Below are 57,018 nucleotides of genomic sequence, written 5' to 3'. Positions count from 1 at the left end.
ATCGCGGCGTCGAAGTCCACGACTCCGTCGGCGAGTTGCTGCGACCGGATCCAGGCATTGACCTGTTCGCGATAGGTCTCGCTCTGCGGAGCCAGCAGGGTTCCGTCGAACAGGGCGTTGGAGGCGGGCATGATCGTGCCGAGCCAGATCTTCACGCCTGCGGCGTGGGCCTCGGCGATGAGCTGCTGGTAGCCCGCGATCAGCTGGTCGGCGGTGGTGGTCGCCGGGGGTATGCCGAGGTCGTTGATACCTTCAAGCACCAGGACGCCGGTGACGCCCGGCTGTCCGAGGGCGTCGGTCTGGAACCGGCTGAGCCCGCTGGGGCCGGGGAACTGACCCGCGCCGTCGGTGAGCAAGCGGTTCGAGCTGATCCCGGCGTCGACCACCGACAGCGGAATCCCGGCGGCGTCGATCCGGCGCTGCAGGTCGTCGGGATAGCGGGCGTTCTTGTCCGCGGCGGAAAGGCTGACCGGAAGGCTGGCCGCGGTCGAGGCGACGAAACCGTCGGTGATCGAGTCTCCGAACGCCACGACGACGCCCGTCGGCTGCGGCGCCTCGACATCGATCCCGTCGGCGAACATCCACGCCTCCGTCACGAACGGAAAGCCGAGGTCGCTGCCCGCCGACGCCAGGTCGCCGCTGAGCGGTACCGAGTAGTACGAGGTGGCGTTGGCGTTCCAGTGCTTGGTCGGGGCGCCTTGCAGGCCGGGTGTGAAGATGCTGACCGCCAGCGGCTCGAAGGCCTGGAAGGTCAGATCCACCGGATCCGACACGACATCCCGGCCGGCCGGGGCGGTGACGCCGCTCTGACCGCCGAAGGTGACGTTCACCGGCTTCTGCACAGAGCCGCTGCCCGCTATCCCCACGGTCACGTGGCCGAAGGTCATCGGTGCGGAACCGAACCGGTTCGACAGGTGGATCCGCAGAACGCCGCCACCGAGATGCGGGGTGACGATCATGCGGAAGGTCTGGTCCGTGACCGCGGCCGGCACCGCGAGTCCGGCCGCGTCCAGGGGCGTCGCCGCATCGGTGGGGCTCGCCGTCCAGCTCGCGGCCCACTGCTCGCCCATCGTGGCGCCCGCCGCCTGTGCACGAGGCGGATCGGCGGCCACCATGAGGCCGCCCACCAGCCCGAGCAGGCCGAGCAACGCCGCGCTGCGTTGTCGTCTGTTCAACTTCCCTCCAGGGTTCGAGCCCGCCCGCGCGTCGGGATCACGGCGCGCGGGACGGCATTCGCCTATCGAAACTGTGTATAACATATACAATGTACGAAAGGAAGGCGTCGCTGAGGACGTGTCAGCCGGTCCGCCGAAAGGATGCGGGCAGATCCGTCGAGACCCGGTCGGAGAAGCTGGGCGGCCGCTTCTCCAGGAACGCGGTGACGCCCTCTCGCGCGTCGGGCGAGGCTCCGCGCTCGGCCAGGGTGCGCGAGTCGAGCAGGTGCGCCTCCCTCGGGTGGCCCGCCCCGAGCATCCGCCACAGCATCTGCCGGTTCAGCGCCACCGAGACCGGCGCGGTTGCGGCCGCGATCTCCTCGGCTAGCGCGAGGGCGGCGGGCAGCAGCGCGTCCGGTTCGTGAACTGAGCGCACCAGCCCGGCGGCGCAGGCCTCGTCGGCATCGAAGATCCGGCCCGTGCTCACCCATTCCATGGCCCGGCTGATCCCCACGACCCGCGGCAGGAACCAGCTCGAGGCCGCCTCGAGCACGATTCCGCGGCGGGCGAAGACGAACCCGAACTTGGCTTCGTTGGACGCCAATCGGATGTCGGCGGCCAGCATCATCGTGATGCCGGCCCCGACGGCAGGGCCGTTGAACGCGACGATCACTGGTTTGAGCGCCTCGAACAGCCGCAGCGAGACCAGGCCGCCGAGGTCGCGGTGGGTGTCCGGGTCCGGGTAGGCGAACCGGGTGCCGCCGAATCCGAGATCCGCCGGGGACCCGAGGTCGGCGCCGGCGCAGAAGCCACGGCCGCTGCCCGTGATGATCACGGCGCGAACCTCGTCGTCCGCGTCCGCGGCGTCGAGGACCGACAGCAGCTCGTCGCCCATCCTCGGGGTGAAGGCGTTGAGCCGTTCCGGGCGGTGCAGGGACACGACGAGTGCGGCGCCGCGGCGTTCGACCCGGAGCTGCTCGAATTCGGTGGCATCCCAGGCGATGGACGGCACGTCAGGTCTTGGGGCCACCGGCGGCATAGATCACCTGCCCGGAGACGAATCCGGCGCCCTCGCTGACCAGGAACGAGGCCAGGTGCGCGATATCCGCGGGCTGCCCCACCCGGCCGACCGGGATCTCCGCGGCCCGGTCGAGCTTGTACTGCTCGAAGGAGAGCCCGAGCCGTTGCGCGGTGGCGCGGGTCATCTCCGTCTCGATGAAGCCCGGTGCGATCGCGTTCGCGGTGATCCCGAACTTGCCCAGTTCGAGGGCCACGGTCTTGGTGAATCCCTGGATGCCGGCTTTCGCGGCCGCGTAGTTGGCCTGTCCGCGGTTGCCCAGTGCGGACGTCGAGGAGAGCGACACGATCCGCCCGAACCCCGCTTCCACCATGTACTTCTGCGCCGCCCGCGACATCAGGAACGCGCCGCGCAGGTGCACGGACATGACCGTGTCCCAGTCGTCCTCGGTCAGCCGGAACAGCAGGTTGTCCCGCGTCACGCCGGCGTTGTTGACGAGCACGGTCGGCGGCCCGAGCTCGGCGGCCACCCGTTCGACAGCGGTCCGCACGGATTCCGCGTCGGCCACGTTCACCGGTACCGGCAGGGCCCGGCCGCCCGCGGCCCCGATCGCGTCCGTTGTCGCCTTCGCCGCGGCATCGTCGAGGTCGAGCACGGCGACGGCGAGGCCGTCTTCGGCCAGCCGCGCGGCGATCGCCGCGCCGATGCCGCGGGCGCCGCCCGTCACGATGGCCGTTCTGTGCGCGTCGGTGGTCATGTCGATTCGCCTTCCGTCTCAATCGCGGGGTCTACGTAGAGGTCGAGCGTCGGGTGCTCCCCGCCGCCGTATCGGCTCAGGTCCGTCACGCCGGCGTCGGCGAGCACTTCGACGTCCAGCAGCGCGCGGCCGGAGCAGGACGCCGCGCCGGAGAGGATCCGCACCGCCGCGTCCGCCATGATCTCGGGGTCGCGCGCGCCCGCGAGGGCCTGGTCACCCCCCATCAGGTTCTTGATGACGGCCGTGGCGATCCTCGTCTGCGGCCACAGGCAGTTCGCCGCGATCCCGTCGGCCGCGAGTTCCTCGGCCCAGCCCAGGGTCAGCAGCGTCAGCGCGTACTTGGACTGGGTGTAGGCCGGAAAGCGGCCGAGCCAGTGCGGCGAAAGGTTCAGCGGAGGCGACAGGGAGAGGATGTGCGCGTGATCGGATCGCCGCAGGTACGGCAGGCACGCGCGGGCGAGCAGGAAGGCGCCTCGGACGTTGATCTGCTGCATCAGATCGAAGCGCTTGACCGACAGGTCCGCGGTCCCCGACTTGTCGATTGCGCCGGCGTTGTTGACGCAGATGTCGACTCCGCCGAAGCGATCGGCCGCGATGGCGACCGCCCGTTGCACGTCCTCGTCCCTGCGTACATCGCCGACCACGGCCACCGCCTCGCCGCCGGCGGCCCTGATCTCGGCCACCGCGGTGTGGACCGTGCCGGGCAGCCGGGGATCGGGCTCGCCGGTCTTCGCCAGCAGCACCGCGTTGGCGCCCTGGCGCGCGGCGGCCAGCAGAATGGCGAGCCCGATCCCGCGGCTGCCGCCGGACATCACGATCGTGCGCCCGCGCAGAGCCGAGGTCATCGCACCTCCCAGGTGTGGGCCGATCGGTTGTGGATAATATACATTATACACTTGTAAGATGTCACGAAGCGGTCGGACGCCCGGCGGGCGGTGCTTCCCGCAGTCGGCCGCTGAGAGATAATGACTTATACAATGTTCGATGTGACACGGCCGAGACAGGGCCGGGTCGCCTGGTCACGAGGAGGCCGTCATCGCCAGCCGCGGTTCAACCCTGCCCACGACCTTCGAGGACGACGGGCTGTCGTCCGGCGGGCTCTCGCGTCCCACGAGCGCCCAGCAGGTCGCCGACTACATCCGCCGCATGATCTTCGCCAACCGGCTGCGGGCCGGGGAGCGCGTTCCCCAGGATGAGATCGCCGCGGAACTGCGGGTCAGCCGCGTCCCGGTGCGCGAGGCCGTCATCGCGCTGGACCGCGAGGGCTGGGTCATGATCGAGCCGCATCGCGGAGCGTTCGTGGTCGGGCTCGACGAGCAGTCCACCCGCGACCACTACGAGCTGCTGGGGCGCATCTACGGCCTCGCCGCCCAGCGGGCCGCGCAACGCGGCTCGGACGAGGGGATCGCCGCCCTGGTCACCTTCAGCAAGCTGCTGTTGGACGCCACGGATCCGCACGAATTCTCCAAGCTCAACCTCGAGTTCCTGCGCCGGATGGTGGCGCTCGGCGGGTCGCGCCGGATGAGCACCGCGATGCGGCAGCTGGCGCACAGCATCGTGCCCGGCGACTTCTTCGCGGAGGTGCCGGGCGCGATGGCCGTGCACAAGCGCGGTATGCGGGCCGTGGTCAAGGCGCTCAAGGCACGGGACGGCGAGCAGGCCGACGTGGAGCTGTCCGCCCTGCTGCGCCGCGAGGCCGACAAGGTCGTGGTGATGTTGGAGGCCACGGGCGCGTTCGGCGAGCGCGAGGCCGACTGACCCGCGCATCACGGCACCCTCCAGGCTTCGAGGACGGTCTCGGTGCCGGTCGGCGTGGCGACCAGTCTGAGGCAGTGCTCGAGCACCTGGGTGCCGTACTCGAGCGGGGTTCCGGCCACCGCGTCGGTTGCCAGCACCACCCGGTACGAGCGGTTCACCGCGTCGAACACCAGGCAAGGGATCGCAATGTTCAGCGATACCCCGGCGACCAGGATCGACGTGATGCCCGCGTTGCGCAGCAGTGCGTCGAGCCGGCCGTCCGCCATCGGCGAAAGGCCGTGGTGCCTGGGCAGGACGAGATCGCTCTCGGCGTAGACCTCGGACACGGGTCGGACCGAGGAGGTGCCGGGCGCGTTGACGGCGCCTGCCTTCAGCGCTCCCGCGAACAGCCGGGCGTTGCGGTTCGCGCCGAAGCCGTTCGGCAGGTTCTCCGCGGTGGCGTGGACGACCGGCACACCGACCGCCCGCGCGGCCGCGGCGAGCCGGGCGGCGTTGCCGACGACGCCGATCCGCGCCGCCGCTTCGGCCAGTGCCGGGAACGCGCTCTCGGCACCGACGATGCCGTTCTGCAGTTCCTGCAGCACCACTGCCGTCCGGCCTACCGGCAGCAGTTCGCGCACTGTGGGCTCACTCACCTCGCACGCACCACTTCGACGCCGAAGCGCTCGGCGTTCTCCAGATAGCCCATACGGCTCGGCGCCGGCAGCCGAACCGAGAGCCAGGTCACTCCCAGCTCGGCCAGCTGCAGCGCCTCCTCGACGAGCCGCCGGGGATCGAACACCGAGCGGTGGTGCGGGTGGGAGAACGGTATGCAGCAGATGTCGATCGGATCCGTGCGACCGGCCCGTTCCGCGGCGTGACGCAGTTCGCCGATCGCTCGTTTGAGGTCGTCGAGATCTTCCATCGGGGCGGTGCGGGTCGCCTTGGCGAAGCCCTGCGACGCCGGGAAGGGCAGCCATCCCCGGCCGGATTCGACCACCCTTCGGATCGCGGAGGCCGAGTTCCCGCCGAACCACAGCGGAGGATGCGGCCGTGACACCGGCGCCGGACGCAGTAGGTTCCCCTGGGGTCCCGGCGAGCCTGCCCATGCCGCCGTCATCGTGGCGACGGCTTCGTCGAGCAGCGCGCCTCGGCGGTGGTAGTCCACTCCCAGTGCGGCGAATTCCGGCTCCAGGTACCCCACGGCCAGGCCGGCGATCACCCGGCCACCGGACAGCGCGTCCAGGGTCGCGATGCCGTGCGCGGCGAGTACCGGTCGGCGGTACCCGGCGATGTAGACGTTGGTGTGCAGCTTCAGCCGCCGTGTGGCCGCGGCGGCGAAGGACAGCGCGATCAACGGGTCGAGCGCATGGTGGCCGCCCGCGGCGACCCAGGACGCCGGGGGGTAGGGATGGTCGGTGACGTGGCAGGCGTCGACACCCGCGGCCTCCAGCGCAGCGGCCATCTCGCCCACCGCCTCGGCGCTGATCAGCTCCGCGCCGCGCTCGACCTGCTCGGTGGGCAGCGCCACGGACCAGCGCACGGGTCCTGCTGTCGCCGTTGACATAGCAACTACTATGACAGGGCCGAGGCGGAAATTCCAGATCCACGGTCCGGATCCACAGCCGAAATCCCGAGACGGGCAGGGTGGGCAATGACGCACACCGCAGTGCTGGCAGAGCTGTTCGAGGCGGTCCTGGCCGAGGAGCCGGACCTGCCCGCGCTGGTCCAGGACGGTCGCACCTTGAGCTTCGGCGACTGGTGGGCGCAATCCGCCGCCGCCTGCTCCGCGCTGGCCGAACTCGGCGTCGGCCGCGGCGACATCGTGCTGCTCCTGCTGCCCTCAGGCCGGGACTTCGCGGTCTGCTATCTCGCCGCGATCCGGCTCGGCGCGGTGGTCTCCGCCGCCAATCCGCGCCTGGGCCCGACGGAGATCGGGCACATCATCGCTCGTTCGGCACCGAGTGCGATCATCACGGATACCCCAGCCCGCATTCCGACAGGGGTCCGATGCCGCGTCCGGACGCCGGACGAGTTGCGTATGCAAGGCGCAACGGCGGCTTCCGCGCCGCGTTGGACCGCCGTGCCCGAGGACGATCCCGCCGTCATCGTGTGGACGAGCGGCTCGACCGGCCTGCCCAAGGGCGCCTGGTTCGACCACCGGACGCTGGCGTTCATCGCCGCCGAGGTCGGCCCGCTCAGTGCGTGGCACGACCGGAAGCTGATGCCGATCCCCTTCGCGCACACCGCCTACATGACCAGGGTTCACGACCAGCTCAGGCACCGCGTCGCACTGGTGCTCACCTCGCCGGTATGGACCGCGGACAGCATGCTCGACATGCTGACCCAGCAGCGCGTGACGGTCGGTCAGGGCGTGCCGACCCAGTGGGAGAAGCTCATCGCGCTCGACCGACTCGCAGAGGCCGATCTCTCCTGCCTGCGGCTGGTGTCCACCGGGGCCAGCCGGGTGCCGGCCGCCCTCGTGCCCGCGCTGCGCGAGCGACTGGGCTGCGCCGTGGTCGTGCGCTATGCGAGCACCGAGGTGCCGCTCGCGTTCGGCACCCGCATCGGCGATCCACCCGCGACGGTGGCGCACACGGTCGGACGGCCACTGGGCGGTGCCGAAGTCGAGATCCGCACCGTGGCAGGCGAGCCCGCCGCGACCGGCCGGACCGGACGGATCCACCTACGCTCCCGAGCCGCCATGCGCGGCTACTGGCAGGACCCTGAGCAGACCGCCCGGACCATCGCCACGGACGGCTGGCTCACGACCGGCGACCTGGGCCGCCTCGACGCGGAAGGCAACCTGACCATCGTCGGGCGAGCGGACGACATGTATATCAGAGGCGGCTACAACGTCCATCCAGCAGAGGTGGAAGCGGCCCTGTCAGCGCATCCCCGCGTCACCAGAGTGGCCGTCGTGGGCGCGCCGGCGCCGGTGATCGGCGAGATCGGGGTGGCGTTCGTAGTGGCGGAACACGACGGAGCGCAGGGCCGTCTCGGCGCGGCGGAACTCCAGGATTGGTGCCGCGAGCGGATCGCGGATTACAAGACACCGGACGCCGTGGTGTTCGTGGAGGACCTCCCCGTCAACGCGACCTACAAGATCGACACGGCCCGCCTCCGGGAGATGGCCGTCGCCGCGACCGCCCGCTCCTCAATGCGCCGGCCAACCCACCGCGTCGAAGACGGCGACCGGATCGAGGTAGTCCCGCCAGTGCACGACCTCCCGATCGCGGAGTGTGAGCACTGAGATGTACCGGTTGGCATAGCGGCCCCCGGCGCCGACGACGCGACCCTCGGAACCGTATTCGAGCACTACGACGCCCTTCGTTACATCGTGGTAGACGGCCAGGTCGAAGCAACGGTCAAGGACGAGCATGCTGCCGTAGGGGCGGTAGAGCTCGGCGACCGCCGTGCGGCCTTCGACACGCGCCGGATAGCCGGGGACCGTCACCACGTACTCGACGGTGACGTCCTCAGCGAGGAGGTCGAAGAAATGGCCGGGCTCGACCAGCCCGTCGAGGCCCTGCTCGATGATCCGGAAGAACGGGTCGAGCGCGGCGAAGTCGGCCGGGTCGGCGATGGGGGTCTTCACGGTGCCTCATCTACTTCCACGCCGGAGCGGTCTCGGCGGCGAACTCGGCGAAGCCGATCGGCTCCTTGCCGGTCACGGCGAGGACGTCGCCGTTGGGACGGGAGCCGTGCCCGTTCGCGATCGTCTCGGTGAGCATGCGCAGGACCTCGCCGTACTCGGCGGGCACGCCTGATCTGACCATCGCGCTGACCCATTCGTCGCGATCCGTGTCCCGATACGCGATGGTCCGGCCGACGGCGGTCGAGATGATCAGGGCGGCCTCGTCGAGCGTCAGCGACTCAGGACCCGTCGGGGCGTAGGCGCGGCCGGCGTGCAGCTCGGGCTCGGTGAGAGTCGCGGCGGCGACGGAGGCGATGTCCGCGGCGTTGACGAAGGCCTCGGCGCCGGTGCCGTTGGGCACGACGATCTCGTCGTCGATCGGCTTGAGGAACGTCTCGCTGAAGTTCTGCATGAACCACGCCGGGCGGATGATCGAGTGGCTGAGCGAGGGGCGCGAGATGAGATCCAGCTCCACGGCGCGCAGCGCCACCTCGGCCGGGGCGTACTCCATGCCGTAGGCGCTGAGGTAGGTGACATTCCGGACGCCGGCCCGCTCTGCCTGGTCCAGGAATCGAGATACCACGTCGGCGAAGTCGACGCGCAGCACGGGCGACACGAGGTAAACCCCTGTCACACCGTGCAGGGCTGACTCGAAAGTCGCAGGGTCGTCCCAGTCGAAGTGGACCTCGGCGCGCGTCCGAGCCGCGGTGCGCACGCCGTATCCGCGCTCGGACAACCGAGCGGCGACCCGCGAGCCGGTCTTGCCGGTGGCGCCGAGGACGAGGACACGATGGTTGGCCATATTGCTCATGAGTTCATGATCGAGGGAAGTACATGAGCGGCTCAATGGCGTTGACGCTCAATTTTTTGTGCGGAACACTCATGGGGTGGATGTCCTACAAGAGCATCTGATCCGCGCCCGGGCAGCGGGAGGACTGTTCGCCCGGTCCATCGCGATCGCCCCGTGGGGCTTACGGCTGCCCGGAACGATCCAGCTCGCCGTGCACGCGGTGGTTCAGGGCCATGCCTGGCTGTGGACGGAGGGGAGCGACGACGCGCTCGAGTTGACGGCCGGTGACCTGGCGATCGTCCGCGGAGGACCGGATCACTTCATCGCCCACGAGCCGGGCGCGCGCTGCGCCTCGCCGGAGGAGTTCCGTTTCTCGGTCAACGGCGACGACCGGGGAAGGCCGGACGCCCGGAGCACGGTGTTCCTCTGCGGGGCCTACCGATTCGCCGGCGATATCGGTGCCGGACTCGTTCAGGCGCTTCCGCCGGTGCTCTCGCTTCCCGCGAGCATCGACGATCCGATCCACAGCGTGGTCACGCTCCTGTCGAGGGAGATGTCGCACGCCGAACCCGGCCAGCAGACAGTGCTCGACCGGCTGCTGGACGTCCTGGTGGTCCTGGGCCTCCGCACCGGCCTCGCGCGCAGCCCGGACGCCCCGGCCTGGTTCCGCGCGGCCTCGGATCCCCGCCTCTCACCGGCGCTGCAGGCGATGCACGCGAGAGCCGACGAACCGTGGAGCGTCGACGATCTCGCGAGGCTCAGCAACATGTCCCGGGCCACGTTCGCGCGCGTCTTCCAGCAGGCGCTCGGGCAGACGCCCATGAAATACCTCTCGGACTGGCGGATGACGCTCGCCCGCGATCTCCTGCTGGCCCAGGACGCAACGCTGAACGAGGTCGCCGCGCGCGTGGGGTACTCATCCTTATACGCATTCGCGACAGCCTTCCGCCGACACCACGGAGAGCCTCCACGGCGTTGGCGGCAGCGAGAGGCGCTGCGGACACCTGACAGCATCCCAGGGCACTGACCGGCTACGACGTCGATTCCGAGGCGCGACCCAGCATCGCGCCCAGCCGTGCCGCGTGTTCGTCGGCGTCCCCGAAGCAGGTGGCGAGCAGCCACGCTCGTTTCAGATAGAGGTGAGCCGGCACCTCCCAGGTGAAACCCATTCCGCCGTGCACCTGGACGCAGGTGCGGCCGCCCTCCGTGGCCGCCTTGTCGGCCAGCACTTTGGCGGCGGAGGCTGCCTCGTCGGCGTCCTCGGCATCCGGATCGTCCGCGGCGAGCGCCGCCACCAGCGTGGCCGCCCGCGCCAGGTCGAGTTTGACCAAGGATTCCGCCAACAGGTGCTTGACTGCTTGGAAGGACCCGATGACGCGACCGAACTGGCTGCGCTCGCCGGCGTAGCGGACGGCGAGGTCGAGCGCCCCTTGGGCCACTCCCACCTGCAAGGCGGCGGTCAGCACGGTGCCCTCGGCGCGCCAGCGCGCCGCGTCGGCGGCCGAGCCGATCCGCTCGCCGAGGCCGTGCGGCAGGGTGACCAGGGACAGCGGGGTGAGCGGGTCGAGCGGCCGAGCCACCGGCCGGTGGGTGTACTCCCCCGCGAGCGAGCGGAACAGGCCGTCGTCGTTCACTGCGACGAGATGGGTCGCCGATCCCACATGCTCCGCGACAGGGATCCGGTCGCGGACGTCCAGCATCGCCACGACCGCCTTGCCGGTGACCGCTTCCGGCACGACGGAGGCCGCGAGCGCGGTCGGCACCAGCGGACCGGGAACCAGGCCGCGGCCGAGTTCCTCGAACAGGACGGCCGCGTCGGCGAAGCCGAGTCCCATTCCGCCGTCGCCCTCCGGCACGGTCAGACCGAAGAGGCCGAGCCGCGCCAATGCGGCCCAGCTCCCGTCGTCGAGAGCCGGGGCGTCCGCAGCGGCCAGCAGCCGGTCGTGCGGCCAGAGGTCGCGCACGAGCTCGCGCAGGGTGGAGCGCATGGCGCGCTGCTCGGCGGTGAGGGTGAGGTCCATCCGCAAATCCCTTACTGTGATCAGCGACCGCGGAAGACCGGATCGCGCCGCTCCAGGAAGGCGCGTACGCCCTCCTGACCGTCGACGCCCGTCATGTTGATCTCCGCGGCCATCGCCTCCTCGGCGAGCGCGGTCGCCCGGTCGACGTCCAGGGCCCGGTTGATCAACCTCTTTCCGAGACTGAGCGCAATCGTAGGGCCGGCGGCCAGCCGCGCCGCCAGCGCCGCCGCCTCGGCGGCCAGCTTCTCCGCGGGCACGACGGCGTTGACCAGGCCGAGGCGCTGCGCCTCGGCGGCGGGCAGGTCGTCGCCGAGGAAGATCAGCTCCTTGGCACGCTGCGGACCGACCAGGCGGGTCAGCAGGTAGGCGCCGGCGCCGTCGACCACCAGACCCCGCCGCGCGAAGATCTCCACGAACTTGGCCGATTCCGCGGCGAGTACGAGGTCGCACGCGTAGGCGAGGTGGCAGCCGATGCCGGCGGCCGTTCCGTTGACCGCGGCGATCACCGGCTTCTCGCAGTCGAGCACCGCCGAGATGAGCCGCTGCGCACCGCTCGCGATCGCCCGGGCGACCGACCCGGGCACCTTCTCCGGCCGGCCGCCTCCGGTGCCCGCCCCGAGGTCGGCGCCGGTGCAGAAGTGCCGCTGCCCGGCGCCGGTCAGCACGACCGCGCGGACGTCCGGATCCGCGCCCGCCTCGCCGAGGCGGGCGATCAGTTCCTCGCGCTGGTCGGCCGTGATGGAGTTGCCCGCGCGCGGCCGGTTCAGGGTGAGCCAGGCGACGCCGTCGCGGCCGCGTTCCCAGCACAGCTCGGTCGGTTCTGAGCCTTCGGGCGACAACGGTTCCGCCTCTCCCTCGCGTCTGAAAAATATAGTATAAAGTATGCGCCATGCGGTGGCTACGGAAAGGGGAGCCGGCTTTGAACGACAAGGTCTACATCCACGAATTCATCTCCATCACGAAGCAGAACCGGGCACGGTACATGCAGCACATCGCGGCCAACTGGAGTCCGATCGGCCAGGACCTGCGCCACCAGCTCTGCTACGGCGTCTGGGGCGTGGTCGGCTCCACCGGACACTGGCCCCAGGTGGTCAACATCTGGGAGGAGGACGGGTTCGCGGGGCTGGCCGCGTCGTTCCGGACCGAGTTCGGCAACCCCACCCTGCAGGATCCTTCGCTGGCGAAATGGTGGGCGGCTGCGGCCGACCTGCGCTCGGGCGGCCTCGACCGCTTGCTGGTGCCGCATCCGGACACGCTCGGCATCGAGGCGCTGTGCGCGGGCGGAACCGTCGGCGAGGTGTATGCGCACGAGATGATCACCGTCCTGCCCGGTGCCGCGCGGCAGTTCTTGGACTCGGCGGTCGTCGAGGCCGAGGCGGTGCACAAACGGTACGGCTGGCAGTTGGTCGGCGCGTGGTGGACCGCGATGCGCAACAACGACGAGTGCGTGCTGCTGTGGGCCATCCCCACGTGGGAGGCGTGGGCGGGCGCCGAGCAGGACCTGAGCCGGGGTCAGGACGTGCTGCTGACCTCGCGCGGCTCCGCCATCCTGCGTCGGGAGCGGATCCTGCTCGTCGACTCGCCGCTCTCGCCCCTGCGCATCGGCCGTCAGCCGTCCAAGGCCGACCGCACCGACTGGCAGGACTGAGCGGCCCGGATCGACCCCACAAATAACGGTCACGGCGTGCCGAGGATGGACACGAAGCTGAGCATCTCGCCGGGATAGCCGCCGAGGTTGTGGGTCAGCGCCAGCGAACGGGAGCCGAACGTGGAGATCCTGCGATCCGCCGGCGCCTCGCCCCGCAGCTGCAACCACGCCTCGAACATCATCCGCAGCCCGGAGGCACCGACCGGGTGGCCGAAGGACTTGAGCCCGCCGTCGGGATTGACCGGGAGCTCGCCGTCGAGGTCGAACGCGCCCTCGAGGATCCGCTTCCACGCCGATCCCCGCTCGGCCAGCTCGAGATCCTCCATGAGCACGAGCTCGGTCGGGGTGAAGCAGTCGTGCACCTCGGCCATCGCGAGCTCGTCGCGCGGCGAGCGGATCCCGGCCTGGGCGTAGGCCTGCCGTGCGGAGGCCGCGACCTCGGGGAAGGTGGTGTAGTCGTAGGCGGGATCCATCAGGCCGGAACCGTCGCCGGTCACCAATGCCAGGGCCTTGATCAGCAGCGGGCTTTCGGTGTAGCGGTGCGCATCCTCGGCCCGCACCACGACCGCCGCCGCGGCGCCGTCGGCCACACCCGCGCAATCGAAGACCGACAGGCCGCCCGCGACGGCCGGCATCGCGCACAGCTGCTCGACGGACATCTCCTTGCGGAACTGGGCCCGGGGGTTGCGCGCGCCGTTCGAGTGGTTCTTCGAAGCGATCCTGGCCAGAACCGTGCGCATCTCGGCGTCGCTGAGCCCGTACATGCGTGCGTAGGCCGGCGCCACCATGGAGAACATCGCGGCCGCGGTGAGGGTTCGCTGGGTGCCGTCGTTCGGGATCGGGAACGCATTGAGCCCCTGATAGCCGGAATCCTTGACCTTCTCGACACCGACAGCCATTGCGGTGTCGTACGCGCCGCTCGCCACCGCGTACACGGCCTGGCGCAGCGCCTCCGAACCGGTGGCGCAGTAATTCTCCACCCTGGTCACCGGCTTGTCCCGCAGCCGCAGCGGCCGGGACAGGGTCATGCCGCTCATCCCCGACTGCGCGGTGCCCAACCAGTAGGCGTCGACCTCTCCCTTGGCCACGCCCGCCGCCGCGAACGCGTCGCCCGTGGCGGCGAGCACCAACTCGTCCACGCCCATGTCCCACTGCTCGCCGAACCGGGTGCAGCCCATTCCGATGATGGCGACCCGGTCTTTGATGCTCTGACCCATCGTCACTCCCCTTCCGCTCGCATGCCGCGCACCGGCCGTGCCTTCCAGAAGTAGTTGTGCACGCCTTCCGCGGTCAGCAGCCGACGGAAGGTCAGCTCGACCCGCTGGCCGATGTGGATCTCGTGCTCGTCGATGTCGGTGAGCTCCATAGGCAGCCGCCCGCCGCCGTCGAAGTCGATGACCGCGAACACCACCGGAGGGCTCGGCGAATAGGCGAGGCGGTCCACGGTGAACGTGACGACCGTCCCGGTCGCGTCGGCCATCGGAGTAGGCGCGTCGTCCAGATGCGACGGGGGAAGCTGCGCGAAGCCGTCCTCGCCGGCCGAGCCGACGAAGCCGAACTTCCAGTCCCGGTTGCGCCAGGCCGCCGTCGCGGAGGGCCTGGCCGGTGCGGGCCGGCGGGGCGGCTCCACCGGCAGCAGGCCGCGCCAGGCGAGGTATCTGCCGTAGTCGACCGGGGCACCGGCGGCGATCTGATCGGCCACCGGAAGAACCGGCCGATATGCGGCGAGCGCCTCGGTGGTGCGGAAGACCGCGACGTCCGCGCCGTCGGACAGGTTCGCCAGCACGATGATCCGCTCTCCGACAGGCTCCTGCTTCTCCAGTTCGGCGGCGAACAGCAGCGCGGGCTGCGCCGCTCCCACGTTGCCGACCCGCCCGTCCAGGCGGTCGGCGAGCAGGTGCGGGGCGATGTCCGAGGCGCGGGCCACGGCCCTCGCTGCCCGCTCGTGCGGCCCGGCGACGATCAGTGTGCTCACCTGGCCGGGACTGACCCGCGCCTGCTGGAGCGCCGACTTGAGCGCTTCGGAGCCGAGTTCGGTGTACCGGGCGAGACCGAAGCGCTCTTCCCACAGGCTGGACGCCGCGTCCCCGGGTGCCCGCCATCGGTCGAGGAACTCCTCGGTCACCGTGGACCAGGCGAGCAGTTCGGCCACCACCGGCGCATCGGCGTCAGAGCCGACGAGCAGGGCTGCCGCGCCGTCGCCGCCGTTCGCCTCGTCCGACCCGCCGGGCAGGCCGGTCCGCATGTCGGCGGCGACCACGAGGCAGGCGGCACCGAGGTCCAGCCCCACGCGCAGCGCGCCCACGGCCGAGCGCGTCGAGCCCACCGCGTCGTACGCCGCGGTGGTGCGACCGAGCCGCAGGGCCGCGTGCACGGCGGTGGCGTTGGTCTTGTCGAGGTAGGCGGGTGCGGTGGTGCTGAACCACAGTGTGTCGGGCAGCACCGCGACCCCGGTCCGAGGCGAGAGGGCGAGTCGGGCGGCCTCGACGCCCATCGTGGTGGTGTCTTCGTCGAATCCGGCGACCGTCCGAGTGCCTGGGCCGCCGCCTGAGCCCGCCACCGCGGCGATGGCGGCGCGGTCGAGCCGTCGGCGGGGCAGGTAGCCGCCCCAGCTGAGAAGTCCACGCATGCCTTCGATTGTACTACATATAAGGTATACTTTACGCTAGCCTCTTGCTGTGAGCATAGCCGAGAACGAAGACGAGGTCAGGGCCGAGCGGCCGGAACTCCTGCCGCTGCACGGTATCCGGGTCCTGGCCCTCGAGCAGATGCAGGCCCTGCCGTACGCGACCCAGCTGCTGGCGCGGCTCGGCGCCGAAGTGGTCAAGGTGGAGCCGCCCGGCGCCGGCGACTCCGGGCGCGGATCCCTGCCCGCGATGACGGATCCGCACGGCCGCCGGGTCGGCGCCACGTATCTGCGCAACAACTTCGGCAAACGCAGCATCTGCGTGGACCTCAAGGACCCCGCGGGGGTGGATCTCGTACTGCGGCTGGCGCCGCGCTTCGACGTGATCGCCGAGAACTCCAAGCCCGGCGCGATGGTGCGGCTGGGCGTCGGATACGAGGACATCGCGGCCGTCCATCCGCGCGCCGTCTACGTCTCGGTGTCCGGCTTCGGCAACACGGTTCCGACCCCCTACCGGGACTGGCCGGCCTTCGCCCCCGTCGTGGAGGCCATGTCAGGGATCTACGAGATGAAGCGGACCGGCGATCTGCCGCCGACCGTCGCGCCGGTCGGAGCGCTGGGCGACATCGGCGCCGCGCTCTTCGCCTCCATCGGCATCCTGGCCGCGCTGCGCCACCGGGATCTGACCGGTCATGGACAATACGTGGACATCGCGATGTTCGACGCCGTGGTGGCGATGACCGACATCGTCACCAACTTCTGGTCCATGGGGCTGCGCAACGGGGAACTCGGCCCGCTGATCATGCACGGATTCCGGGCGAGCGACGGCTGGTTCGTGCTCCAGGTGGGCCGGGAGGCGCACTTCGCGAAGCTCGTGGCGCTCATCGGCCGCTCGGAATGGGCCGCCGATCCCCGCTTCGCCACCCGGCAGGGCTGGGTGGACCGTCTTGAGGACACGCTGCGCCCGGCGATCGAGAAGTGGGCCTCCGGCCTGACCAAGCTCGAGGCCTGTCAGCGGCTGGGCGCGGCCGGGCTCGCCGCCGGGCCGTGCCTCGCCGACGCGGAGGTGGCCGCCGATCCGCATCTCGCGGCGCGATCCATGCTGGTCGCGCTCCCGCGCACCGACGGCGTCGGCCAGCCGGTGCTCTCCCCCGGCAGCCCGGTGCGGCTGAGCGCCGCGCCCGCCCGGCCGGGCCGCCGGCCACCCTGGCTCGGCGAGCACACCGACGAGGTGCTGGCCGCCGAGCTCGGCCTCGGCCAGGACGCCCTCGGCGCGCTGCGTACCGCCGGCGTCATCGCCTGATCGCCTGGTGACGAGCGGCCGCCCAAGCGTCATAGTAGTTACTATGTCCCTGGGAGCAGGTCTCCCACCCAGCCACGAGGAGCGGCATGAACCCCGAAGACATGATCATGATCAGCGTCGACGACCACGTCGTGGAGCCGCCGGACCTCTTCGACGCCCACCTCCCGCGGAAGTACCGCGACCGCGCCCCGAAGGTCGTCCAGCTCGAGAACGGCACCGATGTCTGGCGGTTCGGGGACGTCACCATCCCGAACATCGGGCTCAACGCGGTCGCCGGGCGCCCGAAGGAGGAGTACGGCATCGAGCCGACCGCCTTCTCGGAGATCCGGCGCGGCACCTACGACATCCACGAGCGGGTCAAGGACATGAGCGCGGGCGGCATCCTCGCGTCGATGAACTTCCCGTCCTTCCCCGGCTTCAGCGGCCGGCAGTTCGCGGCGGCCAAAGACAAGGATCTCGCGCTGGCCGTGCTGCGCGCGTACAACGACTGGCACCTGGACGAGTGGGCCGGCACCTATCCGGGCCGGATCATCCCGATGGCGCTGCCCGTGCTGTGGGATGCGGAGCTGTGCGCCCAGGAGGTGCGCCGGGTGGCCAAGAGGGGCTGCCACTCCATCACCTTCACCGAGAATCCGGCGAAGCTCGGCTACCCGAGCTTCCACGACAGCAGTTGGGATCCGCTGTGGAAGGCGTGCAGCGACGAGGACGTCGTGCTCTCCATCCACCTCGGCTCCTCCGGCGAGCTCCTGGTCACCGCGCCCGACGCGCCGGTGGACGTGATGATCACGCTGCAGCCGATGAACGTCTGCCAGGCGGCGGCCGATCTGCTGTGGTCCCGCGTGCTCAAGCAGTTCCCCAACATCAAGATCGCGCTCTCCGAGGGCGGCACCGGGTGGATCCCGTACTTCCTCGACCGGATCGACCGCACCTACGAGATGCACCATCTGTGGACCGGTCAGGACTTCGGCGGGAAGCTGCCGAGCGAGGTGTTCCGCGAGCACTTCCTGACCTGCTTCATCTCCGACCCGGTGGGGCTGAGCCTGCGTCATCTGATCGGCATGGACAACATCGCCTGGGAGTGCGACTACCCGCACTCGGACTCGTCCTGGCCCACGGCGCCGGAGGAGCTGGCCGCGGTGGGCGACGGCGTGCCGGATGCGGAGCTGAACAAGATCACTTATGAGAACGCCATGCGATGGTACTCCTTCGACCCCTTCGCGCACCGGTCGAAGCAGAAGTGCACGGTCGGCGCGCTGCGCGCCGAGGTGGCCGGCCACGACGTGAGCATCAAGGCTCAGGGCGCGCGATCGGCGGCCGCGAACACCCAGATCGGGGCGCTCGCCGGGAACGCCACGGCCTGAGCCCGGAATGGCGGTGCCGGCTCGGGCTCCCCTGCGGGATCTCGAGCCGGCACCGTGTCGCGTGCCGGGCCTCACCCCGCCGGAAGGTCGAGGCGGAGCAGCCGGATCGCGTTCCCGCGGGCGATCTTGTCGATGGACGGCTGCGGCAGGTGCCCGAACTGCATCGCGGCGGCTTCCCGGGAGCGCGGCCAGGTTCCGTCCTGGTGCGGGTAGTCGGTCTCGAACATCACGTTGTCAAGACCGGCCTTGTCCAGCAGCTCCACGCCGACCGAGTCCTTGAAGAAGCAGCTGTGGATCTGCCGGTAGTAGTACATCGACGGCCGCTCCGGGCAGTTCAGCTGCCCGTTCGCCCACCCGCGATGCGTCTCCCACACGTCGTCGATGCGCTCGAGCAGGTACGGGATCCAGCCGATCTGCGCCTCGGCATAGAGCAGCTTCAGCTGCGGGAAGCGGTGCAGCACGCCGGAGAACAGGAAGTCGGTCATGCTGGCGACGCTGTTGCCGAAGATGATCGTTGCCCCGACCGCGCCCGGAGCGTCCGCAGAGGTCTGCGGGGTCTTGGTGCCCGAGCCGATGTGCATGGACAGTACGGTGCCGGTCTCCGCGCAGGCCTCGAAGAACGGATCCCAGTACCGCGAGTGCAGGCTGGGCAGGCTGAGGTAGGCCGGCAGCTCGCTGAATGCCACGGCGTGCACTCCGCGTGCGGCGTTGCGTCGGACCTCGGCCACCGCGAGGTCGACGTCCCACAGCGGTACCAGGCACTGCGGGATCAGACGGCCACCGCTGCCGCCGCACCACTCCTCGACCATCCAGTCGTTATAGGCCTCGACGCACAGCCTCGAGAGCTCCTTGTCCTTGCCCCACAGGAAGATCTGGCCGCAGAACCGCGGGTAGTTGGGAAAGCACATCTGGGCCTGGACGCCGTTGACGTCCATGTCCGCGACCCGCTCGGCGGGCTGCCAGCATCCGGGCCGCATGTCGGGGTAGTCGATGCCTTCGTTGGTGACCTCGTCGGCCGGCACTCCGGCGGAGGCGATGTACCGCTTGATCTGGGTACGGGCGTCCTCGTAGACCCACCAGGCCACGTTCGGCCCTTCGGTGCCCGGGGTCTCCACGTACCGTCCGTCGACGAGCTCGACCTGGCCGGCCGGCGCGTACTCGATCCGCGGACCGATGTTCCGGAGCCGCGCGGGCAGCCTACTGCTCCACAGCTCCGGGGGCTCGACCACGTGCGCGTCCACGTCGACCAGCGGCGGGATGCGGGTCAACCGCTCCTGCAACACGTCCTCGGTGAGGACACTCTCCGTCATTTCTTCTCCCAATCTGCCAGGTTGATGGGCCGTCAGCTCGATCGCACCGACGGGCCCGCGGCGCCTTCGGTGTACAGCGCGGCGATCTCGTCCGGCCGGTAACCCAGTTCCGCCAAGACCGCCTCGGTGTGCTCGCCCAGCGCGGGAACCGGGTCCCATCGCCACTCCCAGCCGGATACCTCGGGGGGCGGAAGCAGCGCCTGCACCGGGCCGACCGGCGAGTCCGCCGACCGCCATCGCCCCCGCTCGGTCAGTTGCGGGTGGTCGAGCACTTCCGCCGGCGTGTTGAGCCGGGCATGGCCGAGTCCGGCCGCCTCGGCCGCGTTCCGGCACTCGTCGAGCGTGCGCTCCCCCGCCCAGGCGGCGATGATCCCGTCCAGCTCCGAACGCAGGGCCACGCGTTCGGGGTTCGTCGCGTACCGGGCGTCGGCGGCCAGATCCTGGCGGGCTAGGACGTCGGCCGCGAGTCGGCGCCACTCGCGGTCGTTGGTGGTGCCGAGCACCAGCGTCTGTCCGTCCTTCGTGCGGTAGGCGCCATAGGGCGAGACCATGGGTGAGCTCAGACCGTTGGGCAGCACCTCGCCGGATCCGTAGCGGGCCTGGTTCAGCGCGAAGCCCATCCACTCGGCGACCACGTCGAACAGTCCGACGGAGATCCCGCTGCCCTTGCCGGTGCGCCCGCGGACGAGCAGCGCGGTCAGGACACTGGTCAGGGCGTATACGCCGGCGCCGATGTCGGCGAGCGGGATGCCGGGCTTGGCCGGATGTTCCGGAGTTCCGGTGATGGCGCAGGAACCCGCCTCGGCCTGGACCAGGAGGTCGTAGGCACGGGCGGCCGCGTACGGACCGTCCTGCCCGTATCCGCTGATGTCGACCGTGATCAGGCGTGGGTGCCGGGCGCGCAGCTTCGCCGGGTCGAGACCGATGCGGCCGGCCGCGCCCGGCGCGAGATTCTGCACGAGTACGTCCGCCCGGGCTATCAGCCGGGCGAGAACCTCCTTGCCGTGGGGGTGCTTCAGGTTCAGCGCGACCGACTCCTTGCTGCGGTTCGCCCAGACGAAGTGCGCTGACATGCCGCGCACGACACCGTCGTAGTTCCGGGCGAAGTCTCCGCCGTCGCGGCTCTCCACCTTGATCACCCGGGCGCCGAGGTCGCCCAACTGCCTCGTACAGAAGGGTGCTGATACGGCCTGTTCGACCGCGACGACGAGGAGGCCCTCGAGCGGGTGCAGCTGATCTTCCGTCGGCGTCATCGGGGCGCGAACCGCTGGCCGCCGTCCAGCCTGATGGTCTGGCCGTTGAGCATGGGATTCCGGATGATCGCCTCGGCCAGCCAGGCGTACTCGTGCGGCAGTCCGGCCCGCTTCGGGAAGGCCGCGTCCTTGGTCAGCGCGGCGATGAGCTCCTCGCGCGCGCCTTCGAGCGCGCCGGTGGCGAACAGGCTCGGCGCGATGGCCGTGACCCTGATGCCGAGGCCGCCCAGATCGCGGGCCATGGTGAGGCTCATGCCCGCGATGCCCGCCTTGGCCGCGCCGTACGCGACCTGGCCGATCTGACCCTCGAACGCGGCGATCGACGAGGTGTTGATGATCACCCCGCGTTCGCCGTCCTCATCCGGTTCGTTGTGGCTCATATGCCAGGCCTGCAGGCGGTTCAGGTTGAAGGTGCCGATCAGGTTCAGCTCGACGAGCGCGCGGAACTCGGCCAGCGGCATCGGCCCTTCGCGGCTGATGATCCGTCGGCTCGCCCCGCCCCCCGCGGTGTTCACCGCGATGTGCAGGCCGCCGTGCGCTGCCACCGCCTCAGCCAGCGCCCGCTCGACACCGTGCTCGTCGGTGATGTCGCAGGGGTGGAAGGTGGTGCCCCCGCCGAGGGCGGCCGCCGCCTGCGGTCCCTGGCCGGCGGGCAGATCGAGGATGGCCACCCGGGCCCCTCTCTTGGCCAGCAGCTCGGCGGTCGCCCGCCCCATACCCGAACCGCCGCCGACCACGGCGGCGATCTTGTGCTCGGCATCCATGCCAGGCCTCCTCGAGAGCTCGGTGTCGGCGGAGCAGCCTCCGCAACTTGAATATAATATACAATCCGAGATCTGTAAGGCATGTACGGCGAGAGAACACAGAGAGGTCGTGGGCCATGCGCGAGGCGGTCATCTGCGAGCCGGTGCGGACGCCGGTCGGCCGGTACGGCGGCGTGCTGCGGGACGTCCCGCCGAGCGAGTTGGCCGCCACCGTGCTGCGGGAACTCGTGCGGCGCACCGGGCTGAGCTCGGCGGAGATCGACGAGGTCTTCCTCGGGCAGTGCTACCCCAGTTCGGAGGCCCCGGCCATCGGACGGGTCGCGGCGCTCGACGCGGGCCTCGACGTGCGGGTGACGGGCCTGCAGCTCGATCGCCGCTGCGGCTCGGGCCTGCAGGCCGTGCTCAACGCGGCCATGCAGGTCCAGACCGGTGTCAGCGAGCTCATCCTGGCCGGCGGTGTGGAGAGCATGAGCTCGGCCGTCTTCTATTCGACCTCCATGAGGTGGGGCGCCAAGGGCGGCGAGGTGACCCTGCACGACGGTTTGGTCCGCGGACGGGTCACCGCGGGCGGTCGGCTGCACCCGGTGCCCGGCGGCATGTTGGAGACCGCGGAGAATCTGCGCGCCGAGTACCGGATACCGCGATCGGAGCAGGACGAACTCTCGCTCCGCTCGCATCAGCGGGCATGCGCCGCACAGGAGTCCGGATTGTTCGCCGAGGAGATCGTCCCGGTCCCGGTCCGCGATCGCGACGGCGAGAGGCTGGTGGACGCCGACGAGCATCCGCGTAAGGACGCGTCTCTGGAGGCGCTGGCGGCGTTGCGTCCGGTGCTGGCACGCCAGGACCCTGACGCCACGGTGACCGCGGGGAACTCCAGCGGCCAGAACGACGGCGCGGCCCTGTGCGTGGTCACCCATCCGGAAAACGCCGCACGGCTCGGGCTGCGCCCGCTCGCCCGACTGGTCTCCTGGGCAGTGGCCGGGGTGCCGCCGCGCACCATGGGCCTGGGCCCGGTCCCGGCGACCGCGAAGGCGCTGGACCGGGCCGGTCTCAAGCCGGCCGATCTGGACCTGATCGAGATCAACGAGGCGTTCGCGGCCCAGGTGCTCGCCTGCACCCGGGAATGGGGTCTGGCCGAGGCCGACTGGGAGCGGGTGAACGTGCACGGCTCCGGGATCTCGCTCGGCCACCCGGTCGGCGCCACCGGCGTGCGCATTCTCGCCACCCTGCTCAGGGAGCTCGACCGCCGGGGCGGCCGGTACGGACTCGAGACCATGTGCATCGGCGGCGGCCAGGGGCTGGCCGCCGTCTTCGAGCGGATCGCCGCCTGACGGGCGGTCAGCCGAGGGTGACCTGGCGGTAGTGCAGCCGCCAGCCTTTGGCGGTCAGCCGGAACAGGTCCCGGTAGTAGCCCATCGACTGCAGGCAGGGCACGGAGTCGGTGGTCGCGTAGAACTGCCAGTAGGACTCGGCCTGCGCGCGGTCTCCGTCCAGGGCCACCGAGACGGTGCTCACCAGATGCCGGGTGTGCGTGTCCGGGCCGGCCACGCCGGCGGCCCGCCGCTCGGCGCCCCCCGCCACGATGTCCGCCCGCCCCTTGCGGATGCGGGCACCGGGCAGCTCCCAGCAGGCATCGAGCGCGAAGAGCGCTCCGTAGTCCTCCAGCGTCCCTTCGTCGGCGTACCGGGCGAGCAGCGCGATCACGTTGCGGATCGCCAGCTCGTCCGCGACCCGCCGCACCCTGTCCTCGAGAGAAAAAATCATATATACAATGTACGGTAACCGCCCAGCCGAGCACGGAGGACGACGTTGACCTCGAATCCGAGCGCCGAGGACCCGCGCGGCGACCTGCGCTGGAGGACGACGAGCGGCCTGCTGGCCGAGGCCGCGCACCGGCTGGGCGAGGCCGAGGCCGTGGTGGACGGCGAGGTTCGGCTCTGCTATCGCGAGCTCGACGCCGCCGTCACCGAGGCCGCGCGCGCGTTCCTCGCCGCCGGACTGGCCAAGGGAGACCGGGTCGGCATCTGGGCGCCCAACTCGGCTGAATGGGTGGTCGCCGCGCTCGGCCTGCAGCGCGCCGGCGGAGTCCTGGTACCGCTCAACACCCGGTTCAAAGCCGAGGAGGCGGCGTACATCCTGCGCAGGAGCGGTGCGCGGATCCTTTGCGTGGTCGGTGAATTCCTCGGCCGCGACTATCCCGGGTCCCTGCTGGAGGCGGTCGGTGGCCGGTCCGGCGCACGGCCGAGCGGCCTGCCCGACCTTGAACACGTCGTCGTCTTCGGCCCGGCCCGGCCCGGACTCACCGCCTGGGCCGACTTCCTGGCCGCCGGCGCCGCGGTCGATGCCGCCGAGGTGGACAGGCGCGCCGCCGAGCTCGGCCCGGACGACCTGTCCGACATGCTCTTCACCTCGGGGACCACAGGGCATCCCAAGGGCGCGATGTGCACCCACGGACAGACTCTGCGCGCGTACGCGGTGTGGGTATCGGTGGTCGGGCTGCGCGAGGGCGACAGATACCTGATCGTCAATCCCTTCTTCCACGGCTTCGGCTACAAGGCGGGCTGGCTGGCCGGCCTCATCGCCGGCGCCACGATCCTGCCGGAGCCGACACTGGACGTCGCACACGTCCTCGAGGTCGTCCGCACGGAACGGGTGACCGTTCTGCCGGGCACCCCCACGCTGTACCAGACCATGCTCGAGCATCCCGATTTCAGCGACGAAGGCGTCTCGAGTCTTCGCCTGGCGGTCACCGGCGCCGCCACCGTGCCGCCGAGCCTGCTCTACCGAATCAAGGAGCGGCTCGGCTTCCGGCACATCGTCACCGGCTACGGGCTGACCGAGTCCTGCGCGATCGTTTCCATGGGCCGGTACGACGATCCACTGGAGACCATCGCGTCCACGGTCGGCCGGCCGCTGCCCGGACTGTCCGTGATCGCGGTGGACGAACGCGGCCGACCGGTGCCGGTGGGCTCCGACGGGGAGATCCTGGTCCGCGGGTACACCGTCATGAAGGGCTACTTCGACGAGGATGCCGAGACGACTGCCTGCGTGGACGCGGACGGCTGGCTGCACACCGGGGACATCGGCGTCATCGACGAGGACGGCCGGATCCGGATCACCGACCGGATCAAGGACATGTTCATCGTCGGCGGGTTCAACGCCTATCCGGCCGAGATCGAGAAGATCCTCGACGGTCATCCGGCCGTGGCGCAAAGCGCGGTCGTCGGCGTGCCGGACGTCCGGATGGGCGAGGTGGGGGCCGCCTTCGTAGTCCCGCGCAGAGGCGCCAGGATCGAGGAGGCCGAGCTGATCGCCTGGGCGCGCGAGCACATGGCCAACTACAAGGTCCCCCGTCGAGTGCACGTGGTCTCTGAGCTTCCGACCAATGCCGCGGGAAAGGTTCTCAAAACCATACTGCGTGAGCGGGCGGCATGATGACAGAGGCTTACGAGCCCGTGGACGGACTCGATGTCGAGGTGGACGGACCGGTGCTGCGACTGACCCTCAACCGGCCCGAACGACGCAACACGCTGACAGACATTTCCGTCGCCGGGCTTATCCGGGCTCTGGAGAGCGCCGCGACCGACGAGGGCCTGCGGGCCGTGCTGCTGACCGGAGCGGGCGAGGATTTCTGCGGGGGCTTCGACCTCATGACCCGCAACGCGAGGACGGAGGAGGAGGTCCGCCCCCGGACCGGGAGCATCCAGCGTCGGATGCCCACGCAGGCCAATCGGCTGATCCCATTGTTCCTCGGGATTCAACTGCCGACGCTGTGTGCGGTGCGCGGCTGGGCCGTCGGCATCGGCGCGCAACTCGCGGTGGCCGCCGACTTCACCGTCACGGCCGCCGACGCGGTGTTCTGGTATCCGTTCCTGCGACGCGGCTTCACCCCGGATTCCGGCAGCACCTGGCTCCTGCCCCGGGTCGTCGGACCGGCACGTGCCCGCGAGTTGCTCATGCTCGATCGCAAGCTCACCGGCGCCGAAGCGGTCGAGTGGGGCATCGCGCATGAGTCGGTCGAGCCGGACATGGTGACCGCCGCCGCCGACGCACTGGTGAACCGGCTCGCCGCCGGGCCGACCGTCGCGCTGGGACTCACCAAGGCCTTACTCGGCGCCGCGCCCGGACATGATCTGCATCGGCACCTCGCCGACGAGGCCTTCGCCATGGAACTCAGCTCACGAAGCCCCGACTTCCGGGAGGGCATGCGCGCGTTCGCGGAACGACGCAGCCCGGAATTCGAGGGTCGCTGACATGCCGGACTTTCATCCCGACCTACGTCGCACCGCTCGATTCATGCCACGAGATCTCGGGCTGCCGAGAACCCTGGGGCTCCAGCGGCGCCTCGATGCGCTGTCCCGCTTGCGGCGAGTACCCGACGTCTCCGTCATTCAACTGCCCACGGGTGCCTCGGTCCGGCTGCATGAGCCGGCACCGACATCGGCCCCGACGCCGGCCCTGCTCTGGATCCACGGCGGCGGCTACGTCATCGGCGCGGCGCAGCAAGAAGACCGGCTGTGCCGCGCGTTCGCCGCCGCGCTCGGGATCACGGTGGCGGCGGTGGACTACCGCCTGGCCCCGGAACACCCGTATCCAGCCTCACTCGACGACTGCGGCGCAGCGTTCGAATGGCTGGTCGACCATCCGACAGTAGAGCCGACAAAGGTTGCCGTCGGCGGAGCGAGCGCGGGCGGCGGCCTTGCCGCGGCGCTCGCGATCCGAGCGCGGGACCTCGGTTTGGTGTCACCGACGCTGCAACTCCTGTCCTACCCGATGCTCGACGACCGGACCGGGCCGGACGACGCGCGGGCCGCACGCGGCTTTCGGTGGTGGGGGCCTCGCAGCAACCGATTCGGCTGGGCCTCCTACCTCGGGGACTGCGATCCGGATATCGCGGTTCCAGCTCGGCAGGAGGATCTTCGGCGACTCCCCGCGGCGTGGATCGGCGTGGGCACCCTCGACATGTTCCACGCCGAGGACGTCCGTTATGCCGAGCGCCTTGCCGCGGCCGGTGTGCCGTGCGACCTGGCGGTGATCGAGGGCGCGTATCACGGGTTCGACGCCATCTCGCCCAGGGCCGCGGTATCCGGGAAGTTCTTTGAGAGTCAGTGTGCTGCTTTGCGCGCTAGTTTTTCCAGCTAGGTTCGCGCTTCTCGGCGAACGCCGCCGGACCCTCGAGCTGGTCCGGGTGCCCCCACAGACTCACCAGCTCGGCGGCGCCCGCCTTACAGGCCTGGGTGAGGCCGTACTCGAACGCACCCCACAGCGCCCGTTTCGTGGCGCGCACGGCCGCGGGCGAGTTCCTGGCGATCTTCTCGGCGAGCTCCTGGGCAGCCTCATGCAGTCGCTCCGGCGGATCGACCACCTCGCCGACCAAGCCGAGTTCGTACGCGCGCGCAGCGTTCATCCGCTCATGGCGTCCTACCAGTGCCATGCGCAGCACCGCCTCCGCCGGCATCTTGCGCAGCAGGCCGATGGTCTCCACTGCGCTCACCTGTCCCACCGACACGTGCGGATCGGTGAAGGACGCATCGCTCGCGGCCAGCACGATGTCGGCGTCGGCCACGAAGTGCAGGCCGCCGCCGGCGCAGATTCCGTTCACCGCGGCGACTACCGGTTTGTCGATGCCGAGGTGCCACGCGGTGAATCCGAGGTCGAAGGCCTCCAGCGAGTCGCGGTAACGCTCCATGCCGATTCCGTCCCCCGCCAGCTCGACCACGTCGGCACCAGTCTGGAAGGCCGGGCCGTGCGCCGCGTTGACGATGACCCTGACCTCGTTGTCCTCGGCCAGCTCCATCCAGGCGGCACGCAGTTCGGTGCGCATGGCGGCATTCATCGCGTTGCGACGGTCCGGCCGGTTGAAGATCAGCCAGCCGACGTGTCCGCGCCGCAGCACCTCGAGGGTCTGATAGCTCACCGCGCGTCTCCTTCCAGCTCATGCAGCGGTGTATAGCCCGCGGCGAGTTCACGGCGCAGCACCTTGCCGATCTCGTTGCGGGGGAAGTCCGCTTTCATCAGACGTATCGCAACGGGCACCTGATATGGCGCCAGCCGGTTACGTAGAAAGGACCGCAGTTCCCGTTCGGTGGGTTCGCCGGGCGCACCGGCGGGTTCCGGGATCACCCAGGCGACCGGAACCTCGCCGAGCCGCTCGTCCGGCACACCGGCCACGCAGGCATCGGCGACCTGCGGATGGCCACGCAGCGCGGCCTCGACGTCCTGCGGGACGATTTTCAGGCCGCCCCGGTTGATCATGTCGGAGACGCGGCCCTCGATCCACAAGAAGCCGTCCTGGTCCAGTCGGCCGAGGTCGCCGGTCCGCAGCGCGCCGTCCACCACCCGGCCGGGCGGCAACGTCGTCGCAAAGGGCGAATGCACAAAGACCTCGCCGACTTCGCCTGCTGGCATCTCGCGGTGCTCCTCGTCGAGGATCCGTACGGAGATTCCGGAGTGCGGGCGACCGACCGCGCCGAGCTTGGCCTCGCCGAACCGGCGGAGGTCCGCGGCGCTCCAGCCGACGACCTCGCCGCCGAGCTCGGTCTGCCCGTAGGAGTTGAGCACGTCCACGCCGAACTTCTGGTGGAATCGGCGCGCCTGGTCGGGGACCAGCGGTGCGGTGACCGACCTGACCAGGCGCAGCGGCTTGAGGTCCTCGATCCGCGGATCGGTCAGCAGCATCGACATCATCGCCGGTGCGAGCACGGTCGATCTGATCCCGAACCGCTTGACCGCCGTCGCGTAGTCGAGCGCGTCGAATCGGTCGAGCAGCACCACCGGCGCGCCCAGGCGGAACGCGAACAGCGTGTTCCAGATCCCGGCCCAGAGCGCGAGCGAGGTGGGGACCAGGTTGGGCATCGCCGGACGGTCGCGCTCGTCGCTGCCGGCACCGCCACGCGCCGAACCGCGCAGGCGCGCGATGACCGTGTCGATGCCTTCGAGTACCGCGCGATGCCGCAGTACCACCGGTTTGGCCGCACCCGTCGTTCCGGAGGTCCGCATCACGAGCGCCGCATCCTCCGGAAAGACAGCGTGCGATTCCCTCCGGCCGCCGACTGAACGCACGTGGGCTCCGCCGACGATCAGCGCAGCCGGTTCGATATCAGTAAGCTGCCGCTGCAGCTCGGCCTCCGGCAGCCGCGAGTTCACGGGTACGTAGACTCCCCCCGCGAACCAGGTGGCGAACATCCCGACCACGGCGTCGATGCCGCGATCCACGATGCAGGCGACCGGGGCCCGTCGAACCCCGCCCAGCTCGAAGGCGAGGTCGCGAGCCGCTTCCGTCACCTCGGCCAAGGTCGCCGAACCGTTCTTCCAGTGCACGACGGTCGTCTCCGGCGCGCCGGGATACGAGTTCAGCAAGCCCGAAAGCTCCTCACCCACCGGCGACTCCCCCTCCAGCGGACGAAAGGCTCCGGGCGAGCACTTCGAGCTGTTCTTCGGGGTGTCCGAGCAGCTCTCGGCCGGTCCATGCCCGCTTGAAGTACAGGTGCGCGTCGTGCTCCCAGGTGAAGCCGATGCCGCCGTGCAGCTGAATCGTCTCGGCGGCCACGGCGACGAAGGCCTCTGAGCAATAGGCGTGCGCGATCGCCGCGGCCTGTTTCAGCTCCGGAGCGTCGGGCCGGCCGGCGGCGGACCTGGCCGCCGTCATCGCCGCGGAGCGCGCCGACTCGACGAGGATCAGCATCTCGGCGGCCTTCTGCTTGACCGCCTGGAAGGAGCCGATCGGCCGGCCGAACTGGATACGCGCCTTCGCGAACTCCACCGTGGCCTCCAAGCAACGTCCCGCGGCGCCGGCCTGCTCGCCGGCGAGAAGAGCCCGGGCGACGTCGAACGCCCGGCGAACGGCCGTGACGGCGTCGGAGCCGCCGATCCGACCCGCTGCCGGTACCCGGTCGAATATGAGACGCGCCTGTTTACGGGTCTGATCAAGGGTGGACAAGGGGATCGCGCGCAGTCCCCGCGCCGTCGCGTCGACGGCGAACACCCGCAGTCCCTCGGGCGTGCGCGCGGGAACCAGGATCAGGTCGGCGAAGGCCCCGTCGATCACGTAACCGGCCTCGCCGCTCAGCACGGCCGCACCCTCCCGTTCAACCGCCTCCACGGACGGGCGGTCGAGCGCGCTGGTACCGAAGGTGTCGGAGGTGACCACCGTCGCCACCGTCGATCCGTCGCATATCCCTGGCAGATACCGTTCCCGCGCCGCGGCATCGTCCAGCGCGAGCAGTAGCGGCGCGGCCAATCCGGCGCCGGAGAACAGCGGCGCACACAGCAGGCAGCGGCCGGCCTCCTCGAAGACGATCCCGAGTTCCACCGCGGAGAATCCGGCTCCGCCATACTCCTCCGGGACGGCGAGCCCGGCCAGATCGAGTTCGCCGCACAGGCGCCGCCACAGCTTGTCGTCCCAGCCACGGGCGGTCGCCATCCGGCGGCGGACCTCGCTCGGCGCGGAGAGATCCGTGAACGCGGCCCGCACGCTCTCCCGCAGCAGCGTCGCTTCGTCGGTCACGGCCGCTCCCGCCGAAATCCCGCGATGGTCGCGTCGAAGACCCCTGCCAGCGAGGCGGCGCGGCCGGGTGGCTCGGGCAGCCGCACCGGGCCGTGCTCACGACTGGGCAGCAGCACCGTGGCCGTGGCCGGCGAGGTCGTCTCGCCGCGCTGGTTGCGCGTGTGCAGCTCCAGATCCACGGCCGGCCTCCCCTCGTCGGCGAGGTAGCGTCGGGCGACGCGGCCTTCGATCCACTGCACGTCGCCGACGTAGTTGAACTTGCGGAACTCCACGCGCAGCCGCCACAGCCAGGCGTCGTCCCCCATCCAGTCGGTGCAGGCATGGATGAGCCAGGTCTCCCGCATCCGTCCGTAGTCGAAGGTCGTCGGATTGCCTGACTTCCGGGCGAAGGAGGGATCCCAGTGCACCCGCTGCATGACGTCCGGCACGCCGAGTTCGTCCAGGTGATAGAAGCGTGGGATGCGTTGCCGGTTGAGGTAGCCGAGCCGGAGCGGCGCGACGTCGTACATGCCCATGCCCATCCCGACGTGCCAGCAGATCATGTCGGTGACGGTCAGCGGCCCCTTCACGAGGGTGCTGATCGGGTCGCCGACGCTCACGTCCTCCCACCACCGGGGCTCCGCGCCGCGCGGCCCCTCCTGCGCGTAGTGGGCGTCCACCTCCGCGATCGCGGCCTCGTCCCAGTGCCCGACGGCGATGTCGTCGTACTTCTTGCGCTCCCTGGCCTTCTCCCGCTCGGTGCGGTACATCATCCGGTACTGCGCGCCGAGCAGCGTCCCGTCATCGGTCCGGAAGGCCTGCGCCGTCCACTCCTGGATTCCGCGGCCGCCGAATTCGCTCGGCTGGTCGACGACGTCCACGAGCGCGGTACGACGGCGGATCCGGCGATCGGGGCCCAACGGCGCCCACCACTCGCGCTCGCTCGCGGCGTAGAAGGCGTGTACCCCCCGCAGCGGGTCGCCGCGCAATTCCGATTGCCGCGCCAGTTCCTCCGCGGAGAGCGAATCCTCGCCGATCAGGCTGTCGCCGCCGACCAACGCGGGAGGCGCGATCGAACCCTTCCACCGGGTGCCGGCCGCGTGGTCCGGATCGCACCAGAGCGGGTTGTCGTCCCCGTACGCGCGGGCGACCTGTCTGAAGGCGTCCTCGCCCGGCCGCCGGTAGTGCGGCGGCGCGGGATAAGCCTGGGGGATGCCGATCCGGGCGCGCAGGCCGGCGACGCCCTCGTCCGTGATCTTCCCGGAGTCAACCACCTGGCCGCCGCGCCTCCCTCTGGGCTTCGTTGTGCGGATAATATATCATAGACAATATGCAGAATGAGGTACTGCTGGTGGAGCGGCGCGGACCGGTCGGCTGGCTGGTGTTCAACCGCCCGGAGCGGGGCAACGCGATGAACGCCGCGATGATGGCCGAGCTGCCGCGTGCCTGGGCGCGGCTGGAGGGCGACGGCGAGGTGGCGGCGATCGTGGTGACCGGTGCGGGATCCGTGTTCCAGACGGGTCTCGACGTGGCCCAGCTCGCCGCCGAGCCCGCCGCCCTGCGTGAGATGTCCCGCCGAACCAAGCGCGCCGAGCCCGGACTGACGGGGTGGCATCTCGGGGTGACCAAGCCGATCATCACAGCGGTCAACGGCGTGTGCGCCGGCGGCGGACTCCACTTCGTGGCGGACTCCGACATCGTCATCGCTTCGAGCACGGCGGCCTTTCTCGACAGCCATGTGAGCGTGGGCCAGGTCAGCGCGCTGGAGACGATCGGGCTCGCCCGACGGGCGGCGTTCGGCCCGGTGGCGCGCATGGCGCTGGCCGGCCGGCACGAAAGGGTCGGCGCCGAGCGGGCGCGCCGGCTCGGCTGGGTCGGCGAGGTGTTCGAGCCGGAGGATCTGCGGCCGGCCGCGCAACGCCTCGCCGAACTCGTCGCCGCGAACGATCGGCGCGCACTCGCCGCGACGAAGCGAGCACTGTGGCAGTCCCTTGAGTCAGGGCTGCGCGACGCGAGAGGAGCTGCCGGTGAGCAGTGAGCCGAACCTGGCGGACCGCCGGACCCCCGAGCAGGCCGCGGAGGCCGTCCGGGCGTGGATCGCCGCCGCGATCCCCGCTGCCTGGCGTGCGGCGGCCGAACGCGACGGGGCGAGCGGCGTCCGGTCGGTGCGCACGCCGGAGCAGTACCGGGAGTGGTACCCCGTCTTCGCACGAAGCGGCCTGGTCGTCCCGCGCTGGCCGGTCGAGTACGGCGGGCTCGGCTGGCCGCGCGAGGCGGCCGAGGCGGCCGAGCGGGAGCTGCGTCGCCACCACCTGCCCCGGCTCAACCCGCTGGGCCTCAACCTCGCCGCTCCGGCGCTGTTCGAACACGGCAGCCACGAACAGCGGCTGCGCTTCCTGCCCAAGATCGTGGCCAATCAAGAGGTCTGGTGCCAGCTGTTCAGCGAACCCGGCGCGGGCAGCGACCTGGCCTCGCTTTCGACCAGGGCCGAGCGGCGCGGCGACGAATGGGTGATCACCGGGCAGAAGGTGTGGACCACCTGGGCGCACCTGGCGGACTTCGCCGTGCTTCTCGCCCGTACGGACCCTGACGCGCCCAAGCGGCGCGGCATCACGTACTTCCTGATCGACATGCACCAGCCCGGCGTCGAGGTCAGACCGCTGCGGCACATCGGCGGCGAGGTCGACTTCAACGAGGTCTTCCTCGACGACGCGATCGTGCCGGACATCCAGCGCGTCGGCGCCGTGCACGACGGCTGGTCGGTGGCCAGGGTCACGCTCAGCGGCGAGCGGCAGATGGTGTCGGGATCCGGCTCGGGCGGCGTGGACCGCATCGGCGGTTCGAGCGTCGCCCGGCTGATCCGGCTGGCCCGGGAACGAGCGGCGCAGGGCCTGCCGCACTCTTGGGACGAGACCGCCGTCCGCCACCGCCTGGTCCGGCTGTGGTGCGAGGAGCAGATCCGCGGCTGGACCAACGCACGGGTGCGCGCGGAGCTCAAGGCGGGACGTCCGCCGGGCCCGGAGAGCTCGATCGGCAAGGTCCACGGCTCCGAGCTGAACCAGCGCATCCAGGCGGAGGCCGCGCGGCTGCTCGGGCTCGGCGCCACCGCGTGGAACAACGGAGTCCACACCGGCGAAGCCGACGATCCCGGCGCTACCGAAGACCCCGAGGCGTACGCCGCCGCCATGCCCGCCGAGGTGCGCGGGATGCTGCGCAGCCGGGCGAACACGATCGAGGGCGGCACGACCGAGGTGAACAGGAACATCCTCGCCGAGCGGGTTCTCGGGCTGCCGAAGGAACCCGACGCCTGGGAGGGCAAGCCGTGGCGGGACGTACCGCGCGGGTGACCGCGGAACCGCCGAGCAGGAGGGACACGATGAACGAGGCCGAGCTCACCGAGGTGCTGGACACCGTCCGCACTCTGGTCAGGGAGCGGGTGGTGCCGCTCGAGGCAGAGATCGACGAGACGGATGAGATGCCTGACGAGGTGAAACGGCTCGCCGCCGGCATGGGCCTGTACGGGTTCGCGATCCCGGAGCACTACGGCGGGCTCGGTCTGACGATGCATCAGGAGGCCCGGCTGGTCATGGAGCTGGGCTACACCACGCCCGCGTTCCGCTCGCTCTTCGGCACGAACAACGGCATCGCCGGCCACGTTCTGATGGAGGGCGGCACCGAGGAGCAGCGGAAAGCCTGTCTGCCGAGGTTGGCCTCCGGCGCGTGGACCGCGTCCTTCGCCCTCACCGAGGACGAGGCCGGCTCCGACCCGGCCGGACTGCGCACCCGGGCCGATCGGACGGCCGACGGATTCGTCATCAACGGCAGCAAGCGGTACATCACCAACGCCCCGGTCGCGGACGTCTTCATGGTCTTCGCCCGCCATGGCGAGGCGCGGAAGGCCACCGACGACATCTCCGCGTTCCTGGTGCCGCGCGACTTGCCCGGCCTCAGCGTCGGACCGCGCGACGCGAAGATGGGCCAGCACGGCGCATGGACGGCCGAGGTCTACCTGAAGGACGTCGAAGTGCCGACCGAGGCGCTTATCGGCGGCGCCGAAGGCCGCGGGAGGGGCTACCGGACCGCGATGCGCTGTCTCGCGCACGGGCGGATACACATCGCAGCGCTCTGTGTAGGGCTGGCGCAGCGGCTGCTCGAAGAGAGCGTGTCCTATGCGCTGCAGCGCCGCCAGTCCGGGCACCCGATCGCCGAGTTCCAGCTCGTCCAGGGGATGATCGCCGACTCGCAGACGGAGCTGATGGCCGGTAAGGCGCTGGTGCTCGCCGCCGCCGCGGAGTACGACGCCGGAACGGACACCCGGCTCGGCCCGTCATGCGCGAAGTACTTCGCGAGCGAGATGGTCGGCCGGGTGGCCGATCGCGCGGTCCAGATCCACGGCGGCGCGGGCTATATGCGCGGCGTGGCGGTCGAGCGGTTCTACCGGGACGCCCGGCTGTTCCGCATCTATGAGGGCACCAGCCAGGTGCAGCAGGTAGTGATCGCCAAGCAGGCGTTCGCCCGGGCGCGCGGCTGACTCGCTGCCGCGGCCACGGCCGCCGGTCAGGCGGCGGAGCGCTCGGCGCCGGGCCGACGGCGCAGGCCGACCTCCGAGACGGACGGCGGTGTGTAGGCCACGTCGTTCGGGCCGGCGTCGGTCCCGGGCGGGGCGATCTCGTCGATCCGGTCGAGGACCTCGTCGTCCAGGGTGACGTCCGCGCCGGCCAGTAGGTTCTCGAGCTGCTCCATGGTGCGCGGGCCGATGATCGCCGAGGTGACGCCCGGGTGCGCGATCGCGAACGCCATCGCCAGGTGGGTCATCGGCAGGCCGGCCTTCTCGGCGAGCGGAACGAGTTGTTCGACCACCTCGAGCTTGCGTTCGTCGCTGAAGTGCCGCGGCATGCTGCTGGAGCGATGCGTGTCAGCCTGCCGGCCCCTTCGGTGGCGACCGGTGAGCAGGCCCTGGCCGAGCGGGCTCCAGACCAGCGTGCCCATCCCGTAGCGCTGACACACCGGCAGCACCTCGCGCTCGATACTCCGGTTGATGATGGAGTACGGCGGCTGCTCGGTGCGGAAGCGCTCCAGGCCGCGCCGCTCGGAAACCCACTGCGCCTCGACGATCTCCGAGGCCGGGAAGGACGAGGTGCCGATCGCGCGTACCTTGCCGCTGCGGATCAGGTCGGACAGCGCCGAGAGCGTCTCCTCCACATCGACCGTCGGGTCGGGACGGTGGACCTGGTAGAGGTCGAGGTGGTCGGTCCGCAGGCGGCGTAGGGAGTCCTCGACCGCGGCGGTGATCCAGCGCCGCGAATTGCCGCCGTGGTTCGGATCCTCGCCCATCGGATAGTGCATCTTGCTGGCGAGCACGATGCCGTCGCGGCGGCCCTTGAGCGCCTTGCCGACGATCTCCTCGGATTCGCCCTGGGAGTAGACGTCGGCGGTGTCGACGAAGTTGATCCCCGCGTCCAGGGCTCGGTGGATGATCCGGTTCGACTCGTCGTGGTCGGGATTTCCCATCGCCCCGAACATCATGGCGCCCAGGCAGTAGGTGCTGACCTGGATTCCGGTGCGGCCCAGGATGCGGTATCTCATGCTGATCTCCTTGAGGACGCTGTGCGCAGCCGCTCGTCGTCGAACACGATCTCGACCAGCGGACTGCCTTCGAACCATTCGTCGAACTTCTGGCGCCGGGCGACTCGCGCCGCCATTCCGGGCCGGTTCCGCAGGTCGAGAACCTCGGCGATGACCCTTCGCCGGGTCGGCTCGCCGACCGGTACCGCGGTCGCGGGCAGGTCGGCCACCACGGCGTTCTTGAGGTGCACGGCGAACCGCGGATGGGCACGCAGGTTCGCGTACCAGCCGCGGCGTCCCGGCATGCCGGTCAGGTACCGGAGACCGTCGACGCGGTGGAACCAGATCTCGATGCGGCGCGGGACACCGGTGCGGGCCCCCGTAGTCGTGATGTCGATCGTGTGCTGGGCAGGAGACGACTCCGGCCCGATGGCGAGGGCCCGGAGAACGGAATCATCCACGCTGTTCATCGCCCATCTCCCGGCTCGCGACGAGTGTCCCGAAACGAATGGAGCATTTCGGTATTCATAGGAAATCAGAGCGAAGAACGCCGGGCTAGCAAGATCGTCTCGTGCCCTTGCACGATCCTCCTCGGCGCGGACGGATTCAGGGCAGCGCCGCGCCAGCGTGGTCGGCTCCGCCGCGCATGCGCATCGCGTCGTGGCTGGGCGCGACGCCGAACTGCCGCCGATACTCCCGGCTGAACTGGGACGGGCTGTCGTAGCCGACACGGTTGCCGACGCCCGTGATGTCGTTGGGGCTGTTCGCCAGCAGCAGCCTCGCCGCTTGCAGCCTGATGTGCTTCTGGAACTGGATCGGGCTCATGGCCGTCACCGCCTGGAAGTTGCGGTGGAACGCGGAGACGCTCATCCCCGAAACCCTCGCCACGTCCTCGACGCGGAACGGTTGAGCATAGTTCTCCCGGATCCACCGCACCGCGCGCGTGATGTGGCTCAGGCTGCTGTCCGCGAGGCCGAGTTGACGTACGACGTCGCCCTGCTCCCCGGTCATCAACCGCCAGAGGATCTCCCGCTTGACCAGCGGGACCAGCGCCTTCCGGTCTTGTGGCCGGTCCAGGAGCCGCAGCAGGCGCACGATGGCGTCGAGCAGCTCGGCCGGGGCATCGCTGACCGCGATCCCCGGCCGCGCGGCGCCGGCCGAGCGCGGCAGGTCCCCCGGCCCGGCCTGCAGCAGCAGTTCCGCGATGGCGGCGGGTTCGAGGCTCATCCCGAAACCGAGCGTCGGACGGCCCGCATCCGCGTCGACGACGTGCCCGGTCACCGGGAGGTCGACCGAGGCGATGAGGTACTGACCAGGGCCGTAGTCGTAGAAATGATCGCCAAGCGCGAGACGCTTACGGCCCTGGGCGATCACCGCGAGCACCGTGCCGGACATCGAGGTCTCCGGCGCGGCCGCGCGGTCGGTCTTACAGATCCGGACGCCCTCGACGGCAGTGGCCAGGTCGGGACGCGCGTGCCGGTCAAGCAGCTCGCGAAGCTCGTCCAGAGACATGTCACCAGTCCAGCACGAAAACCCTCGGCACCTCGTCTCACCGAGAGGATCGGGCAAGGTGTCGCGAGTTCTGTGGCAGCTTCAGACCTCGACCACCACGGCCCCCGCCTGTCCCCCGCCCGCGCACATCGCCGCGACGCCGATGCCGCCGCCGCGCCGACGCAGCTCGTGCACCAGGGTGGTGAGCATCCGGGAGCCGGTGGCGGCCACCGGGTGCCCGAGGCCGCAGCCGCTGCCGCTGGTGTTGACGAGCTCCGGATCGATCTCCAGCAGGCGCAGGCAGGCGACGGCGACCGAGGCGAATGCCTCGTTGATCTCCCACAGGCTCACGTCATCCCCGGCGACCCCGGCTCGGCGCAGAGCCTTGCCGACGGCTTCCACGGGCGCGAGCCCGGTGCGGACCGGGTCGATGCCCACCGAGGCCCACCCGGTGATCACAGCCAGCGGATCGAGCCCTTCGCGGCGCACCAACTCGCTGCCGGCCAGGACGAGCGCGGCGGCGCCGTCGTTGATGCCGCAGGAATTGCCCGCGGTGATGGAGAAGCCCTCGATCTCCGGATGCAGCGGCTTGAGAGCGCTGAGCTTCTCGAGGGACGTATCCCTGCGCGGCTGCTCGTCGACCGTGAACTGCCCGGCGTCGACCCCGCCGAGCGGCACGGGCACGATCTCCTCCAGGAACCTGCCCTCGTCGATGGCGGCCACGGCGCGCTGATGCGAGCGCAGCGCCCAGGCGTCCATGTCCGCGCGGCTGACACCCGCCAGGCGAGCGGCGTTCCATCCAACGGTGACCGCCATGTCGTCGTTCGGCGCGTCCGGGGTGGGCGGATGGGTCGGGCTCATCCACGGATCGACCCACTCGTCCGCGGATCCGGGCACCCGCCAGCGGCTGACCGGCGAGGTCGAGGAGGACTGCACCCCTCCGGCGACCACCGCTTCGTCCATCCCGGCTCTGATTCCGGCGGCGGCCGCGGTGACGGAGGCCAGACCGGACGCGCAGTGCCGGTTGACCGCGAGACCGGGCGCGCCCATCAGCCCGGCCGAGATCGCGGCGTGCCGCGCTATGTCGCCGCCGCCGTAGAGCGACTCGGCGAGGATGACGTCGTCGAACCGGTCGGCGGGTACTCCGCTGCGCCGAACCGCCTCGGCCAGCACGACCTCGGCCAGGTCCATCGCGCTCGTGCGGGCCAGCGCTCCCTTGCCCGCCCGCCCGATCGGGGTTCTGCAGGCACTCACGATCATTGCTTCCATATTATACAATATATACATTAGAGAAGGCTGGGCAAGGAGGAAAGGTGGCCGGAATGCCGGAGGCGGTCGTCACATCCTGGCGGTTCGACGCGGGCGGGCTGGTCCCCGGCCTGGACGGCTGCGCGGTCGCCGCGGACGTGTTCCTGCCGCCGCCCGGTACCGCTCCGCGCTCCCTCGCGTTCTGCTGCCTGGCCGGCGGCGGGATGGCGCGCGGTTACTGGGACCTGCGCGTGGCGGGCGACGACACCTACAGCTTCGCCCGATGGAGCGCGGAGCGCGGCTTTCCGGTGATCACCGTCGACCATCTCGGCGTCGGCGATTCCACGCTGCGTGACGGCGCGTCCGCTCCGCTGGTCGGGGACGTGCTAGCGGCCGAGGACGCGGTTTTCCGCCTGGTGTGCGACGAACTGCTCAAGGGCGGGCTGGGCGCGGAGCCGATCCCGCGCCTGCGGACGGTGGGTGTGGGCCACTCCATGGGGGCGGTTCTGATGGTCCGCCAGCAGGCCGTGTACCGCACTCACCACGCCCTCGCGCTACTCGGGTTCAGTACAAAGGGCCTGCCTGACCACCTCTCACCCGAGGTGCTCGCGCACGCGGACCGCGAGATCGACGACCACCGGCTCGCCAAACTCGCGCTGCTCATGTTCGGCTCTCCCTACACCCCGCTGGATCGCGCGGACGGCGCGGATTCGCCGACCCGGCGCGCGATGCGGGCCGCGGCGACGGTCACGTTCACCGCCGGCGGGCTGCTCAGCATGCTGCCGGGCAACGTCTCCGACGAGCTGTCCCGGCTGACCGTCCCGGTTCTCATCCTCAACGGCGACCGCGATCGGCTCGTCAGCGGCCGGCGCGCGGACGCGGCCCACTGCCCCGCCGGCTCCGTCAGCCGCGTCCTCGCGGGATCCGGCCACAACCACAACATCGCCGACTCCCGCCGCGACTTCTGGACCCAGATCCTCGACTGGGCCCAGACCGTCGTCCGCGGGTAGTCACGCCTCGCCGGACTACCGCGAGGCGTCGTCCACCACGCGGGACTCGATCAGCTTCTCGATCTCCGCATCGCTGTAGCCGAGTTCGCCGAGGATGGCCCGCGAGTTCTGCCCCGGCCAGGCCGGCGGACCCTGGATCACGCCGGGCGTGTCCGACAAGTCGAAGTAAAGCCCTGCCATGCTCATCTCGCCGACCACGCGGTGCCGGAAGGCCGACACCGCCTTGCGCCGGTGCGCCTCGGGGTCGGCGAACAGCCGCAGCACATAGTCGGGGTCGGAGATCTCGCACGGTACCGCGTGGCCGTCCAGCACGGCGAACCACTCCCGCGCGGTACGGCCCGCGAAGACCTCGGTCAGCTGCGCGACGAGTTCCGCGTCGTGGACGGACCTCGCCTGCGGAGTGTTGAAGCGCGGGTCTTCGGTCAGATCCGGGCGTTCGACCGCACGGCCGAGAGCCGCCCAGTCCCGCTGCGTCACCGCGGCCAGGCAGAGCCAGGAACCGTCCGCCGTGCGGTAGAGCCGGTAGAGCGCGTGCCAGCCGTACTGCTCGGCATCAGGACGCTGCCTCTCCCCGACCGCGCCGCCGTCCCGGGCGACCCAGGCCGTCGACGCGTTGAGCAGGTGGGCGTAGAGGATCGAGGTGCGGACGAACTGGCCCTCACCGGTCCGGTCCCGGTCGTAGAGCGCCTGGATGATGCCGAGGGCGGACAGGAACCCGTTGCCGGTGTCGCCGAGCGAGGTGCAGGACCAGATCGGTCGCCCGTCCTGGTCGAGGCCGCCGTCCAGCCACGTCGTGCCCGCCAGCGCGGCACCGGTCTGGTCGTTGCCGGGATGCGCCTGCCGAGGCCCCTGCTCGTGGCCGAGAGTGTGGCAGTAGACGAGTGCGGGATTGATCGCACGCAGCGACGCGTAATCGACGCCGAGCCGCTCCGCCGCCTCGTACCGCATGTTGTGCTGCACCACATCCGCCTGGGCGACCAGCCGGCGCAGTACCGCCATGCCCTCAGGGTCCTTGAGATCCAGCGCGATGGATTCCTTGTCCCGGTTGCAGCACATCGCGATGTGGTTGGTGAACCAGAATCGGTCCCGCAAGGTGTTGACCTTGATCACCCGGGCACCGAGCTCGGCCAGGACCTGTGTGCCGAACGGTCCGGCCACCGCCAGCCCCAGGTCCAACACGGTGACTCCGGCCAACGGAGCCTCGAGCGCAGGTTGCCGGGCCGCCGCGGAACCGCTCCCGGGCTCCTCACGCGTCCCGCCGGTCAGCAGCGCGTCCGCCTCGGCCCGCACCTCCTCGGTGTCCGCGCCGGGCGGCTGCGCCGGACCGGGCACCGGCTGCGGATGCCTCGCCAGCTCGACTACGCGACCGACCTGGCGGATCGGGCCGAACTCGAGATCGTCCACCTCGACCACGCACCCGTCGGCAAGAAGCAGCGGGTCGAGCAGTGCCTCCTCCGGCGAGCGCACCGTCTGAACCGGCACGCCGACGCGACCCGCCAGCTCCACCCACTGTTCGGCCGGGTAGCGGGCCACCGCCTCAGCGAGCTGGTCTTGATACGCGTGCAGGATCACCATGTCCTCGGCCATCGGTGTGACCCGCATGGTCGCGTCCTTGGGCGACGCGACCTCGGGCGTCGCCTGCATGCCGTTCGCCGCCGCGTTCAGGATGAATTCCGGCAGCGGCACCCAGTGGTGCGTCCAGCGGCCGTCCGCGGCGCGGAAGAAGCCCTTGGGCGCGCGCGGATCGTTGATCCAGGTCTGGAAGTACGGCGTGTCCGGCTTCTCAGCCTGCTGCCATCCGGCGATCGTGGTGGCGAGGATCCCGTGCAGCAGGGAGGCGTTCACCCGCTGGCCGCGCCCGGTCAGCCCGCGCGCCCGCAGCGCCGCGTTCACGCCCACCGTCGCGATGTAGGCGGTGGCCATACTCGTCCACGGCACGCCGCTGAACAGCGGCCCCTCGCGGTCGGGCCCGACCCAGCAGCCGGGCGGCGGCTCGAGCCCCGGCATGATGCCCTCGGTCCCGGACAAGCGGCCTATCGTGCCCCCGGTCACCCCGCGGACCTCCCACTGCTGTCCGGTGCGGGCCGCTACCAGCGCGTCGATGCCGGGCCGCCCTGCGTCCGGACCTTCGGAGCCGTACCCGGTGATGGAACAGTAGATCAACCGCGGATTGAGCTCGCTCAGCGTCGCGTAATCGATGCCGAGGCGCTGCGTTGTGCCCGGTGAGAAGCTTTCGATGACCACGTCGGCGGTGCCGGCCAGTGCGAGGAACCTCGCGTGATCCGCCTCTTCTTTGAGATCGAGTACCGCGCTGCGCTTCCCGCGATTCCACACGCGATACCCGGAAGAACGCCACGGGTCGCCCGAGGGCGACTCGATCCTCGTCACCCGGGCGCCGTGATCGGCCAAGAGCATGCCGGTGACCGGTCCTGAGATTCCCCAGGACAGGTCGAGAACCTGAATTGCGCTCAGTACGCCCATCAGTCACCGCTCCCGAGCACGACTGCGCTGTGTCCCACGGCGCACAGCACGTGCCGCGCGTCGGGCACCTGATTGGCGGCGCTCCCCCGGATCTGCCGAACGCCCTCGATGATGTTGTTGACTCCGTGGATGTACGCCTCGCCGAGCAGGCCGCCATGCGTGTTCACCGGCAGCCTGCCGCCGAGCTCGATGTGGCCGTCAACGATGAAGTCCTTGGCCTCGCCGTGGCCGCAGAACCCGAACGCCTCGAGCTGGTAGAACACCACGGGGCTGAAGTTCTCGTAGATCATCGCCGCGTCGATGTCGCCAGGACCGAGGCCGGTGCTCTGCCACAGTTGCCGCGCCACGTACTCGGCTTGCGGAAAACGGGCGAGATCGTGGTCGTAGTAGTTGAACAGGATGTCGCTGTTGATCACGGAACCCTGCGTGGCGCCGTCGATGGTGACCAGTGGTCGTCGCAGATCCTTGGCGCGCGCCGCGCTCGTCACCACCAAAGCCACACCGCCATCACTCTCCTGGCAGCAATCGAGCAGCCGCAGGATCGGCTCGACGATCCACCGGGAGTTCTGATGATCGTCGATGGTGATCGGGCGCTTGTAGAACCAGGCGTTCGGATTCGTGGCGGCGTGCTTACGCGCCACCACGGTGTAGCGGCCGAAGTCCTCGTTCGTGAGCCCGAACTGATGCATGTACCGCTGGTACCAGAGCGCGTACATCTTGGCCGGAGTGTCCAGGCCGTACGGCAGATGCCAGCTCAGGCCCGGTGTCACGGCGCGCCCGGTGGGCTGGCCGAAGCGTGCGCCCGACCGCTCGTTGAACGCCCGGAACACCACGACTACGTCGGCGGCCCCCGAGGCGACGGCCGCGGCCGCGTGCTCGACGAGGGCGGCGGATCCGCCGCCGCCGAACGGGGTACGCGAGGTCCAGCGCACGTGCTCGATGCCCACGCTGCGGATGAGGGCGTGTTCGTCGTTGGTGTCGTGGGTCATCGTGACGAGGCCGTCCACGTCCGCCGGAGCCAGTCCGGCGTCGTCGAGCGCGGCCCGCACCGCCTCCGATGCCAATTGCAGCTCACTGCGTCCGGAGTCCTTCGAGAACTCGGTCTGGCCGATGCCCGCGATCGCGCCGGCACCTTTGGCGAGCGCCATCAGGATCCGCCTCCCACCGGCCGGAACTGCGGGAGTCTGACGCCGTCGATCTCGGCGAAGCCCAGCTCGACCGGCATGCCGGCAACGACGTCCGGCGCCGCGATGTCCTGAAGGTTGCTCACCAGCCTGGGCCCTTCTTCGAGTTCGACGAGGGCTACGATCCGCGCGCTGCCCTCCGGCTCGTTGGGGTGCCGGGAGACGATCCAGCTGTAGACGACGCCGCGGCCGGACAGTTCTTGGATCAGCCAGTCGGTCGATCCGCACTTCGGACACATCGGGCTCGGCGGATGCTGCAGGAACGAGCAGCGGGCGCAGCGCCGGGCAAGCAGCCTGCCCTCCTCGACGCCCGTCCAGAAGTACTGGTCGTCGCGGTCCGGGACCGGTGGAATGACGCGTGGCACGGCCGTGGTTCCCTTCTTCCGTCGGTCACTCGTCGATGAGTTCGACGATCGTGCAGTTGGCGAGACCGCCGCCCTCGCACATGGTCTGCAGGCCGAAGCGGATCCCGTGCGCCCGCATGCGGTGGATCATCGTCGTCATGATCCGCGCACCGGAGGCGCCGAGCGGATGTCCCATCGCGATCGCGCCGCCGTCGGGGTTGAGCCGCGACTCGTCGGCGCCGGTCTCCCGGAGCCAGGCCAGCGGCACCGGCGCGAACGCCTCGTTGACCTCGTAGACCCCGATGTCCTTGATGCCGAGCCCGGCACGCGCGAGCGCCTTGGCGGTGGCCGGGATCGGCGCGGTGAGCATCATCACGGGGTCGTCCCCCGCCAGCACGGCCGTGTGCACGCGGGCGATCGGCCGCAGCCCGAGCTCCTTCGCCCGCTCGGAGCTCATCATCAGTACGGCCGAAGCTCCGTCGCTGACCTGCGACGCGTTGCCCGCGTGGATGACACCGTCCGCCTTGAACGAGGTCTTGAGCACGGCCAGCCGTTCCACGGTCGTGTTCCGCCGCAGACCCTCGTCCACCGAGAACGCACTCCCACCTGGCAACGTCACCTCGGTGATCTGGTCGGCGAACGCGCCGGAATCGATGGCGGCGGCGAGCTTCTGGTGCGACCGCACGGCGAATTCATCGAGCTCGGTGCGCCCGAATCCCCACTTCTCGGCGATCAGCTCGGCGCCGATCCCCTGGTTGAACTCGGCTCCGTACCGCGCCAGCACCGACGGACCGCCGGGCCGGCCGTATTCGTCGTGGGCGCTCGTCGCGCCGATCGGCACCGCGGACATGATCTCCACACCGCCGGCGATCGCGACGTCGTACTGCCCGGAGACGATCCCGGCGGCGGCGAAATGGATGGACTGCTGTGAGGATCCGCATTGCCGGTCGATCGTCGTGGCCGGCACGGACTCCGGCCAGCCGGCGGCGAGCACCGCCATCCGGCCGACGTTGCCGCCCTGCTGGCCGGTCTGGTGGACGCAGCCCCAGACCACGTCGTCGACCAGCGCCGGATCCAGCTCGTTGCGCTCCGCCAGCGCGATCAGCACGTGCGCGGACAGGTCCGCGGCGTGCCGGTCGGCCAGCGAGCCGTTTCGCTTACCTACCGGGGTGCGCACCCCGTCCACGATCACCGCGTCCCGATGGGGCATGGTCTCTCACCTCCTGAACGTATGCGGAGCGGTCACCGCCGCCGCCCGCTGGTTTGCATGTCACTGAGATCCGCGAGCACCTGTCGGCGCAGCAGCTTGCCGGTGTCGGTGCGCGGCAGCTCCCTGCGAATCACCACGAGCTCGGCGGCTCGCGAGCCGCGCAGGTGTTCGCGAGTCCAGGCGCACAACTCGTCCGGCTCCGCATGTGCGCCGGTGCGCAGCGTCACCGCCGCGGCGACCCGCTGGCCCCACCGCTCGTCCGGGAGCCCTACGGCCGCGGCGTCCAGCACGGCCGGGTGGCGCAGGAGTACGTCCTCGATCTCCGCCGGCGCGATGTTCTCGCCGCCACGGATGATCGTGTCGTCGGTTCGGCCTTCGACGAAGAGATAGTCGTCCTCGTCCAGCCAGCCCGCATCCCTGGTGGGGAACCAGCCTTCGGCATCGCGGACCGATCCGCCGTCCGCGTACTCGCCGGACACCTGCTCGCCGCGCACCCAGATGTCGCCGACGACGCCGCGGGGCCGCGCTCCGCCTTCTTCGTCGCGGATCTCGATCTCCACACCCGGAAGCACGCGGCCGACCGAGGCCAGCCGGCGCGTCACGGCGGGATCGTGGGATTCCAGGGCGGCGCGATGGTCGTCGGGACCGAGCACCGCGATGGACGAGCTCGTCTCGGTCAATCCATAGGCATTGACGAATCCGACCTCGGGGAACGCCCGAAGCGCACGTCGCAGCACGCTTTCATGCATCCGCGCGCCGCCGTACGAGATCAGCCGAAGAGACGGCGCGTCAGCTCGCGTGCCGCCTTCAATCTCCTCGACGATCCGGGCGAGCATCGTCGGCACCAGCATGGCCTGCGTGATCGATTCGGACTCGACCGTCTCGAGCCAGGACTCCGCGGTGAAGTCGGGAAGGTATACCACGCGGCGTCCGGCGAACACGTTCGAGAGCAGGTTGGCCACCCCGGCGATGTGGTACGGCGGCACGCTGACCAACGCGGCCTCCCCCGGCGCGGCGGAGCCGAACTCGACCGAGCCGAAGATGTACGACGCCAGGTGGCGGTGATGCAGCAGCGCGGCCTTCGGCGCGGCGCTCGTGCCGCTCGTGTAGAGGTGGAGCGCGGGTCGCTCTGGAGCCGCGGTCCCCGCCGCCGGTGCGGTCTCCGCGGCGGAGACCGCGGCGATCCGGGCCAGCCACTCGTCGGTGCTGAGCACCGTGCACCCCGTGGCCGGGATCGCGTGCAGGTAGCGGCGATCGGCGATCACGATCGCATCGGCGTACCTCCCGACGAGCTGCCTGAGCTGCTCGTCGGCCAGCCGGTAGTTCAGCGGCACGAACGGCACCCCCTGGCGGGCGCTCGCGAAGAACGCGGTGACGAAGGCCGGCCCGCTCTGGCCGATGAACACCACCGCCGCTGAATCGAACGGCACGGCCCGCCGACCCGCGTCGGCCATCTCGCCGAGTCTTCGATAGCCGACGCCGTCGGCAAGCCGACCCACGGCCGTCCGGTCGCCGTGGCCGCCGGCGGCCGTCTCCATGGCGGCCATGTCCAAGATCGTGGCGACGTTCATGTCCCTCCCGGGCGCGCGGGCTCTGTTCCACGGGCTGTCTCCCGAAAGTCATAGTAACTACTATGTCAATGGCATGCAGCCCCTTGACGGCTCGCGACGTCGTGCCATAGTGACTACTATGCGACGACGGTGCCGCAGACTACCTGAAGGCAGGTGACCATGCCCGAACGCCTGATCTCCGCCGACTCGCACGTGAAGATGACTCACGAGCAGGTCAAGCACCACCTCCCGGCCGGCCTGCACGCCGCGTACGACGAGGCCTCAGGCTCCTACGAGGCGACCATGCGGCGCGGCGCCGGAGCGGCGAACCGGGCCGGGGCGACACAGCGGAAAGACGAACGGATCGCGGCGTCCAACGCCGTCTTCAACCGGCCCTCCTACTGGGACCCGGTCGAGCGCCTGAAGGACATGGACGCCGACGGCGTCGAGGTCGAAGTCCTCTACAGCGAGGTGAGCGCCTTCCGCTACCTCAGCAACGTCAAGGGCGGCTTCTCCGAGTCCGTGCAGGCCTTCAACCGCGCCCTGCACGACTTCGCCCAGACGGACCCGAAGCGGCTCATCGTCTCCTATCAGATCCCGATCCACGACATCGATCTCGCGGTGGCGGAGGTCAAGCGGGTTGCGGCCCTGGGCGCGAAGTCGCTGCAGTTGCCGGTCTTCCCGAGCGAGCTCGGCCAGCCCGACTACTACGACCGCCGGTACGATCCGCTTTTCGCACTGATCGAGGAGACCGGGCTGCCGATCTGCTGCCACATCGGGCTCAAGACGACGCTGAGCGAGCTCGCCGAGCGGGACCCGACTCCGAACAAGGGCATCATGGTCCCGGTCACGCCTCTGATGACGGCCGAGGCGTTCGGCATGTGGATCATGGGCGGACCGCTCGAGCGCTTCCCGCGCCTGAAGGTGGTCTTCGTCGAGCCGGGAGTCGCCTGGGTGGCCTGGTGGCTGGAGACGGTGGACGACATGGTCAAGCGCCAGGGCTACAAGTTCCCTGAGATCAAGGAGCTGCCCAGCCATTACTTCCACCGCAACATCTACCTGACGTTCATCGACGAAAGCCTCGGCCTGCACCGCATGCGGGACGTGATCGGCGTCGACAACATCATGTGGTCGACCGACTTCCCGCACCCGGTGACGAGCTGGCCCAACTCGCGGAAGATCGTCGAGGACCAGTTCACGGGCATCCCGGACGACGAGCGCGCCCGCATGCTCTCGGGCAACGCCACCCGGGTCTGGAACCTGTAGACATCCGGCTCACGCTGGGCGGCTGAGCGCCGCGTCGTCCCGCCGCCGCGCTCAGCCGCCCAACTCCTGCTCGATGAGCAGGCTCATCGCCCGGGCCAGCAACCTGCGCTCGGCCAGGAAGTCCCCGGGCAGGTTGTGCTCGTAGATCGGGACCGTGCCGAGCATGACGTGGCTGATCGACACCCCGCGCAGGGCGTGGAAGAGCAGGTTGGTGAGGTTCTGCCGACGCTTTCCCGCGCCCTTCCCGGCGACCACCTTCGCCATCAGGCGCTTGAGTTGCGGGTTCGCCCGCTCGTTGAGCTCGGCGAGGTTCTCCCGGGTCCGCTCCGAAGTGCGGGGATCGTGGCCGAGGTTGAGCTGCACCTGGATGAACGCCAGATAGTCGGGGGAGCCGTAGTAGTCGGCCAGCACGTCGAAGAACTGCTCGACGCGCTCGGTGAGCGTCGGTCCGGTGATCTCGGCCTCTCCCAGCGTCCGGCTCAGCCGGCGGCTCGCCTCTTCGAGCACGGACAGCATCAGCGCCTCGCGGGTGCCGAAATAATATTGGATGACTCCCCAGGTCAGTCCGGCCTGCTCGGCAATCGCGTTCGAGCTCGCCCGGTAGAAGCCGCGCTCCAGGATGCAGCTGATGGCGGCCTCGACGACCCGTTGCCTGGTGTCGGAACCGTCGTCGGTTTCAGGGGAACCGGATACTTTCTGCGCACACATGTTGTCGCGCATCTTAGCGGCCTTCCCCCCGCGACCGGCCGTTGAGCCGCGGCCTGAGTGCCGCCGTGGAGCGCCCCTTCGCGGCCGACCACCAGACTCCCGCGCCGTACGCGAGATCGTCGAGACGACGTGCGAAGCCGTAACGGACGGGGTCCAGGTCGACGTCGGCGCGCCGGTACTCGAGCAGGACGTCGGAGACGGCGGCCGCGAATGCGGCGCGGCGCACCCGGCGGGAGGCTGAGGCTCCGACCACTGTCGCCGGCCACCAGTGCCGTGTCAGCAGCGCCGACGTCTGCGTCAGGGCGCTGAACGCACCCATGGAGGTCAGCGACAGCGCGAGCCGCGCCGGATGCCGCGTACCACGGAGCCGACCGGCGATCCGCACCGCGGCGACGCCGTACACCGCGCCTGCGACAGGCACCGACCAGCGACGCTGAGCTAGCAGGGCGAGGACGAAGGCCGCGCTCCACGGCGCGAACACTGCTGGAGCGATGAACTCCGGGTGCCGCTGCGCGAGCGGATGCGCTCCAGTCCCGTACACGGCTTTGCGACGGGCCCAGTCGCCGAGGCGCACCCGATGCTCGTGAGCAGCGCTGACGGTCGGCTCGTAGCGGATCCGCCAGCCGTCCTTGACGACGCGCCAGGTGAGATCGACATCCTCCCCCACCCGCATCCGTCCGTCGAAGCCTTCGCGCAGCGCATCCGTTCGCGCGACGGCGCAGGCGGTGGAGGCCCAGGAGACGAGCGTGCCGGGCTGCACCCGCGCGGGCCTCGATCCCAGGTCCAGTGATGAACGGGCCTGCTCGTAGCGGCCGATCCAGCCGGCCGAGGCTGACGTCGCGAGCCCGGTGATCCGCGGTACGGCGAGAGCGACCCTGGGATCAGCGAAATGCCGTAACAACGTCGGAACGGTCTCGGGGGCGAGGACGACGTCGGAGTCGACGAAGACCACGTACGGGGTCGTGGCTAGGCGCAGACCGACGTTGCGTGCCTCGGCGGGCCCGACGTTGGTGTCCAGGCCGACGAACCGGGCGCCGTGCCGCGTGGTCAGCTCCTCGATCTCTGCCCGGCCGCACGAGGCATCGTCGACCACGATCACCGGACTCCCCGCTTCGATGCTTTTCAGCAGACGGGCGAGTCCACGCGGACGGTCACGCACCGGGACGACGAAGGTGTACCGGGCATCGGACGGTGTCGGCAGGGAGCGCACGACCGGATGCGCCATGCCCGCCTCCAGCAGCCGGTCCGCGAGCACCGCCCCGGACCGATCCCGCACCTTGAGCGTGCGTCCGACCAGCAGGGGACGGGCCCGTTCGGCGAGACGCAGCAGCCTGATCGGCGACCCGCCCAGCAACGTTCCACCGCCGTCGAGGATCCGCGTCTCCCGGTCGAGTGCGACCTCGAACCCGAGGGGCAGCGTCGCACTCGGTGGCGGCCCTGTCGCGGTCACCCGGCTTCGCCGGGCTTGGGCCTCGGACGGTAGGACGAAGTCAACAGCAGCGCCGCCGCCGCGCAGCCGCCAAGAAACGCGCCCACGGCCCAGCCGACGCCGTACAGGCGCAGACTCAGCACCCTGTCGAGCGACCAGGCGCCGGGACCGATCGCGGCCAATGCGACGGCCGTCGCCGCGATGAACACGGTGTACTCGTTTCCGCCCTTGAAGACGAAGTAGCCCTTGCCGCGGTGGTCGGTGAGCGCTGCGACGGCCATCAGCCCGACGAACGCGGTGGCGCCGAGACCGGAGAGCAGCCCGAGAGCGACCAGCATCCCGGCGCCGAGCTCGGTAGCAGCCGCCAGCCGCGCGTGCAGCCACGCCGGCCGCAGACCAAGTCCCTCGAACCACCGGGTAGTGCCCGCGATCCCCCCGGCGCCCGCGACCTTGTTCCAGCCGTGGATGACAAGCGTGAGTCCGAGGGCGAGCCTCAGCAGCAGCATGCCCAGATCGAGGTCCATCAGGCAGCTCCTCGCACGAACAGCAGCGGCGGACGGATGCCCTGGATCGAGGAGACCATGTCAAGCACCTGTCGTGTCTGTGCGACGTTGTGGACGCGGTAGACCCGTGCGCCGTGCCAGGCGCAGATCGCGGTCGTCGCGAGGGTCCCGATCAGCCGATCGGGCGCCCGGAGATCGAGCGTCTCGCCGATGAAGCTCTTGTTGGACACCGAGACCAGCACCGGCCTGCCGGTCGCGGTCATCTCGTCCAGACGCCTGGTGGCCTCCAGCGAGTGGCGGGAGTTCTTGCCGAAGTCGTGCGCCGGATCGATGAGGATCGATGCTCCCGGCACGCCGAGCGTCTCGGCCCGTTCGGCGAGCGCGAGAGTGTGGCGGCAGATATCGGCCACCACGTCGTCGTACGCGACGCCCGGTCGTGGCCTGGTCCGCGGCGGGTGACCGCCGGTGTGCGTGCACACGAGGCCGACTTGGAATTCTGCCGCCACTTCGGCAAGTGCGGGATCGAATCCGCCCCACGCGTCGTTGAGCAGGTCGGCGCCGGCCGCGCACGCTGCCCTGCCGACTTCGGCCCGCCATGTGTCCACGCTGATGACGACGTCCGGGTACAGCGCGCGAACCTTCGCGATGAAGGGAACCGTGCGCCGGATCTCCTCAGCGGCATCAACCTCGTCGCCGGGGCCGGCCTTCACGCCGCCGATGTCGATGATGTCCGCGCCCTCGACCACCGCGCGTTCGACCGCGAGCAGCGCGGCCTCCTCGGCGAATGTAGCGCCCTTGTCGTAGAAGGAATCGGGCGTGCGGTTGACGATGGCCATGATCACGCGGTCGTCCGGGCCGAAGACCCGGGTGCCCAATCGCAGGTCGCCCTGAGCGCGGACCTTCGGGGCCGCCTCGACTGCTTTCTCGATCACCGAATACCGATCCTCTCTGCGGCCGCCACCGCGCGCCGTACGCGTTCGCGGTACTCGAGCACGGTGTCCATCGGCTGCCGCTCCACAGAGACGGTCTCGTGCGTGGACTTGCGGAACCCGCCCTGCTCTCGGTGGAACTGGGTCACCGTGGTGCTCACCGGCTCGGCGCCGCGTACCCGTCCGGAGCGGCGCAGCCGGAGCAGCGCGGTCTGCCAGATCTCGCTCGACATCCGGCCCAGCGCGCGGTCGTCCTGGTGGCGATGGCTGCGCGAACCGACGTCCACCTGCGCCAACGCATCGAGCCCCAACTGGTCGAAGGTGTCGACCAGCAGACCGAATTCGACCCCGTATCCACACGCGAACGGCAGCCGCTCAAGCAGGTTCCGCCGCGCCGCGTACTCCCCCGCCAGCGGCTGCACGATGCCCGCCAGCAGCGGCCAGTGCAGATTGAGCAGCGGCCGCGCCACCAGCTCCGTCACCCGTCCGCCCCCGGCCGGCAGCACGGTCCCGCCGTCTATCAGCGGGCGGTCATACGCCGCCTTGACCAGCTGGACCTCCGGATGGGCCAGCAGTGGGCCCAGGATGCCGCATACCAGCGCCGGATCGAACTCACGCAGGTCCGCGTCGACGAAACAGAGCACGTCCCCGCGCGTTGCCAGCAGAGATCGCCACAGCACCTCCCCCTTGCCGGGCCGCGCGGGTATCCGCGGCAGGATCCGGTCGCGGTGCACCACCAGCGCTCCGGCCCGCGCCGCGACCTCGGCCGTGCGGTCCGTCGACCCGGAGTCGACCACCACCACCTCGTCGACCAGCGGTACCGCGAGGACCAACGCGGACCTGATCGCGGAAACGATATCCCCGACGGTGTCCTGCTCGTTGAGAGCGGGAAGCACGACGCTGACCGTCGTGCCCGCGTCCTGCTTGGCGGCGAGCATCCGCTCCATCGGCCAGTCGGCGAGGCGCGACCAATGTCTCCGCGCCCACCGCGTCAGCCGGAGGTCGCTCGCGGACGGTTCACGTCCCGAGCTCACCGGCCCGGCCGGGAAGCCGACAAACTCGCGCAGGACCACGTCCGCCGCCCTTCGTCCGTCACCGGATCACCGTGCGCCCCGCCGCCGGCGACGCTGAACTCATTTTGTATATCTTATCAAATACTCCCGTCCACGTTGAAGCCCTCCTGCCTCTCCCGCACGCGGGCAACGCGGTGCCGACGCCGGCCCCGCCGCATCGCGACGGGGCCGGAATGCCGAGGTGGGGCACACCGCACGGCGCCCACTCCGGCGGCTCAGCGGTCCGCCGGCGGTGCGTCGCTCACGGGCAGTCCGCACTGAGCTTCTGCAGCGCCGACGTCACCGCCGCCTGAGAGGCGGTCGAAGTCGCGTGGCTCAGAGCGGCGATGTACGCGCCGAGGTCGGCCTTGGCCTGCGCTGAGGTCAGGTGGCCCAGGGCAGAGTCGAGTTGAGCGAGATAACGGCCCATGGCGGACGCCGCCGCGGTGCCCGATTCGGATTGGATCGGCATCAGCGTCGCGATCGCCCCGCCGGAGATGGGCTTGATAATGGTGCAATCCGCCGCCGGGAGCGCGGCGGCGCTGCTCGCCGCCGAGGACGTCGCCGCCGCGGCGGACGTCGTCGGGGCGGTAGCACTCGACGAGGGTGTCGCGGTGCTGCTACAGCCGGCCGCGAGCGAACCCGCCAAGGCGAGCAGGGCGAGGGCCGGGATGGTGCTGCGGTGCCGCATGGAACCACCTCCACACTGAGGGTGCCTTCGCGTGGCGCTCGGCCGGATGCCACCGGACGGCCGCGAGGCAACGGTTTAGGGCGTACATACAATATAAAATGTACTTCACAAACGTCCGCTCCGCACCTGTCTCGGCGCGTGGGAGGACACGGAGATCCACTCGTGTCTCCGAGAGGGGTGGCACAAGCACGCTGAGCGTCATCGGCTCCGAACTTGAAAAGGTCTAGAAGACCGTGCCCACGTCGTTCAGGACGATCTGGTCTAGCGCTCGCTCGGCGATGGCGGCAATCGTCATCGACGGGTTGCAGGCTGCGGTAGTGCCCGGCATCAGCGCGCCGTCGAGGACGTAGAGGCCGCGCTGACCAAGCACGCGACCTTCGAGGTCGCACACGCTGTTCATGCAGGCACCGCCGAGCGAATGCCACGTGGTGTTGGAGAGGGTGTTGGTGTTGGTCACCGTGCTGTCCGCGCCAGCGATGGCGGTGATCCGCTGGTTGATGCGGGCATCGAGGGTGGCGTCACCGGCGGCCGGCCATTGAAGGTCTACGGCGTCTGTCGAGGAGTTGTAGACGAACTTGCCGCGCACACTGCTGACTCCGTAGCCGACGAGTATGGTCGAGTACAGGTTGAGCAGGAGCGGCTCGCCGAGAAAGGCCAGAGACGGCAGCAAGTTCTCCAGCCCGCTGAGGTCGACGCCGATCGGCGGCATCGAGGCCTGGATCACTGTGTTGGCGATCGTCGGGTCGTCCCACTGGAAGCTGCCGTAGACGACCGGGCCGCCCTGCGGGGTGCCGAGATTCTGCGCGTTGTCCTGCCACAGGTAGATCTGGTCGCCGTTGGAGCCATATCCCTGGCCTACGGCCTCGGGCAGGTCCGGAATGTCGCCGATGGCAGACGCGCGGACCAGCAGCTTGCTGGTATTGCAGGTGCCGGCGTTGACGAACAGCGCTGAGGTCGTGATGATCTGCTGCGACAGAAGGTTTCCGGAGGTGTCGGTCACATCGACGTACACCAGCCACGTTCCGTTCGGACCTCGCGCGATGCGGGTCACGTTGCTCAGAACCTGAACGGTGACGTTGCCAGTGGCCTGCGCCTGCGCGATGTACGTGACGTCCACCGAGTGCTTGCCGCCGTTGTTGACGCCGTAGGCGCAGTCGCCGTTGGTGTAAGACGGCAGCATGGCACCCGCCAACTCGTCCAGCGCGTAGGTCCAGTCGATCGGCATCGGGATCTTCTCCAGCTCGTACCCGGCTGCCTGGACATTCGCGGCGAAGACCCGCGAGGGCAGGTAAGTCTTGCTGTTGATCAGTGTGTCCGGCGCGGTCTCGAGCTGCAGCATCTGCGCGACGCGCGGGTAGTAGACCGAGTTCAATTCAGAGTAGTCGTATCCCGACGGGAACCAGGTGCTGAACACCTCCTCGGTTGGCTGCAGCGTCATCCCCTGGTACACCAGCGAACCGCCGCCGACGCCGGCCCCGACAACCGCGGTGATGTTGTCGCCGACGATCTTCTCCTCGAGCCCCGCGTACGGCAGCTCTCCCTCCACGGCGTCCGCCGCGGTCCAGGAGCTGTAGAAGATCTCGCGGCTGTCGGGTACCGCCGCGTGCGGAAACGTCTGGGCGTTGGGGCCGGTGGGCCACCACTTCCCGCGCTCGAGCACGAGGACCTTCACCCCGGCCTGGGCCAGACGCAGCGCGGTCACGCCCCCGCCGAAGCCCGAGCCGATCACCACGGCGCGCTGCGTCGAGGCCGTCAGCGGGACCGAGGCCGTGCTCGCCTTCGCGGGACCGGCCGACGCGACGGAGGAGACCGCGGTGACGGCGCCGACGGCGGCGGCGCCGGTAAGGAATCGACGTCGGTTGATCTCTGTCATGGATCTTCCCTTCTCATGATCTTTACCCGGCAGGCTTCTCTAGGATCTTGAGTTTATACTTTATACTGTATTCTTGATCCATAGAATAGAAGTGACGAGGAGATTTCGGCGAGCTCACTGCGGCGGCATGATCACGCCCAGCGCATAAATTAACTGCTATACATCAATGCTATTGCCTGTCGATGAGGTGTCGACCACACGGTAAAGCGCCTCGAACTGACGGCACGGCGGCGCGTATCAGCGCACGAGGCGCGGCCGCCGTACTAGGCGATCCCGTTTCGGACGTGCCCGACGGACCCACCGCACTCGAGGGCCCGCCCCCGGCGTGTTCCACGGCATCTCAGTCCACGCGGAGTCTGGGAGATCGTCCAGATCGAGCCTCTGTCGCTGGCGCGTGTCCACCCGGTACACCGTCTTTGGCCGCTTGTCGAAGAACTTGCCCGTGCACTCGGTCTTCTTGCTGTAGTTGGCCTGGGGCCGGAAGCCGCCCTCCTGTTTGATGTCTGCGTCCGATGACTTGTTCATGCATGCGCACATGAGGCCGAGCGGGTCGAGCCGGGTCAGCCGGTTGTCGACGCGGGTGTGGCGGTTGAGTGCCGGAAGCACGCCAAGCGGGTCGAGCGACGCGTAGCCCGCACTCGCCGGGGTCCTAGTAACGCAGAACGTTGTAATGCAGCCCGGTGTCGGCCTCGTGATACTGGCCGGGGAAACGCAGCGGGCAGTCAGCCGAGATCGCGACGCAATTCCCGGTCTCGGCATCCACATCAGCGATGGGGACAACAACCCCACAGGCTCGCCGTGACATGCCAGGCGATCTGCCCGTCAGCCGCGGAGACGAGTTCGGTGGGCGAGCCGATCACATCGGCGACGATGGCGTAGAACTCGGTGTCGATCGCGTCCTGCTCGGCGCCGGTGGCCCAGGTGCGCCGGGTCTGTGCCACGACGCGGTGCGTCTGCGGCTCCCAGTCCCAGGTCGGCACGTCCGCCCTGCCGTTGGCCGACACAACGGCCTGCTCGGCCAGGTGATCCCCGTGCCGGCAGAACCAGATCTTCTCGGCCGTGCCGCCGTCCTGCGCGAGCCGTCGGTTCGCGATACGGCGACCGAGGGCGTCTGTCCATGATCCGGTGCCCGCCGGAGCGACGCGGCGGCTGATAGTTGACAGGCCGTTTGTCCCGCTTGTAAGACGTCTTACTTCCTCATGGTGCGGCTGTCTCGATCGCCATCTTGCCGACAGGAGAGGTGCCGAGTCTCGCAACGGCCTCGGGCACCTCCGCGAAGGGCATCGTCAGTGGGGCGGGCACACACAACGTTCCGCTCTCCACGAGGTCGATGAGTTGGTCGTATGCGGCATCGCGTCGATGCGGGATCGCGTTCCAGCTGTCGCCGAGCGAGAGCATTCCGACCACGCTGTATTCCCGGTTCAGCATGTCGAACGCGTCGAGCCTGAGAACGGAACCGCTGGCGAAGCCGATGACGGCGACGCGGCCGAACTGCGCCACGGCCTTGACCGCCTGCTCGGCGACCTCGCCCCCGACCGGGTCGAAAAGAACATCGGCACCGTGACCGGCAGTGAGCTCCACGATCTCGTCCGCGACGTTCCCCGTCGCGTAGTTCACGCCGTGATCAGCACCGATGGCCTGGCAGTATGCGAGTTTGTCCGCGTTGCTGGCCACGGCTATCACCGTGGCCCCGAGGGCCTTGCCCAGTTGGACCGCCGCCACACCGCTGTTGCCCGCGGCGCCGAGAACCACCAGCGTCTCGCCGCGTTTGATCGCGCAGCGGTCCACCAAGGCGGTGTGCGCCGTGCGGAAACCGATGACGAAGCCGGCCGCCTGGGCATCGCTCAAGCTGTCCGGGACAGGCCGCGTCTCGTCCGCCAGCAGGTAGGCGTACTCCGCGTGCCCACCATGGCCCGTAGCGAAGATGGAGGTCATGCCCATGACCCGCTCGCCCACCGTGAACGGGGATCGCTCAGGTGCCGCCACAACCTCGCCCACGGCCTCCAGGCCGATCCCGAGGGGCACGGCGGGAACAGGACCGTAGACGCCCCGCGTCGTCAGCAGATCGGGCAGGGACAAGCCGCTGGCGAGCACCCGCACCAATATCCGGCCGTCCGCAGGCGGAGCCCACGTCAGCTCTTGCAATCGCAGGACGCTCCTGGGTTCCCCGAAAGCGACCGGCTGCCAGCCCATTCCCCTGAACATACGACGTTCTCCGCTTCTTCGCTCCACTGCGCAAGCTGGTCCGGTGGACGGGGACAACACCTACACAGGCTTCCCTACCGCCAGTAACCCAAACGGGGTACGGTCCGTTTAAGGCTGTGGCGGCGCGGCAATGGGCAGCGGCAGCCTCCGGATTCTTGCTCAATAACAATCTATTGATTTTCGTTGGCGTGCTTGGAGGTTCCTCCGGCGCTGCAGGTCACAGCTCCGCAGCGAGCACTGCCGTAGGCCAAACGGGTGAGCCCGGGGACCGGAATTGAGCCGCCCGGAAATATCAGAAGGCTCAATCCGGACCATCGGATTGAGCCCTTGACCTGCAACTTCACTGTCGGGCTGACAGGATTTGAACCTGCGACCCCCTGACCCCCAGTTCCCAAGCGGGAGCGTTCCTGCACGT

53 protein-coding genes (1 of these 53 only partly in view) are annotated in these 57,018 nt (G+C 69.9%); 15 read left to right on the top strand and 38 right to left on the bottom strand.

What is annotated here, in order from left to right; translation table 11 throughout:
* From VG296_RS04345 to VG296_RS04330, 4 genes are all read right to left on the bottom strand, one after another.
* On the bottom strand, positions 1-1,175 hold the 5' portion of the coding sequence (locus VG296_RS04345; RefSeq protein WP_325563292.1) for a GDSL-type esterase/lipase family protein. The gene continues 124 nt to the left of window position 1, outside the view; 1,175 of the gene's 1,299 nt are visible here — the first part of the coding sequence; its start codon is at positions 1,173-1,175; its stop codon lies beyond the left edge, outside the window.
* A gap of 121 nt (positions 1,176-1,296) precedes the next feature.
* Complete coding sequence (locus VG296_RS04340; protein WP_325563290.1) at positions 1,297-2,184, bottom strand: enoyl-CoA hydratase-related protein; 888 nt, start codon at positions 2,182-2,184, stop codon at positions 1,297-1,299.
* Positions 2,168-2,929, bottom strand: a complete 762-nt coding sequence (gene fabG / locus VG296_RS04335; RefSeq protein WP_325563288.1) for a 3-oxoacyl-ACP reductase FabG — start codon at positions 2,927-2,929, stop codon at positions 2,168-2,170. The genes VG296_RS04340 and fabG overlap by 17 nt, the downstream gene beginning before the upstream one ends.
* On the bottom strand, positions 2,926-3,774 hold the full coding sequence (locus VG296_RS04330) for an NAD(P)-dependent oxidoreductase (protein ID WP_325563286.1): 849 nt from the start codon (positions 3,772-3,774) through the stop codon (positions 2,926-2,928). Before VG296_RS04330 ends, fabG begins: the two co-directional genes overlap by 4 nt.
* Positions 3,775-3,964: 190 nt before the next feature.
* On the opposite strand from VG296_RS04330, the gene VG296_RS04325 reads away from it, so the two are divergent.
* Entirely contained in the window at positions 3,965-4,687 is a 723-nt protein-coding gene (locus VG296_RS04325) for a GntR family transcriptional regulator (protein WP_325563300.1), read from the top strand.
* Between the two features lie 8 nt (positions 4,688-4,695).
* On the opposite strand, the gene VG296_RS04320 is transcribed toward VG296_RS04325, so the two are convergent.
* Positions 4,696-5,322 carry a cysteine hydrolase family protein gene (locus VG296_RS04320; RefSeq protein WP_325563284.1) on the bottom strand — a complete coding sequence of 209 codons (627 nt, stop codon included), beginning with the start codon at positions 5,320-5,322 and terminating at the stop codon, positions 4,696-4,698.
* Positions 5,319-6,233 (bottom strand): TIGR03619 family F420-dependent LLM class oxidoreductase, encoded by a 915-nt coding sequence (locus VG296_RS04315; protein ID WP_325563282.1) that lies wholly within the window; start codon positions 6,231-6,233, stop codon positions 5,319-5,321. The genes VG296_RS04320 and VG296_RS04315 overlap by 4 nt, the downstream gene beginning before the upstream one ends.
* 87 nt (positions 6,234-6,320) lie before the next feature.
* Between VG296_RS04315 and VG296_RS04310 the strand changes: the two genes are divergently transcribed.
* A complete protein-coding gene (locus VG296_RS04310) occupies positions 6,321-7,919 on the top strand; it encodes a class I adenylate-forming enzyme family protein (protein ID WP_325563280.1) in 1,599 nt (532 codons plus the stop codon).
* Here the strand turns inward: VG296_RS04310 and VG296_RS04305 are convergent.
* Together VG296_RS04305 and VG296_RS04300 are read right to left on the bottom strand one after the other, a co-directional pair.
* Complete coding sequence (locus VG296_RS04305) at positions 7,824-8,264, bottom strand: hypothetical protein (protein WP_325563278.1); 441 nt, start codon at positions 8,262-8,264, stop codon at positions 7,824-7,826. The two genes, VG296_RS04310 and VG296_RS04305, sit on opposite strands and share 96 nt — an antisense overlap.
* 10 nt (positions 8,265-8,274) lie before the next feature.
* The gene (locus VG296_RS04300) at positions 8,275-9,114 is read right to left on the bottom strand and encodes an NmrA family NAD(P)-binding protein (RefSeq protein ID WP_325563276.1); all 840 of its coding nucleotides are present in this window, start codon (positions 9,112-9,114) and stop codon (positions 8,275-8,277) included.
* 76 nt (positions 9,115-9,190) lie between these two features.
* On the opposite strand from VG296_RS04300, the gene VG296_RS04295 reads away from it, so the two are divergent.
* Positions 9,191-10,120, top strand: coding sequence for an AraC family transcriptional regulator (locus tag VG296_RS04295; protein ID WP_325563274.1), 930 nt, complete (start codon positions 9,191-9,193; stop codon positions 10,118-10,120).
* Between the two features lie 4 nt (positions 10,121-10,124).
* Here the strand turns inward: VG296_RS04295 and VG296_RS04290 are convergent, their stop codons facing one another.
* Positions 10,125-11,114 (bottom strand): acyl-CoA dehydrogenase family protein, encoded by a 990-nt coding sequence (locus VG296_RS04290; RefSeq protein ID WP_325563272.1) that lies wholly within the window; start codon positions 11,112-11,114, stop codon positions 10,125-10,127.
* A 20-nt stretch (positions 11,115-11,134) separates the two neighbouring features.
* Positions 11,135-11,953: an enoyl-CoA hydratase/isomerase family protein gene (locus tag VG296_RS04285; protein ID WP_325563271.1), complete on the bottom strand. Its 819-nt coding sequence runs from the start codon at positions 11,951-11,953 to the stop codon at positions 11,135-11,137.
* 80 nt (positions 11,954-12,033) lie between these two features.
* Here VG296_RS04285 and VG296_RS04280 point away from each other — a divergent pair, with 80 nt between their 5' ends.
* Positions 12,034-12,762, top strand: a complete 729-nt coding sequence (locus VG296_RS04280; RefSeq protein WP_325563269.1) for a hypothetical protein — start codon at positions 12,034-12,036, stop codon at positions 12,760-12,762.
* Positions 12,763-12,791: 29 nt separating this feature from the next.
* On the opposite strand, the gene VG296_RS04275 is transcribed toward VG296_RS04280, so the two are convergent.
* Both VG296_RS04275 and VG296_RS04270 read right to left on the bottom strand, forming a co-directional pair.
* Complete coding sequence (locus VG296_RS04275) at positions 12,792-13,979, bottom strand: acetyl-CoA acetyltransferase (protein WP_325563267.1); 1,188 nt, start codon at positions 13,977-13,979, stop codon at positions 12,792-12,794.
* A gap of 2 nt (positions 13,980-13,981) precedes the next feature.
* Positions 13,982-15,391, bottom strand: a complete 1,410-nt coding sequence (locus VG296_RS04270; protein WP_325563265.1) for an OB-fold domain-containing protein — start codon at positions 15,389-15,391, stop codon at positions 13,982-13,984.
* A 49-nt stretch (positions 15,392-15,440) separates the two neighbouring features.
* Here VG296_RS04270 and VG296_RS04265 point away from each other — a divergent pair, with 49 nt between their 5' ends.
* The gene (locus tag VG296_RS04265) at positions 15,441-16,691 is read left to right on the top strand and encodes a CaiB/BaiF CoA-transferase family protein (protein ID WP_325563263.1); all 1,251 of its coding nucleotides are present in this window, start codon (positions 15,441-15,443) and stop codon (positions 16,689-16,691) included.
* A gap of 86 nt (positions 16,692-16,777) precedes the next feature.
* Positions 16,778-18,052, top strand: a complete 1,275-nt coding sequence (locus tag VG296_RS04260) for an amidohydrolase family protein (protein WP_325563261.1) — start codon at positions 16,778-16,780, stop codon at positions 18,050-18,052.
* A 71-nt stretch (positions 18,053-18,123) separates the two neighbouring features.
* On the opposite strand, the gene VG296_RS04255 is transcribed toward VG296_RS04260, so the two are convergent.
* The 3 genes from VG296_RS04255 to VG296_RS04245 are packed head-to-tail and all read right to left on the bottom strand — an operon-like array spanning position 18,124 to position 21,379.
* Positions 18,124-19,362: an amidohydrolase family protein gene (locus tag VG296_RS04255; protein ID WP_325563259.1), complete on the bottom strand. Its 1,239-nt coding sequence runs from the start codon at positions 19,360-19,362 to the stop codon at positions 18,124-18,126.
* Between the two features lie 32 nt (positions 19,363-19,394).
* Positions 19,395-20,615, bottom strand: coding sequence for a CaiB/BaiF CoA-transferase family protein (locus VG296_RS04250; protein WP_325563257.1), 1,221 nt, complete (start codon positions 20,613-20,615; stop codon positions 19,395-19,397).
* Positions 20,612-21,379, bottom strand: a complete 768-nt coding sequence (locus VG296_RS04245) for an SDR family NAD(P)-dependent oxidoreductase (protein ID WP_325563255.1) — start codon at positions 21,377-21,379, stop codon at positions 20,612-20,614. Before VG296_RS04245 ends, VG296_RS04250 begins: the two co-directional genes overlap by 4 nt.
* A 116-nt stretch (positions 21,380-21,495) precedes the next feature.
* On the opposite strand from VG296_RS04245, the gene VG296_RS04240 reads away from it, so the two are divergent.
* Positions 21,496-22,710 (top strand): acetyl-CoA C-acetyltransferase, encoded by a 1,215-nt coding sequence (locus tag VG296_RS04240; RefSeq protein WP_325563253.1) that lies wholly within the window; start codon positions 21,496-21,498, stop codon positions 22,708-22,710.
* 7 nt (positions 22,711-22,717) lie between these two features.
* Here the strand turns inward: VG296_RS04240 and VG296_RS04235 are convergent, their stop codons facing one another.
* Complete coding sequence (locus tag VG296_RS04235; RefSeq protein WP_325563251.1) at positions 22,718-23,143, bottom strand: nuclear transport factor 2 family protein; 426 nt, start codon at positions 23,141-23,143, stop codon at positions 22,718-22,720.
* 45 nt (positions 23,144-23,188) lie between these two features.
* Between VG296_RS04235 and VG296_RS04230 the strand changes: the two genes are divergently transcribed.
* Genes VG296_RS04230 through VG296_RS04220 form a run of 3 tightly spaced genes read left to right on the top strand, consistent with a single transcriptional unit; the run spans position 23,189 to position 26,521 of the window.
* Entirely contained in the window at positions 23,189-24,814 is a 1,626-nt protein-coding gene (locus tag VG296_RS04230) for a FadD3 family acyl-CoA ligase (RefSeq protein WP_325563249.1), read from the top strand.
* Positions 24,811-25,632 carry an enoyl-CoA hydratase/isomerase family protein gene (locus VG296_RS04225; RefSeq protein WP_325563248.1) on the top strand — a complete coding sequence of 274 codons (822 nt, stop codon included), beginning with the start codon at positions 24,811-24,813 and terminating at the stop codon, positions 25,630-25,632. The genes VG296_RS04230 and VG296_RS04225 overlap by 4 nt, the downstream gene beginning before the upstream one ends.
* A gap of 1 nt (position 25,633) precedes the next feature.
* Positions 25,634-26,521, top strand: coding sequence for an alpha/beta hydrolase (locus VG296_RS04220; RefSeq protein WP_325563246.1), 888 nt, complete (start codon positions 25,634-25,636; stop codon positions 26,519-26,521).
* Here the strand turns inward: VG296_RS04220 and VG296_RS04215 are convergent.
* Genes VG296_RS04215 through VG296_RS04200 form a run of 4 tightly spaced genes read right to left on the bottom strand, consistent with a single transcriptional unit; the run spans position 26,505 to position 31,138 of the window.
* Positions 26,505-27,296: an enoyl-CoA hydratase/isomerase family protein gene (locus tag VG296_RS04215; protein WP_325563244.1), complete on the bottom strand. Its 792-nt coding sequence runs from the start codon at positions 27,294-27,296 to the stop codon at positions 26,505-26,507. The genes VG296_RS04220 and VG296_RS04215 overlap by 17 nt on opposite strands.
* Positions 27,293-28,759, bottom strand: a complete 1,467-nt coding sequence (locus VG296_RS04210) for a fatty acid--CoA ligase family protein (RefSeq protein ID WP_325563242.1) — start codon at positions 28,757-28,759, stop codon at positions 27,293-27,295. Before VG296_RS04210 ends, VG296_RS04215 begins: the two co-directional genes overlap by 4 nt.
* Positions 28,752-29,885: an acyl-CoA dehydrogenase family protein gene (locus VG296_RS04205; RefSeq protein ID WP_325563240.1), complete on the bottom strand. Its 1,134-nt coding sequence runs from the start codon at positions 29,883-29,885 to the stop codon at positions 28,752-28,754. Before VG296_RS04205 ends, VG296_RS04210 begins: the two co-directional genes overlap by 8 nt.
* Positions 29,882-31,138 carry a hypothetical protein gene (locus VG296_RS04200; RefSeq protein WP_325563238.1) on the bottom strand — a complete coding sequence of 419 codons (1,257 nt, stop codon included), beginning with the start codon at positions 31,136-31,138 and terminating at the stop codon, positions 29,882-29,884. Before VG296_RS04200 ends, VG296_RS04205 begins: the two co-directional genes overlap by 4 nt.
* Before the next feature lie 56 nt (positions 31,139-31,194).
* Here VG296_RS04200 and VG296_RS04195 point away from each other — a divergent pair, with 56 nt between their 5' ends.
* The 3 genes from VG296_RS04195 to VG296_RS04185 are packed head-to-tail and all read left to right on the top strand — an operon-like array spanning position 31,195 to position 34,395.
* Positions 31,195-31,902, top strand: coding sequence for an enoyl-CoA hydratase/isomerase family protein (locus VG296_RS04195; protein WP_325563236.1), 708 nt, complete (start codon positions 31,195-31,197; stop codon positions 31,900-31,902).
* A complete protein-coding gene (locus tag VG296_RS04190) occupies positions 31,886-33,211 on the top strand; it encodes an acyl-CoA dehydrogenase family protein (protein WP_414641049.1) in 1,326 nt (441 codons plus the stop codon). Before VG296_RS04195 ends, VG296_RS04190 begins: the two co-directional genes overlap by 17 nt.
* 29 nt (positions 33,212-33,240) lie before the next feature.
* Positions 33,241-34,395: an acyl-CoA dehydrogenase family protein gene (locus tag VG296_RS04185; RefSeq protein ID WP_325563232.1), complete on the top strand. Its 1,155-nt coding sequence runs from the start codon at positions 33,241-33,243 to the stop codon at positions 34,393-34,395.
* Positions 34,396-34,421: 26 nt separating this feature from the next.
* Here the strand turns inward: VG296_RS04185 and VG296_RS04180 are convergent, their stop codons facing one another.
* From VG296_RS04180 to VG296_RS04165, 4 genes are all read right to left on the bottom strand, one after another.
* Positions 34,422-35,450 carry an aldo/keto reductase gene (locus tag VG296_RS04180; protein WP_325563230.1) on the bottom strand — a complete coding sequence of 343 codons (1,029 nt, stop codon included), beginning with the start codon at positions 35,448-35,450 and terminating at the stop codon, positions 34,422-34,424.
* Complete coding sequence (locus tag VG296_RS04175; protein ID WP_325563228.1) at positions 35,447-35,899, bottom strand: nitroreductase/quinone reductase family protein; 453 nt, start codon at positions 35,897-35,899, stop codon at positions 35,447-35,449. Before VG296_RS04175 ends, VG296_RS04180 begins: the two co-directional genes overlap by 4 nt.
* A 136-nt stretch (positions 35,900-36,035) precedes the next feature.
* A complete protein-coding gene (locus VG296_RS04170; protein ID WP_325563226.1) occupies positions 36,036-36,941 on the bottom strand; it encodes an AraC family transcriptional regulator in 906 nt (301 codons plus the stop codon).
* Between the two features lie 81 nt (positions 36,942-37,022).
* Positions 37,023-38,189 carry a thiolase family protein gene (locus VG296_RS04165; RefSeq protein WP_325563224.1) on the bottom strand — a complete coding sequence of 389 codons (1,167 nt, stop codon included), beginning with the start codon at positions 38,187-38,189 and terminating at the stop codon, positions 37,023-37,025.
* Between the two features lie 53 nt (positions 38,190-38,242).
* On the opposite strand from VG296_RS04165, the gene VG296_RS04160 reads away from it, so the two are divergent.
* A complete protein-coding gene (locus VG296_RS04160; RefSeq protein ID WP_325563298.1) occupies positions 38,243-39,178 on the top strand; it encodes an alpha/beta hydrolase in 936 nt (311 codons plus the stop codon).
* Between the two features lie 15 nt (positions 39,179-39,193).
* Here the strand turns inward: VG296_RS04160 and VG296_RS04155 are convergent, their stop codons facing one another.
* The 5 genes from VG296_RS04155 to VG296_RS04135 are packed head-to-tail and all read right to left on the bottom strand — an operon-like array spanning position 39,194 to position 45,968.
* On the bottom strand, positions 39,194-41,659 hold the full coding sequence (locus VG296_RS04155; RefSeq protein WP_325563222.1) for a CoA transferase: 2,466 nt from the start codon (positions 41,657-41,659) through the stop codon (positions 39,194-39,196).
* Complete coding sequence (locus VG296_RS04150) at positions 41,659-42,810, bottom strand: thiolase C-terminal domain-containing protein (protein WP_349259458.1); 1,152 nt, start codon at positions 42,808-42,810, stop codon at positions 41,659-41,661. Before VG296_RS04150 ends, VG296_RS04155 begins: the two co-directional genes overlap by 1 nt.
* Entirely contained in the window at positions 42,807-43,208 is a 402-nt protein-coding gene (locus VG296_RS04145) for a Zn-ribbon domain-containing OB-fold protein (RefSeq protein WP_325563220.1), read from the bottom strand. Before VG296_RS04145 ends, VG296_RS04150 begins: the two co-directional genes overlap by 4 nt.
* A 25-nt stretch (positions 43,209-43,233) precedes the next feature.
* Positions 43,234-44,397: a thiolase family protein gene (locus tag VG296_RS04140; protein WP_325563219.1), complete on the bottom strand. Its 1,164-nt coding sequence runs from the start codon at positions 44,395-44,397 to the stop codon at positions 43,234-43,236.
* Between the two features lie 32 nt (positions 44,398-44,429).
* Positions 44,430-45,968 carry a fatty acid--CoA ligase family protein gene (locus tag VG296_RS04135; protein WP_325563217.1) on the bottom strand — a complete coding sequence of 513 codons (1,539 nt, stop codon included), beginning with the start codon at positions 45,966-45,968 and terminating at the stop codon, positions 44,430-44,432.
* A gap of 159 nt (positions 45,969-46,127) precedes the next feature.
* Here VG296_RS04135 and VG296_RS04130 point away from each other — a divergent pair, with 159 nt between their 5' ends.
* The gene (locus tag VG296_RS04130; protein ID WP_325563215.1) at positions 46,128-47,213 is read left to right on the top strand and encodes an amidohydrolase family protein; all 1,086 of its coding nucleotides are present in this window, start codon (positions 46,128-46,130) and stop codon (positions 47,211-47,213) included.
* A 51-nt stretch (positions 47,214-47,264) separates the two neighbouring features.
* On the opposite strand, the gene VG296_RS04125 is transcribed toward VG296_RS04130, so the two are convergent.
* The 9 genes from VG296_RS04125 to VG296_RS04085 form a co-directional block, all read right to left on the bottom strand.
* Positions 47,265-47,933 (bottom strand): TetR/AcrR family transcriptional regulator, encoded by a 669-nt coding sequence (locus tag VG296_RS04125; protein ID WP_325563213.1) that lies wholly within the window; start codon positions 47,931-47,933, stop codon positions 47,265-47,267.
* A gap of 1 nt (position 47,934) precedes the next feature.
* Positions 47,935-49,371, bottom strand: a complete 1,437-nt coding sequence (mftF, locus tag VG296_RS04120; RefSeq protein ID WP_325563212.1) for a mycofactocin biosynthesis glycosyltransferase MftF — start codon at positions 49,369-49,371, stop codon at positions 47,935-47,937.
* A complete protein-coding gene (locus tag VG296_RS04115) occupies positions 49,368-49,874 on the bottom strand; it encodes a DoxX family protein (protein ID WP_325563210.1) in 507 nt (168 codons plus the stop codon). The genes mftF and VG296_RS04115 overlap by 4 nt, the downstream gene beginning before the upstream one ends.
* On the bottom strand, positions 49,874-50,689 hold the full coding sequence (gene folP, locus VG296_RS04110; RefSeq protein ID WP_349259457.1) for a dihydropteroate synthase: 816 nt from the start codon (positions 50,687-50,689) through the stop codon (positions 49,874-49,876). The genes VG296_RS04115 and folP overlap by 1 nt, the downstream gene beginning before the upstream one ends.
* A gap of 92 nt (positions 50,690-50,781) precedes the next feature.
* A complete protein-coding gene (locus VG296_RS04105; protein WP_349259456.1) occupies positions 50,782-51,777 on the bottom strand; it encodes a glucosyl-3-phosphoglycerate synthase in 996 nt (331 codons plus the stop codon).
* Between the two features lie 319 nt (positions 51,778-52,096).
* Entirely contained in the window at positions 52,097-52,525 is a 429-nt protein-coding gene (locus VG296_RS04100; protein WP_325563204.1) for a hypothetical protein, read from the bottom strand.
* A 223-nt stretch (positions 52,526-52,748) separates the two neighbouring features.
* Positions 52,749-54,398 (bottom strand): GMC oxidoreductase, encoded by a 1,650-nt coding sequence (locus VG296_RS04095; protein ID WP_325563202.1) that lies wholly within the window; start codon positions 54,396-54,398, stop codon positions 52,749-52,751.
* A gap of 764 nt (positions 54,399-55,162) precedes the next feature.
* Entirely contained in the window at positions 55,163-55,402 is a 240-nt protein-coding gene (locus VG296_RS04090; RefSeq protein ID WP_325563200.1) for a hypothetical protein, read from the bottom strand.
* Between the two features lie 193 nt (positions 55,403-55,595).
* Positions 55,596-56,591 (bottom strand): NADPH:quinone oxidoreductase family protein, encoded by a 996-nt coding sequence (locus VG296_RS04085; RefSeq protein WP_325563198.1) that lies wholly within the window; start codon positions 56,589-56,591, stop codon positions 55,596-55,598.
* Positions 56,592-57,018: the final 427 nt, after the last annotated feature.

It is taken from the genome of Actinospica sp., assembly GCF_035552695.1.
Classification (GTDB): domain Bacteria; phylum Actinomycetota; class Actinomycetes; order Streptomycetales; family Catenulisporaceae; genus Actinospica.
This window is presented reverse-complemented; position numbering and strand designations above follow the sequence as displayed.

Bases quoted from the DNA above. Each gene is read 5' to 3' on its own strand.
- VG296_RS04250 (WP_325563257.1), bottom strand. From the start codon at position 20,615: ATGACGCCGACGGAAGATCAGCTGCACCCGCTCGAGGGCCTCCTCGTC.
- folP (WP_349259457.1), bottom strand. From the start codon at position 50,689: ATGGCCATCGTCAACCGCACGCCCGATTCCTTCTACGACAAGGGCGCT.
- VG296_RS04245 (WP_325563255.1), bottom strand. From the start codon at position 21,379: ATGGATGCCGAGCACAAGATCGCCGCCGTGGTCGGCGGCGGTTCGGGT.
- VG296_RS04115 (WP_325563210.1), bottom strand. From the start codon at position 49,874: ATGGACCTCGATCTGGGCATGCTGCTGCTGAGGCTCGCCCTCGGACTC.
- VG296_RS04275 (WP_325563267.1), bottom strand. From the start codon at position 13,979: ATGGGTCAGAGCATCAAAGACCGGGTCGCCATCATCGGAATGGGCTGC.
- VG296_RS04095 (WP_325563202.1), bottom strand. From the start codon at position 54,398: ATGACAGAGATCAACCGACGTCGATTCCTTACCGGCGCCGCCGCCGTC.
- VG296_RS04175 (WP_325563228.1), bottom strand. From the start codon at position 35,899: ATGAACAGCGTGGATGATTCCGTTCTCCGGGCCCTCGCCATCGGGCCG.
- VG296_RS04225 (WP_325563248.1), top strand. From the start codon at position 24,811: ATGATGACAGAGGCTTACGAGCCCGTGGACGGACTCGATGTCGAGGTG.
- VG296_RS04100 (WP_325563204.1), bottom strand. From the start codon at position 52,525: ATGCGGCACCGCAGCACCATCCCGGCCCTCGCCCTGCTCGCCTTGGCG.
- VG296_RS04270 (WP_325563265.1), bottom strand. From the start codon at position 15,391: ATGCGTGGACTTCTCAGCTGGGGCGGCTACCTGCCCCGCCGACGGCTC.
- VG296_RS04195 (WP_325563236.1), top strand. From the start codon at position 31,195: ATGCAGAATGAGGTACTGCTGGTGGAGCGGCGCGGACCGGTCGGCTGG.
- VG296_RS04160 (WP_325563298.1), top strand. From the start codon at position 38,243: ATGCCGGAGGCGGTCGTCACATCCTGGCGGTTCGACGCGGGCGGGCTG.
- VG296_RS04235 (WP_325563251.1), bottom strand. From the start codon at position 23,143: ATGATTTTTTCTCTCGAGGACAGGGTGCGGCGGGTCGCGGACGAGCTG.
- fabG (WP_325563288.1), bottom strand. From the start codon at position 2,929: ATGACCACCGACGCGCACAGAACGGCCATCGTGACGGGCGGCGCCCGC.
- VG296_RS04220 (WP_325563246.1), top strand. From the start codon at position 25,634: ATGCCGGACTTTCATCCCGACCTACGTCGCACCGCTCGATTCATGCCA.
- VG296_RS04310 (WP_325563280.1), top strand. From the start codon at position 6,321: ATGACGCACACCGCAGTGCTGGCAGAGCTGTTCGAGGCGGTCCTGGCC.
- VG296_RS04140 (WP_325563219.1), bottom strand. From the start codon at position 44,397: ATGCCCCATCGGGACGCGGTGATCGTGGACGGGGTGCGCACCCCGGTA.
- VG296_RS04330 (WP_325563286.1), bottom strand. From the start codon at position 3,774: ATGACCTCGGCTCTGCGCGGGCGCACGATCGTGATGTCCGGCGGCAGC.
- VG296_RS04085 (WP_325563198.1), bottom strand. From the start codon at position 56,591: ATGGGCTGGCAGCCGGTCGCTTTCGGGGAACCCAGGAGCGTCCTGCGA.
- VG296_RS04260 (WP_325563261.1), top strand. From the start codon at position 16,778: ATGAACCCCGAAGACATGATCATGATCAGCGTCGACGACCACGTCGTG.
- VG296_RS04290 (WP_325563272.1), bottom strand. From the start codon at position 11,114: ATGGACCTCACCCTCACCGCCGAGCAGCGCGCCATGCGCTCCACCCTG.
- VG296_RS04170 (WP_325563226.1), bottom strand. From the start codon at position 36,941: ATGTCTCTGGACGAGCTTCGCGAGCTGCTTGACCGGCACGCGCGTCCC.
- VG296_RS04180 (WP_325563230.1), bottom strand. From the start codon at position 35,450: ATGAGATACCGCATCCTGGGCCGCACCGGAATCCAGGTCAGCACCTAC.
- VG296_RS04315 (WP_325563282.1), bottom strand. From the start codon at position 6,233: ATGTCAACGGCGACAGCAGGACCCGTGCGCTGGTCCGTGGCGCTGCCC.
- VG296_RS04185 (WP_325563232.1), top strand. From the start codon at position 33,241: ATGAACGAGGCCGAGCTCACCGAGGTGCTGGACACCGTCCGCACTCTG.
- VG296_RS04255 (WP_325563259.1), bottom strand. From the start codon at position 19,362: ATGACGGAGAGTGTCCTCACCGAGGACGTGTTGCAGGAGCGGTTGACC.
- VG296_RS04300 (WP_325563276.1), bottom strand. From the start codon at position 9,114: ATGAGCAATATGGCCAACCATCGTGTCCTCGTCCTCGGCGCCACCGGC.
- VG296_RS04165 (WP_325563224.1), bottom strand. From the start codon at position 38,189: ATGGAAGCAATGATCGTGAGTGCCTGCAGAACCCCGATCGGGCGGGCG.
- VG296_RS04155 (WP_325563222.1), bottom strand. From the start codon at position 41,659: ATGGGCGTACTGAGCGCAATTCAGGTTCTCGACCTGTCCTGGGGAATC.
- VG296_RS04130 (WP_325563215.1), top strand. From the start codon at position 46,128: ATGCCCGAACGCCTGATCTCCGCCGACTCGCACGTGAAGATGACTCAC.
- VG296_RS04125 (WP_325563213.1), bottom strand. From the start codon at position 47,933: ATGCGCGACAACATGTGTGCGCAGAAAGTATCCGGTTCCCCTGAAACC.
- VG296_RS04135 (WP_325563217.1), bottom strand. From the start codon at position 45,968: ATGAACGTCGCCACGATCTTGGACATGGCCGCCATGGAGACGGCCGCC.
- VG296_RS04240 (WP_325563253.1), top strand. From the start codon at position 21,496: ATGCGCGAGGCGGTCATCTGCGAGCCGGTGCGGACGCCGGTCGGCCGG.